The following is a 53119-nucleotide window of genomic DNA, read 5'->3' as shown; positions in this document are numbered from 1 at the left end:
TCATACATGCCGCCGGAGTTGGCGCACGACCCCATCGAGATTACCCACTTGGGTTCCAGCATCTGTTCATACAGACGCTGGATGACCGGGGCCATCTTGATGAAACAGGTGCCGGCGATGACCATGAAGTCAGCCTGGCGTGGTGATGCACGGATCACTTCGGCGCCGAAGCGGGCGATATCGTGCGGCGCGGTAAACGCCGTGGTCATCTCCACGTAGCAGCAGGACAGGCCGAAGTTGTACGGCCAGAGGGAGTTCTTGCGACCCCAGTTGACCGCCCCGTTGAGAACATCTTCCAGCTTGCCCATGAAGATGTTCTTGTGGACCTGCCCTTCGATGAGCGGGTCTTCTACCGTTTCGCGCTGGCCGATCGGGTATTGATCATTGGGCGCATCCGGATCGATCCGGGTAAGTTTGTATTGCATCGCCAAAGCCTCATTGTTTTAGCTTCGCCTGCCGTGCACGACGTGCCGCCGGCGCCCAATCGAGCGCGCCGATACGCCAGAGGTAGACAAGACCTGCCAACAGAATTGCTATGAAAATGGTTGCCTCGATCAGGCCTGCCCAGCCGCTTTCACGGACGGACACAGACCAGGCGAAGAGGAAGAGGGCTTCGACGTCGAAGATCACGAATAGCATCGCGACCAGATAGAATTTTGCGGACAGGCGCAGGCGTGCGCTACCGGTGGGAACGATGCCTGATTCGAACGGCTCGTTCTTGCTGCGACCAAATGCCTTACTGCCAAGCAGGCTGGAAACCCCTAGCATGAAGCCGAGCAGGCCCAGCACTCCTAAAAGGAAGGCGGCGAGTCCCCAGTGTTGAGCTGCAAGTTCAGCTGGATTGGGCATGCCGATACTCCTTCCTACAAATAACGAATGTCTTGGGTTCCGGGCGATGGCCCGACTGCGCGAACCCGACAACTCAAGATAGCGAGCTAAGGGTTCAGGTCATCTTTCCAATTTTATGCCCAAAGCCTTCAGCAAGTAAATTTTTCCAACACAAACAGATGCTTCTAAAACGGGCAAAAGGCTTTTGCATTTTCGTGAAGCCTCGCCCTGTGCGGTCCTCCGCGCTTAGTGTGGCGGCACTTCGGCTTTGGTCGAATAGTACTTCCCAGGTATTTGGTCGCAATAAATTGGCACTCAATAAATGATAAGTATTATCATTTGCAGTGTCGTATATCCGTAACTTTACTACATATAAGCGGCGAGACGGTTATTTCGCCGCTATTTCAACATTCAATTATCCCTCCTGAAATTCGTTTGGCGGCCGTTCGCTGGAGTGGCTCATTGGTGCTTGCTGACCCAAGCCCAATGCATTTCGCAGCGGATCGGTTCGCTGCCGGTGTCGTCCAGCATCGTCACCTCAATCAGTGCTTCGCCCTTTTCCTGCTCCAGCATCGCGCGACGCTGTTCCTGTGTCAGCGTTGCGATTGCACGCAGTCCGCCGTTGGCCCGGCGTCGGTAGTCGACCTTGAGGGTCTTGATCAGTGGGAGCTTGTGGTCGGGCAGGTTCATGCCGACCATGCAGCCGCTGGCAGATTCGGCGAGCAGCGCCATTGCGGCCGCATGGACACCGCCGATGTGGTTGCGGACGCGGCGCTGGTTGGCCAGGCTCATCCGCACCTCATCTATGGATAATTTCTGGATGCGCACGTTGGCGGTGCCGGCGAAGCGCACCTGAGAGCAGAACAGGCGGCTCAGTAGCGGCTCATGAAGTCGGCGTGGCAGGCGCTGAATGAGGTGGGCTGCGAGGGAGAGGCGATTGTGCTTGGGCATTGGCTTTCCAGTCGTCGAGAACGAAAGCACGAGGCTGGCATGGCCTTGTCGGTATGCCTTTGGCGGCGAGGGGGTGAGTGTCTGGCAAATGGGCCAAGCGGAAAAGCAAAACCCCGGCGATTGCCGGGGTTTTGCGGTGCCTCCCGGCCCCGAGGGGCCGGTCGAACCGGGCTCCTTAGTGGAACTGGTTCATGGTGTTGTCTTTACCGGAGGCTTTCAGAGCAGCTTCGCCAGCGAAGTACTCTTTGTGGTTGTCGCCGATGTCGGAGCCAGCCATGTTCTGGTGTTTGACGCAGGCGATGCCCTGGCGCAGTTCCTGACGCTGAACGCCTTTCACGTAGGCCAGCATGCCTTCTTCGGCGAAGTAGCCCTTGGCCAGGTTGTCGGTGGACAGCGCGGCGGTGTGGTAGGTCGGCAGGGTGATGAGGTGGTGGAAGATGCCGGCATGGGCCGAACCGTCACGCTGGAAGGTGCGAATCTTCTCGTCGGCGATCTTGGCCAGTTCGGTTTCGTCGTACTCGACGCTCATCAGCTTGGAGCGGTCGTACGCGGAAACGTCCTTGCCTTCTGCAACGAACGCATCGAATACCTGCTGGCGGAAGTTCAGGGTCCAGTTGAACGACGGGCTGTTGTTGTACACCAGCTTGGCGTTCGGGATTACCTGGCGGATGCGGTCAACCATGCCTTTGATCTGGCCAACGTGCGGCTTCTCGGTTTCGATCCACAGCAGGTCGGCGCCGTTCTGCAGCGAGGTGATGCAGTCCAGGACGCAACGGTCTTCGCCGGTGCCCTTGCGGAACTGGAACAGGTTGGATGCCAGGCGCTTGGGGCGCAGCAGCTTGCCACCGCGGTTGATCACCACGTCGCCGTTCTGCAGGTCGGCAGTGGAGATTTCTTCGCAGTCCAGGAAGGAGTTGTACTGGTCGCCCAGATCGCCCGGCTCGCGGGTCACAGCGATCTGCTTGGTCAGGCCGGCACCCAGGGAGTCGGTACGAGCGACGATCACGCCGTCATCGATACCCAGTTCGAGGAACGCATAGCGAACGGCGTTGATCTTGGCGAGGAAGTCCTCGTGCGGAACGGTCACTTTGCCGTCCTGGTGGCCGCACTGCTTCTCGTCGGAAACCTGGTTCTCGATCTGGATGCAGCAGGCACCGGCTTCGATCATCTTCTTGGCCAGCAGGTAGGTCGCCTCGGCGTTGCCGAAGCCGGCGTCGATGTCGGCGATGATCGGCACCACGTGGGTTTCGAAGTTATCGATCTGGGCTTGTACTTCTGCTTCCTTCGCCTTGTCGCCAGCGGCGCGGGCGGCGTCCAGGGCGGTGAACAGCAGGTCCAGTTCGCGGGCATCAGCCTGGCGCAGGAAGGTGTAGAGCTCTTCGATCAGGCCGGCAACGGCGGTCTTCTCGTGCATCGACTGGTCCGGCAGCGGGCCGAAGTCGGAGCGCAGGGCGGCAACCATCCAGCCGGACAGGTAGAGGTAGCGCTTGTTGGTGGTCTTCAGGTGCTTCTTGATGGAGATCAGCTTCTGCTGACCGATGAAGCCGTGCCAGCAGCCCAGGGATTGGGTGTAGACGGAGGAGTCCGCATCGTACTCAGCCATGTCCTTGCGCATGATGGCTGCGGTGTACTTGGCGATTTCCAGGCCGGTCTTGAAGCGGTTCTGGACGCGCATGCGGGCAGCGTATTCGGGGTTGATCGCGCTCCAGCTGTTGCCGTTCTTCTCTTTGAGCGCGGCGACTGCTTTGATCTCGTTCTGATATGCGGACATGGCCAATCCTTCAAAAGAATGTGTTTGGTTGAGCACCGACTACCCACATAAAACCGCACCTGAACGGTAATGACTGCGGGTTGCTCGCCGCGGAATGGTGAAGGGGCGACCGAAAGAAGGAGTGACGCTGTGAGGATGGGGTGGCGCAGCGTACAGACTGATGACTGCAGCGGTGACATTCGGGTTCGCTTGCTGGCTCGTGGTTGCCTTTGGGCGAAACTGAACGGCTGAATCCGTCATTCGTGCTGTTGCGTGGTTGCTTCCCCGTCCCTCAGGACAACTTCTTGCCAGTCGCAACCTCGTCGATCCGCCTTGTGGGCTTAACAACACGGACCGGCGCGACGGGTGGGCCGCTGGCGCGATCCGGAGGGCTTCAGGCCCTCTGGTTAGCGGGAGCGAGGCCATCATGCACTTTCAAACGAGCGTTCGTCAAACGTTTTGTAGTGTTTTTTTTGGGCTACTACACGAAGGTCTAACGAGGACTGTCGGGTCAGTTCTGGATGAGTCAGTCGAGGAGTTCGACTTTCACTCGAAGGCTGCTGTCGTTACGGCCCTGGGTGCTGTAGTGGCGGGCAAACCCGCTTTGCGTGCTCTGGTTGCTCTCGCTGACACCGCCGACTTCGATCCACTGGCCGATCGGTCCGCTGATGCGGGTTTCGGTCGAGCTGGTGTCCATCGAGCCCTGATAGTTGTTGTTGAAGCGGTCGTTGCGGGTGTTGAGCGTGAGATGCACGAGATTGCCGCTGAGGCTGGCGGTCACGTACATGCCCTGGTTAGCGTCGCGGTATTCGGTCTGGCTGTAAACTTGGCCATAAGGACCGATGCCGGCGTTGGTCACTGGCTGGCTCTGGCCGACCTGGATGAAGGCGGGGGAGCCTTCAGTTGCGCGTACCTGCTGGGTGCCGCCGCCGCGGCTGCTGGTGGAGCGGCTGATGATGCGCACCTGGTCGCGGCCATTGATTTCTCCGGCGCCGGACTGGATTTCGACATTTCCGGCGCTGGCCGAGCCGTTCACCGAATAGCCGCTCTGTGTTCCCTGGCTGCCGTCCACGGTGTCGACGCTGATAAGCAGTTGGTGGGGGCGGGTGTCCAACTGTTCGATTACCTGCTGAAGCTCGCGGATCTTTGCCAGCTCGGCATTCACGACGAGCTGGTTGCCGTAAGCGGTGACCCGGCCTTCATTGCCCAGTACGGACTGAGCCACCGGCAGCACGTCGTCAGCGGTGCGGTAGTTCAGCGGGATGATCTCGGTGCGCGGTGCGGCGGTGGCCACGAGGCTGAGTCCGCAGGCAATCAGCAGGGCGAGCGAGCGCAAGGTCAAATCAGGAAGCTCCGCAGGTTCGGGTCAAGGAGGCTGGTGTTCCAAGTCTGCCCGAATTGTGCCAGCAACTGTCGGGTTCGACCCGGATTGTTGTAGTAGACGTAGCCGGAGTATTCATTAGGCTCGGGACGCAGCAGCAGCCCGCAATCGTCGGCAAGCAGGAATGCGTGGTCTTCGCCGGGATAGTCCGGGTTGATCCGGCGGATCTGGCAGTAACTGGACAGGCGCCGGCTGAGGTTGAGCAGGCGATGGCCTTCCTTCACTGCTCTGGTGCTGTCGCGCAGCAGGATCATCAGGCGATTGCGCGGGTTGCCAAGTAGCAGTTGAGTGCAGGCTTCCTGAATGCTGCTGTGGTGATACAGCCAGGGTTCCAGGTCGGGAGTGTAGAGGTAGAGCCTGCGGCGCGCCTGCTGCATGAGGGCGAGGGCATGGGCGCGAGCGGCCTCGGGCTTGTTGAAGCGGTGTAGCTGATCGCTGTCGCCAAGGACGAAAGCGGCGGGTTCAAGGGCGGTGGGCGGCAATGCTTCGCTGGGCGGATTGTGTACGGAAAAGCGTCCCGGCGACTGGAACTCGATTTCCGGCAGCTCTGCCGGGCTTTCGTCGTTTTCCGGGACGTTTTCCATTACGGTCGCCTCAATCGCTTTCGCGCACCATGTCTACGTGGGGGAGCCCTGCTTCCAGGAACTCGCCGCTGGCCACCTTGAAGCCTAGCCGTTCGTAGAACGGAATGGCATAGACCTGAGCGGTCAGAAGTTGTCGCTTGAGATTACGGCGTTCGGCTTCTTCGATTGCGGCTCGCATCAATTGGTCGCCGACCTTGAGGCCGCGCCAGTCTTTCAGGACGGATACTCTGCCGATGTGGCCATCGGGCAGCAGGCGGGCGGTGCCGATGGCGTAGTCGCCTTCGAAGGCCAGGAAATGCACGGCTTCTACATCCTCGGCATCCCATTCGAGTTCCGGCGGAACTGCTTGCTCGGCGATGAAGACCGCCTCACGAATGCGCCGCAGGTCGGCATTGTCCTTCTGCCAGTTCGCCACGCGAACCCTGATCTTGCTACTCATCGGCAAACTCCAGACTGCCCTGTTTGATCAGTTCTCCAAGCAGCTTACGCCCATCGTCATCGGCCAGCCATTGGCCGAGATTTCCTTCATGAAGCGATTCTGCCGAGCAAGCCAGCTTGAGCAGCTCGCGCAGCTTTTCCGGCAGTACTACAGTCTGGCCGCTGGCGAACAGCAACAGGCCGACGTCCACTTCGCTCCAGGCCATGCGCGCGCTGGGATTGCGGATGAGTACGGCGCCGCCTTCGATGGCGCTGGTCAGTTCGTTTTCTTCGATTTCCTCTCCGGCCACCAGCTCCGGGTAGCGTGGTTCTGTCATGAACTGGCCGAACCAGGTGAGTAGCAGGCGCTCGTCGCTCATGTGTTCCTGAAGCAGGTTTTTCAGACGGTCGAGCGCGTCGCGCTGGATCTTGTGCTGGTCTTCGTCGCCTTTAACCGCTGCCATGCCGGCGTCGCTGTAGCGCTCTTCATCGGAGAGGAACTGGGCGAGGAAGTCGGTGAAGTGGGTGAGAACTTCGGCAGCACTGGGGGCGCGGAAGCCGACTGAGTAGGTCATGCAGTCGTCTTCGGCGATGCCGTAGTGGGCTACGCGCGGAGGCAGGTAGAGCATGTCGCCGGGCTCCAGTACCCATTCAGCGCTTTCTTCGAATTCAGCGAGGATGCGCAGGTCCGCATGGGGCAGCATCGGGCTGCTGGCGTCGCAGGTCTGGCCGATTTTCCAGCGGCGGTGGCCGTGGCCCTGCAGGAGGAATACGTCGTAGTTGTCGAAGTGCGGGCCGACACCGCCACCGGGTGCGGCATAGCTGATCATCACGTCGTCGATGCGCCAGCTTGGCAGGAACTTGAAATGCTCCAGCAGTTCGGCGACTTCCGGGATGAATTGGTCGACGGCCTGCACCAGAAGGGTCCAGTCGCGCTCAGGCAATTCCTTGAAGGTTTCTTCCTTGAAAGGGCCGCGACGCAGTTCCCACGGGCTGTCGCCATGCTCGACGACGATGCGCGACTCGATCATTTCTTCCAGGGCCAGGCCGGCAAGTTCGTCTGGCTCCAGCGGGCTCTTGAAGTCCGGGATTGCCTGGCGCACCAGCAGGGGTTTTTTCTGCCAGTAATCGCGGAGGAATTCGTCGGCGCTGATGCCGCCCAGAAGCTGAAGAGGAATAGCAGGATTCATGGTTAAGTCCTTGAAACAAAAACGCCCGGCACAGCCGGGCGTGCAAAGTCGGGGCGAATATCAGATGCGCTTGGCCTGGGCGGCAGCGTTACCGATGTAGTTCGCGGGGGTGAGTTTCTTCAGCTCGGCCTTGGCTTCTGCCGGCATGTCGAGGCCCTCCATGAACACCTGCAGGGCTTCGGCGCTGATGCCTTTGCCGCGAGTCAGCTCCTTGAGCTTCTCGTAGGGGTTCTCGATGCCGTAGCGGCGCATGACAGTCTGAACCGGCTCGGCCAGCACTTCCCAGCAGGCGTCCAGGTCTTCGGCGATACGTGCGGCGTTCAGCTCCAGCTTGCCGATGCCCTTGAGGCTGGCTTCGTAGGCGATGACACTGTGGGCGAAGCCGACGCCCAGGTTGCGCAGCACGGTGGAGTCGGTCAGGTCGCGCTGCCAGCGGGAGATCGGCAGTTTGCTGGCCAAATGCTGGAGCAGGGCGTTGGCGATGCCCAGGTTGCCCTCGGAGTTTTCGAAGTCGATCGGGTTGACCTTGTGCGGCATGGTCGAGGAGCCGATCTCGCCGGCGACGGTCTTCTGCTTGAAGTAACCCAGGGAGATATAGCCCCAGACGTCACGGTCGAAGTCGATGAGAATGGTGTTGAAGCGGGCGATGGCGTCGAACAGTTCGGCGATGTAGTCGTGCGGTTCGATCTGGGTGGTGTAGGGGTTCCACGCCAGCCCCAGGTCGCCTTCGATGAATTCGCGAGCGTTGGCTTCCCAGTCGACCTGCGGGTAGGCGGACAGGTGGGCGTTGTAGTTGCCGACGGCACCATTGATCTTGCCCAGCAGTTCGACTGCGGCAACTTGCTTGATCTGGCGCTCCAGGCGATAGACGACGTTGGCCAGTTCCTTGCCCAGGGTGGTCGGGGAGGCTGGCTGGCCGTGGGTGCGCGACAACATCGGCACGTCGGCGAATTTCACCGCCAGCTCGCGGATCGAGTCGGCAATCTGTTGCATCAGCGGCAGCAGCACCTTGTCGCGACCTTCTCGCAGCATCAGAGCATGGGACAGGTTGTTGATGTCCTCGGAGGTGCAGGCGAAGTGGATGAACTCACTGACCTTGGCCAGTTCCGGCAGCTTGGCGGCTTGCTCTTTGAGCAGGTACTCCACGGCCTTCACGTCATGGTTGGTGGTGCGCTCGATGTCCTTGATGCGCTGGGCATGCTCCAACTGGAAGTCATCGGCGAGAGTGTCCAGCAGGGCGTTGGCTTCGCTGGAGAAGGGGGCTACCTCGGGGATGCCGGCATGGGCGGCGAGACGCTGGAGCCAGCGAACCTCCACCAGGACGCGGAAACGGATCAGGCCGTATTCGCTGAAGATCGGACGCAGGGCGCTGGTTTTGCTGCCGTAACGGCCGTCAACGGGGGAAACCGCGGTAAGGGAGGAAAGCTGCATGGGGCGTTCTCGTGGCTGGAGGTCAACGAAAAGGGCGCACATCATACACGAAAGCAGAGTGTCGGTCGCCTTTGCGGCGACCGGAAGAAGGTATCAGCCGCGCAGCAGGGGGCGCAGTTCGTTGAGCATCTTGCGGCGGCTGAACAACATCTGCCAGCGGTTGCCGCCGAGCTGTCGCCACAGGCGGGCGGAGCGGATGCCTGCGAGCAGCAGGGCGCGGATACGCGCCGCATTGGCATTGATCTGCAGGTGGCGCATGTCGCCATGCACCTGGATACGTTGGCGGAAGGTGCTCAGGGTGTCCTGGTACAGGCTGGCGCAAGAGGCGATGACGTTCTCGTGCACCAGGCCGAAGTGCTGAACCTGTTGCTGGATCTGGTCCAGGCGGGTTCCCATGATGTCGAGCATGTCGTTGCGCTTGTCCAACTGGCGCTCCAGTCCGATCAGCGCCAGCGCGTAGCGCAATGGTTCGCGCTGCAGGCTGTTGGGGTCGCGCTCCAGGGCGCTGAGCAGGGCTCGGAAACCCTCGCGAAGGTTCGCGGTGTCGCCGCCATAGACATCAAGGGTGGTCTTCGGGTCGCGCACCAGCAGGCTGCCGAGCATGCAACTCAGCGGAGCTTCGGGGATCTGCCCGGTGCGGGCGAGCCGGTCTACCAGGGCTGCGGATTCGAAAACGCCGGAAAGGGCGATGATCTGGTCGTGCAGATCGCTCATGCAATGTCCTTAGCGAACGCGGGTTCTGCGGATTCGATGACGCCGCCACCAAGGCAGATCTCGCCATCGTAGAAGACCACGGACTGTCCGGGAGTTACGGCGCGCTGGGGCTCGTCGAACACGGCGCGATAGCCATGCTCGGTGCGCTCAAGTATGCAGTCCTGATCGGCCTGGCGGTAACGCACCTTGGCGCGCAGCGTTCTGGGCTGGGTGAGATCGATCGGATTCACCCAGTAGACGCTGGAAGTGCGCAGGGCGCGGGAGAACAGCCACGGATGGTCGTTGCCCTGGCCGACGATCAGAACGTTGCGTGCCAGGTCCTTCTCCAGTACGTACCAGGGGCTGTCGTCGGCATTTTTCATGCCGCCGATGCCCAGGCCTTGACGCTGGCCGATGGTGTGGTACATCAGGCCGACGTGACGGCCGATGACCTGTCCGTCAGTGGTTTCGATGTCGCCCGGCTGGGCCGGCAGGTACTGCTTGAGGAAGTCGCTGAAGCGGCGTTCGCCGATGAAGCAGATACCGGTCGAATCCTTTTTCTTCGCGGTGGCCAGGCCGTATTTCTCGGCGATGACGCGCACCTCGGGCTTCTCCAGTTCGCCGACCGGGAACAGGGTCTTGCCGATCTGCTCGCCGCCCACGGCGTGGAGGAAGTAGCTCTGGTCCTTGTTCGGGTCCAGGCCCTTGAGCAGTTCGCTGCGACCGTCGACATCGCGGCGGCGCACGTAGTGGCCGGTGGCGATCAGGTCGGCGCCCAGGGCGACGGCGTAGTCGAGGAAGGCTTTGAACTTGATCTCGCGGTTGCAGAGGATGTCCGGGTTCGGCGTGCGGCCGGCCTTGTACTCCTCGAGGAAGTGCTCGAAGACGTTGTCCCAGTACTCCGCGGCGAAATTGGCGGTATGTAGCTTGATGCCAATGCGATCGCAGACGGCCTGGGCATCGGCCAGGTCGGTCATGGCGGTGCAGTATTCGGTGCCATCGTCCTCTTCCCAGTTCTTCATGAACAGGCCTTCCACCTGGTAGCCCTGCTCCTTGAGCAGCAGGGCGGAGACGGAAGAGTCCACGCCGCCGGACATGCCGACAATGACGCGGGTGTTCTGGGGGCTTTTCGGCGAATAAGACGGCGAATCAGACATGGCAATGAATCACGAACGCAGGTAAAGGCGGGATTCTACCAGAGCCTAGCGGGTGAGGCTCGGGTCGCGGATCAGGCTCAGCGGGAAGCGTTCGCCTTCCAGGTAGTCGTCGATACAGCGCAATACGAGATGGCTACGCCAGCGCCCGGGTTGGGTGGCGAGTTCGTCGCGGGTCAGCCAGTGGGCACCGAGTATGCCGTCGTCCAGGGCGCGTTCGGGGTGGTGGCGCAGTGGGCGCGCGGAGAAGCAGATGCGCTGGTAGGTCACGCCGTTGCTCGGTGCTGTGTAGAGGTAGATGCCGGTAACTGCGGTCAGTTCCACGTCCCAGCCTGTTTCCTCCAGGGTTTCGCGCATGGCCGCCTCGATCAGGCTCTCGTTGGCTTCCAGGTGGCCGGCTGGCTGGTTGAATACCGGCTTGTTGTCAGCGGAGATTTCTTCCACCAGCAGAAAGCGTCCCTGGTCTTCGACGATGGTGGCGACGGTGACGTGTGCTAGCCAGCGCATGGATGGGGTCTCGTGAGTTGAAAAAGGCGCGAGTTTAACGTGATGGGGTGCAGAAAGCAGAACCCCCGGGAAGGCCCGGGGGTTCTGCCGTCACGCTAGGCTTACGCCAGCGCGTCGATCGCGGCGTTGAAGGTCGCGCTCGGACGCATGACCTGGCTGGTCAGCTCCGGGTTCGAGCGGTAGTAGCCGCCGATGTCCGCCGGCTTGCCCTGGACGCCGTTGAGTTCGGCGACGATGGTCGCTTCCTTCTCGGTCAGGGTCTTGGCCAGGGGGGCGAAGTGGGCCTTCAGCTCGGCGTCGTCGTTCTGCTCGGCCAGGGCCTGGGCCCAGTACATGGCCAGGTAGAAGTGGCTGCCGCGGTTGTCGATCTCACCGATCTTGCGCGACGGCGACTTGTTGTTGTCCAGCAACTTGCCGGTGGCGATGTCCAGGGTCTTGCCCAGAACCTTGGCCTTGGCGTTGTCGGTCTTGATGCCTTCTTCCTCGAGGGAGACCGCCAGGGCCAGGAACTCGCCCAGGGAATCCCAGCGCAGGTAGTTTTCTTCCACCAGCTGCTGCACGTGCTTCGGAGCCGAACCGCCGGCGCCTGTCTCGTACATGCCGCCACCCGCCATCAGCGGAACGATGGACAGCATCTTGGCCGAGGTGCCCAGTTCCATGATCGGGAACAGGTCAGTCAGGTAGTCGCGCAAGACGTTGCCGGTCACCGAGATGGTGTCCAGGCCGCGCATCTGGCGCTCCATGCTGGTGCGGATGGCTTCGTTGTAGCCCTTGATGCTGATGTCCAGGCCGGTCAGGTCGTGGTCCTTGAGGTACAGCTCGACCTTCTTGCGCAGTTCGTTGTCGTGGGCGCGCTCCGGGTCCAGCCAGAAGATGGCCGGTGTGTTGGAAGCTCGGGCGCGGGTAACGGCCAGCTTGACCCAGTCGCGGATCGGGGCGTCCTTGGTCTGGCAGGCGCGCCAGATGTCGCCGGCTTGTACTTCGTGCTGCATCAGGATCTTGCCGTCGGCGTCGACGACGCGCATCACGCCATCGGCTTCCAGTTCGAAGGTCTTGTCGTGGGAGCCGTATTCCTCGGCCTTCTGCGCCATCAGGCCGACGTTCGGTACGCTACCCATGGTGGTCGGGTCGAACGCGCCGTTGGTTTTGCAGAAGTTGATCATTTCCTGGTAGATGCGGGCGTAGGTGCTTTCCGGCATGACCGCTTTGGTGTCTTTCTGCTTGCCGTCCTTGCCCCACATCTGGCCCGAGTTGCGGATCATGGCCGGCATGGAGGCGTCGACGATCACGTCGCTGGGGATGTGCAGGTTGGTGATGCCCTTGACCGAGTCGACCATCGCCATTTCCGGGCGGTGGCTGTAAACCTCGTGGATGTCGTGGAGGATCTCTTCCTGCTGCGAGGCCGGCAGCGACTTGATCTTGTCGTAGACGCTGGAGATGCCGTTGTTCGGATTTACGCCCAGCTCTTCGAATAGTTGGCCATACTTCTCGAACACGTCCTTGTAGTAGACGGTGACGGCGTGGCCGAAGACGATCGGGTGAGAAATCTTCATCATGGTGGCCTTGACGTGCAGGGACCACATGACGCCGGTTTCCTTGCAGTCCTGCAGGGTCTTCTCGAAGAAAGCGCGCAGTTTGCTGCAGCTCATGAACATGCTGTCGAGGACTTCGCCTTCCTGCATCTTCAGGGTTTTCTTGGTCTCGACCTTGCCGTCCTTGCCGACGAACTCGATACGGACGTCACCGGCCTTCGGGATGGTGACCGACTGTTCGCTGGAGAAGAAATCGCCGCCACGCATGTAGTCAGCGTGGGAGCGGGAGGCCATGCTCCACTTGCCCATGCTGTGCGGGTGCTTGCGGGCGTATGCCTTCACGGCTGCCGGGGCGCGGCGGTCGGAGTTGCCTTCGCGCAGGACCGGGTTCACGGCGCTGCCCAGGACCTTGGCGTAGCGGGCGCGGGTTTCTTTCTCTTCGTCAGTCTGCGGGTCTTCCGGGAAGTCAGGAACGGCATAGCCCAGCTTTTGCAGCTCGGCGATGGCGCCCTTGAGCTGCGGTACCGAAGCGGAGATGTTCGGCAGCTTGATGATGTTGGCTTGGGGGGCGGTGGCCAGTTGGGCAAGGTAGGCCAGGTCGTCTTCGATGGCCTTGTCGCCAAGCTTGTCGGCGAAGGAGGCCAGGATGCGGCCTGCAAGAGAGATGTCGCGGGTCTCGACGTCGATGCCGGCGGAGGCGGCAAAGGCTTTTACGATGGGAAGAAGCGAATAGGTGGCAAGGGCGGGTGCTTCGTCGGTGAAGGTGTAGGTGATCTTCGAGCGGATGGACATCTCGTTCTAACTCTCTTCTTTGCTGGGCGCGCACAGAGTCTCGAATCGCGTTGGTACACGCTGCGTTCAACGAAGCTGTTGAGCCGGCATTCGAGAATTGCCGCGGGGATATTGGGGCGCCAGTAGAGCGTTGTACGGCGGGTTCCTGGTGTGGATCCAGCCGCTGCGAGGGAGGAGAGCCTGGTCCCAGACTGCCCGGACCTCGATGACTATTAAGTCATGCCGGCCAGTATACCACCCTATCGGCAGGGTTACGCGTACGCCGTTTTAGACTAAGGAAGATGTAGTTCGATTACCGTCTTGTGGGCTACCCTAATGGGCTGCAAGAGGGTTTAACCACAACGCGGAGTTCAGCATGGGATACCAAAAGATCCAGGTGCCGGCAGGTGACAAAATCACCGTCAACGCCGATATGTCCTTGAATGTACCGAAGAACCCGATCATCCCGTTCATCGAGGGTGATGGCATTGGCGTAGACATCAGCCCGGTCATGATCAAGGTCGTCGACGCAGCCGTTGAGAAAGCCTACATGGGCGACCGCAAGATCGCGTGGATGGAAGTCTACGCTGGCGAGAAGGCTACCCAGGTCTACGATCAGGATACCTGGCTGCCCCAGGAGACCCTGGACGCCGTTCGCGACTATGTCGTTTCCATCAAAGGCCCGCTGACCACCCCTGTCGGTGGCGGCATCCGTTCCCTGAACGTCGCGTTGCGCCAGCAGCTCGATCTTTATGTCTGCCTGCGCCCGGTGCGCTGGTTCGAGGGTGTGCCCAGCCCGGTGAAGAAACCCGGCGACGTCGACATGGTGATCTTCCGCGAGAACTCCGAGGACATCTATGCCGGCGTCGAGTGGAAGGCCGGCACTCCCGAAGCTCAGAAGATCATCAAGTTCCTCACCGAGGAAATGGGTGTCAAGAAGATTCGCTTCACCGAAAACTGCGGCATCGGCATCAAGCCGGTTTCCCAGGAGGGTACCAAGCGTCTGGTGCGTAAGGCCCTGCAGTACGCCGTGGACAATGATCGTAGCTCCGTGACCATCGTTCACAAGGGCAACATCATGAAGTTCACCGAGGGTGCGTTCAAGGACTGGGGTTACGAAATCGCACGTGACGAATTCGGTGCCGAGCTGCTCGATGGTGGCCCGTGGATGCAATTCAAGAACCCCAATACCGGCAAGAACATCGTCGTGAAGGACGTGATCGCCGACGCCATGCTCCAGCAGATCCTGCTGCGTCCGGCCGAGTACGATGTGATCGCCACCCTGAACCTCAACGGTGACTATCTCTCCGATGCCCTGGCTGCAGAAGTGGGCGGCATCGGCATCGCTCCGGGTGCCAACCTGTCGGATTCCGTTGCCATGTTCGAGGCAACTCACGGTACCGCGCCCAAGTACGCGGGGCTGGACAAGGTGAACCCGGGCTCGGTGATCCTGTCCGCCGAAATGATGCTGCGGCATATGGGCTGGCCCGAGGCGGCCGACTTGATCATCAAGGGTGTGAACGGCGCGATTGCCGCAAAAACCGTTACTTACGATTTCGAGCGCCTGATGGACGGTGCGAAGCTGCTGTCCTGTTCGGAGTTTGGTGACGCAATCATCGCCAAGATGTAACGCGGTTGAGACGTCGATGAAAAAAAGGCCGGCTATAAGCCGGCCTTCTTCGTTTGACTGATCCGGAAGGATCAGGCCTCTGCCGTGATGTTCTGGAGTTCGCTGCTTGGGGCAGTCTGGGCGGAGGGTGCGGACGCGTTGGCGTTGATGGGTTGAATGTTAACCGCATGCAACCCCTTCGGACCTTGCAGGATCTCGAAGCTGACGGGTTGGCCGGCCTTGAGTGTCTTGTAGCCATCCATCTGGATTGCCGAGTAATGAGCAAACAGGTCCTCATCTCGGCCTTCAGCCAGGATGAACCCATAGCCCTTGGCGTTGTTGAACCACTTGACCTTACCGCTGAGCATGCTGATATCCCTCTGCAAAGGACTCCATTGCTGGAGTATCATCCACTACGATTCCGCTACAGCCTTTATAGAGACTGGCATCCGGAACTCCTGATACCCTCCGGGGGTATCCTTTGGTTGTAACACCCTTTTGCCGTTAGTCAAGGCGGCACCGTCTGGGCCTGAGAGGCGATTCAAACTCTGGCCGGCCCCCCTCACTCACCCACTCGCAAAGCTTTTATTCCAGCATGCATGCAAGTAGCCAGATTCGACTAACATTCAATCAGGACCGCCCGGATCCATTGGAAGACGAAGGGGCGGGGCTCGCGGTCGAGGAATCCAAGCCCGCGCTCAAGCCGCCGTCGATGTATCGGGTCATCATGTTCAACGATGATTACACTCCGATGGATTTCGTGGTCGAGGTGCTCGAGCTGTACTTCAACATGAACCGCGAACAGGCAACCAAGGTCATGTTGACCGTGCATACTCAAGGCAAGGCGAACTGCGGGACCTTTACCCGCGATGTCGCGGAAACCAAAGCCATGCAGGTCAATCAATATGCGAGGGAGAGCCAACATCCACTGTTGTGCGAAATTGAGATAGAAGGTTGATGCGGATGTTTGGGAGCGAGGTGAAGTCATGTTGAATCGAGAGCTCGAAGTCACCCTCAATCTCGCCTTCAAGGAGGCGCGGGCGAAGCGGCATGAGTTCATGACCGTTGAGCACTTGCTGTTGGCGCTTCTGGATAACGAAGCTGCCTCGACGGTCCTGAAAGCGTGCGGTGCCAATCTGGACAAGCTGCGGCGAGACCTGCAGGAGTTCATCGACTCCACCACGCCGCTGATCCCGCAGCACGATGAAGACCGCGAGACCCAGCCGACGCTGGGGTTCCAGCGCGTCCTGCAGCGGGCGGTCTTCCATGTGCAAAGCTCCGGCAAGCGCGAAGTCACCGGGGCTAACGTGCTGGTGGCCATTTTCAGCGAGCAGGAAAGTCAGGCGGTTTTCCTGCTCAAGCAGCAGAGTGTCGCTCGCATCGATGTGGTCAACTACATCGCCCACGGCATTTCCAAGGTGCCGGGTCATGCCGAGCATCAGGAAAGCGAGCAGGATATGCAGGATGAGGAGGGGGGGGAATCGTCCACTTCCAGTCATCCGCTGGATGCTTATGCCAGCAATCTGAATGACCTGGCTCGCCAGGGGCGTATCGATCCGCTGGTTGGTCGAGAGTCCGAGGTCGAGCGTGTGGCGCAGATTCTGGCTCGTCGCCGCAAGAACAACCCGCTGCTGGTCGGTGAGGCTGGTGTGGGCAAGACCGCAATCGCCGAAGGCCTGGCCAAGCGCATCGTCGACGGTCAGGTGCCGGACCTGTTGTCCGACAGCGTCGTCTATTCCCTGGATCTCGGCGCGCTGCTGGCAGGCACCAAGTATCGGGGCGACTTCGAGAAGCGCTTCAAGGCGCTGCTCAACGAGCTGCGCAAGCGCCCGCATGCGGTGCTGTTCATCGACGAGATCCATACCATCATCGGTGCCGGCGCGGCATCGGGCGGTGTGATGGATGCGTCCAACCTTCTCAAGCCTCTGTTGTCTTCCGGCGAGATCCGCTGCATCGGCTCCACGACCTTCCAGGAGTTCCGTGGCATCTTCGAGAAGGACCGGGCCCTGGCCCGTCGTTTCCAGAAGGTCGACGTTACCGAGCCGTCGGTCGAGGACACCTTCGGCATCCTGAAGGGGCTCAAGCCGCGATTCGAGCAGCACCATCACATCGAGTACAGCGATGAGGCGCTGCGTGCCGCCGCCGAGTTGGCTGCGCGTTATATCAATGACCGGCACATGCCGGACAAGGCCATCGACGTTATCGACGAGGCGGGCGCCTACCAGCGTCTGCAGCCGGAGGAGAAGCGCGTGAAGCGCATCGAGGTGGCTCAGGTCGAAGACATCGTGGCGAAGATCGCTCGGATTCCTCCCAAGCATGTGTCCAGCTCTGACAAGGAGCTGCTGCGCAATCTCGAGCGTGATCTGAAGCTGACCGTGTTCGGCCAGGCCGCAGCCATCGAGTCGCTGTCCACTGCCATCAAGCTCTCCCGTGCCGGGCTGAAGTCTCCAGACAAGCCGGTGGGCTCCTTCCTGTTCTCCGGTCCTACCGGCGTGGGCAAGACCGAAGTGGCTCGCCAGTTGGCCAAGGCGCTAGGTGTGGAGCTGGTGCGCTTCGATATGTCCGAGTACATGGAGCGGCATACCGTTTCCCGTCTGATCGGCGCGCCGCCGGGGTACGTCGGGTTCGACCAGGGTGGCTTGCTAACCGAGGCGATTACCAAAACGCCGCACTGCGTGTTGCTGCTGGATGAAATCGAGAAGGCGCACCCGGAAGTCTTCAACCTGCTGCTGCAGGTGATGGATCACGGCACCCTGACCGACAATAACGGCCGCAAGGCGGATTTCCGCAACGTCATTGTGATCATGACCACCAACGCCGGTGCGGAAACTGCGGCGCGAGCTTCCATTGGTTTCACGCAGCAGGATCACTCCACCGACGCGATGGAGGTGATCAAGAAGAGTTTCACGCCGGAGTTCCGTAACCGCCTGGACACCATCATCCAGTTCGGGCGCCTCAGTCACGAGACCATCAAGAGCATCGTCGACAAGTTCCTCACTGAACTGCAGGCGCAGTTGGAGGACAAGCACGTGCAGATCGAGGTCAGCGACTTGGCGCGTGGCTGGCTGGCTGAGAAGGGTTACGATCCCCAGATGGGCGCGCGCCCGATGGCGCGGCTGATTCAGGACAAGATCAAACGGCCGTTGGCCGAGGAGATTCTGTTCGGCGAGTTGGCTGAGCACGGCGGTGTCGCGCACGTGGATCTGAAGGATGGCGAGCTGGTCTTCGAGTTCGAAGTGGTGGCCGCAGAACCGGCGTGAGGTATCCTGCGCCGAAACGAAAACGCCCGGCGATGCCGGGCGTTTTTCTATGTGCCGGAATTGCCGGCACTACCGTCCGTCAGCGGGCGCGGTAGGTGATACGACCCTTGGACAGGTCGTAGGGCGTCAGTTCTACGCGAACCTTGTCGCCGGTCAGGATGCGGATGTAGTTCTTGCGCATCTTGCCGGAGATGTGCGCGGTAACGACGTGCCCGTTCTCCAACTCCACGCGGAACATGGTGTTGGGCAGGGTGTCGACGACAGTGCCTTCCATTTCGAAGCTGTCTTCTTTCGACATGCAGTAGAGCCCTCGGTATCTATGGTTGCCTGAAGTTTCAGGCCATTAAAAAAGGCACACATTGTGCCTGAAATCGCCCCGCAACGCCAAGGGGCGTTTGCTGGGTCAGTTGAGCACGACCCAGCGCTGGTTCACGAACAGCTCGATCGGACGGTACTGGGTCTTGTAGTTCATCTTCCGGCAGTTCTTGATCCAGTACCCCAGATAAACGGCGTGCAGCCCCAGGCGTTCGGTTTCGGCTATCTGCCAGAGAATAGCGAAGCGGCCCAGACTGCGGCGCTCCTCATCAGGGTCGTAAAAGGTATAGACCGCTGACAGGCCATTGGGCAGGACGTCCGTTACCGCGACTGCCAGCAGGCGCCCTTGCAGGCGAAATTCAAAGAAGCAACTGAATGGCAGGTCGCGCACAAGGAATGTCGCGAACTGGTCGCGGCTGGGTGGATACATGTCGCCATCGGCGTGCCGTTGCTCGATGTAGCGCATGTAGAGGGCGTAATACTCCTCGGTGAAGGTCGGCCGCTTGCGGATCACTTCAAGGTCTGCGTTTCGCTTGAGGATGCGCTTCTGCTGGCGATTTGGCTGGAACTCGGCGGCTGGAATGCGAGCGGGAATGCAGGCCGTGCAATGCTGGCAATGAGGACGGTAGAGGTGTTCGCCGCTGCGCCGGAAGCCGACCTCCGAGAGCGAGGCATATAGCTGCGCGTCCATGGGTTGGCTGGGATCGAGGAACAGAGTCGTTGCCTGCTCCTCGGGCAGATAGCTGCACGGATGCGGTTGTGTGGCGTAGAACTTCAGACGGGCGAGCTCGGTCATCTTCAACCCCTGCGAGAACCCTCTGGCAAGTTTATGCCAGGCTGGGCAGGTCCGCTTGCGAAGTCCAGTCCCGCAGCGGCGATTGATCGAGATGACGGCGCAGATAGGCGGCGAATTCCCGGCGGGAAATGGCTCGTGCGCCAAAGCTGTGCAGGTGCTGGCTCGGCATCTGGCAGTCGATCAGCTCGAAACCGGCGGCCTTCAGTCGCCGCACCAGGGTGACGAACGCCACCTTGGAGGCGTTGTCTGCGCGGCTGAACATCGATTCTCCGAAGAACAGGCGACCGATGGCCAGGCCGTACAGGCCGCCGACCAGTTCGCTGCCGTCCCAGGCTTCCGCTGAGTGTGCGACCCCCTGGTTGTGCAGCTCGCAGTACGCCTGTTGCATCGGTGTGGTGATCCAGGTGCCGTCGGTATATGCGCGCGGTCCGGCGCAGCCCTGGATGACGCGCTCGAATGCCTGGTCGATGGTGACGTGATAGCGCTGTTGGCGCAGGAGCTTGGCGAGGCTGCGGGAGACGTGCAGTTCGCTCGGGAGCAACACGGTGCGCGGGTCTGGGGACCACCAGAGAATGGGCTGGCCGTCCTGGAACCAGGGGAAGCAGCCGTGACGATAGGCCGCCAACAGTCGTTGCGGGTCGAGATCGCCGCCAGCCGCGAGCAGGCCGTTGGGCTCGTGCAGGGCCTTATCCAGAGGAGGAAAGTCGAAGTTGTTGCGGGAAAGCCAGGTCAGCATGGTGGGGGAGGGGAGGGCACGCCTCCCCGGGCCTGTCAGTTGTCGTCGAGGAACTTTTCGGCGTCCAGCGCGGCCATGCAGCCGGCTCCGGCGGAGGTGATCGCCTGGCGGTAGACGTGGTCGGCCACGTCGCCAGCGGCGAACACGCCTTCGATGCTGGTCAGGGTTGCGTTACCTTCCGCGCCACCCTTGATCTTCAGGTAGCCGTCGTTCATCTCCAACTGGCCCTTGAACAGGTCTGTGTTGGGCTTGTGGCCAATGGCGATGAATACGCCCGCCAGGTCCAGTTGACGGGTTTCCCCGCTTTCGGTGTCTTTCAGGCGCACGCCGACCACGCCCATGTCGTCGCCCAGGACCTCATCCAGCGTGGTATTCCAGTGCAGGCGTACGTTGCCGTTCCTGGCTTTTTCGAACAGCTTGTCTTGCAGGATCTTCTCCGAGCGCAGCTTGTCTCGGCGGTGGATCAGGTGGACTTCCTTGGCGATGTTGGATAGGTACAGCGCCTCCTCAACGGCAGTGTTGCCGCCGCCGACGACGCAGACCACCTGATTGCGATAGAAGAAGCCATCGCAGGTGGCGCAGGCGGAAACGCCCTTGCCCATGAACGCTTCTTCGGACGACATGCCCAGGTACTGGGCGGAGGCGCCGGTGGCAATGATCAGGGCATCGCAGGTATAAGTGCCGCTATCGCCCTTAAGCGTGAAAGGCTTCTGTTGCAACTCGGCGGTATGGATGTGGTCGTAGACGATCTCGGTATCGAAACGCTGGGCGTGCTGCTGCATGCGCTCCATCAGGGCCGGGCCGGTGAGGCCTTCGACGTCGCCCGGCCAGTTGTCGACTTCAGTGGTGGTGGTGAGCTGGCCGCCGGGCTGGATCCCAGTGATGACAACAGGCTTGAGATTGGCGCGTGCGGCATATACGGCCGCCGTGTAACCGGCGGGGCCGGAGCCCAGGATGATCAGGCGCGAATGCTTGACTTCACTCATAAAAAGACTCCATAAGCCTTTGTCACGTAAGAGAATGCGTGCTCCAATTGAGCAGCCACAAAGCGATGTTGGGCTATGCTACACCGAACCTCGGAAAGCCGGCAAAAGCACTGTCGGAGGCTTCCGGCCTCGCTGGCGTCGGCCGCCTAAAGCCGTACAATAGGCCTGCTTTGAGGCTCAACGAATCTCGGACGCGCGTACAGCGCAGGAATAGACGCGTTTTGAAGGACACCACCACAGCAAGTCATGCCGCCGCCTGGCGTCAGCAACTGCATTATCGCCTGAAGGAAGGGGCGCTGATCGCGCTTGGCGCGCTATGCCTCTACCTGTGGATGGCTCTGCTCACCTATGATCCGTCCGATCCGGGCTGGAGCCATTCCAGTCATGTCGAGCAAGTGCAGAATGCCGCCGGTCGCCTTGGTGCCCTGTTCGCCGACATCCTGTTCATGGTGCTGGGCTACTTTGCTTACCTGTTCCCCCTGCTGTTGGCAGTCAAGACCTGGCAGGTGTTCCGCAAGCGCCACATGGCCTGGGAGTGGAGCGGCTGGCTGTTCTCCTGGCGTCTGATCGGCCTGGTGTTCCTGGTGCTCTCCGGCTCCGCGCTGGCTTATATCCACTTCCATACCAGTGGCAGCCACATGCCGGCTTCCGCGGGGGGCGCTCTTGGCGAAAGCCTGGGGCAGCTGGGCATCAATGTCCTCAACGTGCAGGGCAGTACGCTGCTGTTCCTGGCGTTGTTCCTGTTCGGCCTTACTGTCTTCGCCGACCTGTCCTGGTTCAAGGTCATGGACATTACCGGCAAGATCACCCTCGATCTCTTCGAGTTGATTCACAACGCCGCCAACCGCTGGTGGAGCGCGCGCAGCGAGCACAAGCAACTGGTCGCTCAGTTGCGCGAGGTGGATGAGCGCGTTGCCGAAGTCGCCGCGCCGATCGTCGCCGACCGCCGCGAGCAGGCCAAGGTCAAGGAACGCCTGATCGAGCGCGAGGAAGCGCTGGTCAAGAGTGTGCAGGAGCGTGAAAAGCGTCCAGCACCGAAGATCGACGTTCCGCCGCCGGCTGCCAAGCCAGCGGAGCCGAGCAAGCGCGTACTGAAGGAAAAACAGGCGCCGCTGTTTGTTGATACCGCCGTGGAAGGCACATTGCCGCCACTGTCGCTGCTCGATCCGGCTGCCGAGAAGAAGCAGAGCTTCTCTCCCGAGTCGCTGGAAGCGCTGTCGCGCCTGCTGGAGATCAAGCTCAAGGAGTTCGGCGTCGAGGTGGTCGTCGAGTCCGTGCATCCTGGTCCTGTGATCACTCGTTTCGAAATCCAGCCTGCCGCCGGTGTTAAGGTCAGCCGAATTTCCAACCTGGCCAAGGATCTGGCCCGTTCGCTGGCGGTGATCAGCGTGCGGGTGGTGGAAGTAATCCCCGGCAAGACCACCGTGGGCATCGAAATTCCCAACGAAGACCGGCAGATGGTGCGTTTCTCCGAAGTGCTGATGTCGCCGGAGTACGACGAGCACAAGTCCACGGTGCCGCTGGCCCTGGGCCACGACATCGGTGGCAATCCGGTCATCACAGACCTGGCGAAGATGCCGCACCTGCTGGTTGCAGGTACTACGGGTTCCGGTAAGTCAGTGGGCGTGAACGCCATGTTGCTGTCGATCCTGTTCAAGTCGACGCCGGAAGAGGCGCGGCTGATCATGATTGACCCGAAGATGCTGGAATTGTCGATCTACGAAGGCATTCCGCACCTGTTGTGCCCGGTCGTCACCGACATGAAGGAAGCCGCCAACGCCCTGCGCTGGAGCGTGGCGGAGATGGAGCGTCGCTACAAGCTGATGGCGGCGATGGGGGTGCGCAACCTCGCAGGTTTCAATCGCAAGGTGAAGGACGCAGAGGAGGCGGGGTCACCGCTGACCGATCCTCTGTATCGTCGCGAAAGCATGGAAGACGAAGCGCCGCTGCTGCAGGCCCTGCCGACCATCGTAGTTGTGGTCGACGAATTCGCCGACATGATGATGATCGTCGGCAAGAAGGTGGAAGAGCTTATCGCTCGTATCGCCCAGAAGGCGCGTGCGGCAGGCATCCACCTGATCCTGGCGACCCAGCGTCCGTCGGTCGATGTGATTACCGGCCTGATCAAGGCCAACATTCCGACCCGCATCGCCTTCCAGGTGTCCAGCAAGATCGACTCGCGCACTATTCTCGATCAGGGGGGCGCCGAGCAACTGCTGGGCCACGGCGACATGCTCTACCTGCCGCCGGGCACCGGTCTGCCGATCCGCGTTCACGGCGCGTTCGTCTCCGATGATGAGGTGCACCGGGTGGTCGAGGCGTGGAAGCTGCGTGGCGCACCGAACTACATCGAAGACATCCTTGCTGGCGCCGAAGAGGGCGGCGGTGGCTCCTTCGATGGCGGTGGTGGCGAAGGTAGCGAGGGCAGCGAGGACGATCCCCTTTACGACGAGGCCGTGCGTTTCGTGACAGAGAGTCGCCGGGCTTCGATTTCCGCCGTGCAGCGCAAGTTGAAGATCGGCTACAACCGCGCCGCGCGGATGATCGAGGCGATGGAGATGGCCGGTGTGGTCACTCCGATGAACACCAACGGCTCGCGCGAGGTAATCGCGCCGGCCCCGATCCGTGATTGATTCGATTTCGAGGATATCCATGCGTCTGATCCGCATGTTGTTCGTTGCTGCGCTGGCCTTTGCTGGCGTCCAGGCCCACGCCGACGATGCCGCCGCCCAGCGTCTGAGCGGTATGCTCAGCAAGGCCCAGACCATGACCGCGCGCTTTTCCCAGTTGACCCTGGATGGCGGCGGCACCCGGCTGCAGGAAACCGCTGGCCAGCTCGCGCTGAAGCGTCCGGGCCTGTTCCGCTGGCACACCGATGCGCCGCAGGAGCAGTTGCTTATCTCCAACGGCGAGAAAATCTGGCTGTTTGACCCGGACCTCGAACAGGTGACCATTCAGAAGCTTGATCTGCGCCTGACCCAGACTCCGGCCCTGCTGCTCTCCGGCGATGTCTCGAAGATCGGCCAGAGCTTCGATATCACCGCGAAGGACGGCGGAAACGTAGTGGACTTCATCCTCAAGCCCAAGGCCAGGGACACCCTGTTCGACAGCTTGCGGATTTCCTTCCGCAATGGTGTGGTGAACGACATGCAGCTGATCGACAGCGTTGGCCAGCGCACCAATATCCTGTTCCTCGACGTCAAGATGAACGAGCCGATCGACGCCAAGCAGTTTGTCTTCGACGTGCCCAAGGGTGTCGACGTCATCCAGGAATGACCGGCGCCTGGCGCCTGCTCGATTGATAGGTAAGACCGTGGATCTGTTCCGCTCCGCCCCCGTTTCCCAGCCCCTGGCCGCGCGTTTGCGCGCGACCAGCCTGGACGAGTACGTCGGCCAGGAGCACCTGCTCGCCCGTGGCAAGCCGCTGCGCGAGGCGCTGGAGCAGGGCGCGCTGCATTCGATGATCTTCTGGGGGCCGCCGGGTGTCGGCAAGACTACCTTGGCGCGCCTGCTGGCACAGGTCACCGATGCGCACTTCGAGACCATCTCGGCGGTGCTCTCCGGAGTGAAGGAAATCCGCCAGTCGGTGGAGGTCGCCAAGCAGCATGCGGCGCAGTACGGTCGTCGCACCATTCTCTTCGTCGATGAAGTACACCGTTTCAACAAGAGTCAGCAGGATGCCTTCCTGCCCTATGTCGAAGATGGCACGCTGATCTTCATCGGTGCGACTACCGAGAACCCATCCTTCGAGCTGAACAACGCGCTGCTGTCCCGGGCTCGTGTCTATGTGCTGAAAAGCCTGGACGAGCCAGCGCTGCGTCGGCTGGTGCAGCGCGCGCTTACCGAAGAGAAAGGGCTGGGCAAGCGTAACCTGAGCCTGCCCGAAGAGAGCTTCGACATCCTGATGGCCGCTGCCGATGGCGACGGTCGGCGTCTGCTCAATCTGCTGGAGAATGCCGCCGATCTTGCCGAGGACAACGGTGAGATCAGTCCGGAGCTGCTGCAGAATCTGCTGGGCGATTCGCGCCGGCGCTTCGACAAGGGTGGTGAAGCCTTCTACGACCAGATCAGTGCCCTGCATAAGTCGGTGCGCGGCTCCAGCCCGGATGGCGCGCTCTACTGGTATGCGCGCATGCTCGATGGCGGCTGCGACCCGCTGTACATCGCCCGTCGTGTCGTGAGAATGGCCAGCGAGGATATTGGCAATGCCGACCCGCGCGCGCTGACCCTTTGCCTGAACGCATGGGATGTCCAGGAGCGACTGGGTAGCCCCGAAGGGGAGCTGGCGGTGGCCCAGGCCATCGTCTACCTGGCCTGTGCGCCGAAGAGCAATGCCGTATACAACGCCTACAACATGGCGCGCCGTGATGTGGCGGAGAACGGTTCACTGGAGGTGCCGCTGCATTTGCGCAACGCACCGACCAAGCTGATGAAGAATCTGGGCTACGGTGACGAATATCGTTATGCCCACGATGAGCCGGATGCCTTCGCGGCTGGAGAGGACTACTTTCCCGAGCCCATGCAGCCGCGTCAGTATTACCAACCCGTGCCGCGCGGGCTGGAGTTGAAGATCGGCGAGAAGCTGCGTCATCTGGCGAATCTCGACCAGGCCAGCCCCCGCAAACGTAGAAAATCCTGAAGCGACGCACGCGAGCGCCGCCCGACCCTAGACACGAGAAGACACCATGCTCGATTCCAAACTGGTCCGTACCCAGCCACAAGAAGTGGCCGAACGCCTGGCCGCTCGCGGCTTCACCCTGGATGTGGCGCGCATCGAAGCGCTGGAGAGCCAGCGCAAGTCCGTCCAGACCCGCACCGAAGCGCTGCAGGCCGAGCGTAACGCGCGTTCCAAGGCAATCGGCCAGGCCATGAAGAATGGCGAGGACGTCGAGCCGCTGAAGGCTGAGGTCAATCGCATGGCCGAGGAACTGGAGTCCGGCAAGCGAGAGCTGGATGCCATCCAGGCTGAGCTGGACGCTCTGCTGCTGACTATCCCGAACCTGCCGCACGAATCGGTTCCGGTCGGAGCCGATGAGGAGCAGAACGTCGAAGTCCGTCGCTGGGGCACCCCGCGCATCTTCGACTTCGAGATCAAGGATCATGTCGCTTTGGGCGAACAGCATGGCTGGCTGGACTTCGAGACCGCAGCCCGCCTGTCCGGCGCCCGCTTCGCGCTGATGCGCGGTCCTATCGCTCGTCTGCATCGCGCCCTGGCGCAGTTCATGATCGACCTGCATACCCGCGAGCATGGCTACGAGGAGGCCTATACTCCGTATCTGGTCCAGGCCCCGGCGCTGCAAGGCACAGGTCAGTTGCCGAAGTTCGAGGAAGATCTTTTCAAGATCCAGCGTGAGGACGAAGCGGATCTGTACCTGATCCCGACCGCCGAAGTGTCGCTGACCAACATCGTTGCCGGCCAGATTCTCGATGCGAAGGAGCTGCCGCTGAAGTTCGTCGCCCACACCCCGTGCTTCCGCAGCGAAGCCGGTGCTTCGGGGCGCGATACCCGCGGCATGATCCGCCAGCACCAATTCGACAAGGTCGAGATGGTGCAGATCGTCGAGCCGTCCAAGTCCTGGGAAGCGCTGGAAAGCCTGGTCGGCAACGCTGAGAAAGTCCTCCAGGCCCTTGAGTTGCCGTATCGTGCCCTGGCGTTGTGTACCGGTGACATGGGGTTCAGCGCGGCCAAGACCTACGATCTGGAAGTCTGGGTGCCGAGCCAGGACAAGTACCGCGAGATTTCTTCCTGCTCCAACTGTGGCGACTTCCAGGCGCGCCGCATGCAGGCGCGCTACCGTAACCCGGAAACCGGCAAGCCTGAGCTGCTGCACACCCTCAACGGCTCCGGCCTCGCCGTAGGCCGTACCCTCGTCGCCGTGCTGGAGAACTACCAGCAGGCCGATGGCTCGATCCGCGTTCCGGAAGTCCTCAAGCCCTACATGGGCGGCATCGAGGTCATCGGCTGAAATGGATTGCCTGCCGCTGTTCCACATCCTGCGCGGACGTCGCGCGCTGCTGGTCGGCGGCGGTGATGTCGCGCTGCGCAAGGCGCGCCTGCTGAGCGACGCCGGCGCAGTGCTGCGCGTTGTGGCTCCGGAAGTGCATCCGGAGTTGCGCGAGCTGGTCGAAGAGGGCGAGGGCGATTTGCTCCTGCGCCCGTATGCCCAGGGTGATCTGCAGGATTGCGTGCTGGTCATCGCTGCGACGGATGACGAGCCGCTCAATGCCCAGGTGTCCCGCGACGCGCACGCGCGCGGCGTGCCGGTCAACGTGGTCGATGCGCCGGCACTGTGCAGCGTGATCTTCCCGGCTATCGTCGATCGTTCGCCACTGGTGGTGGCGGTCTCCAGCGGTGGCGATGCGCCGGTGCTGGCACGCCTGTTGCGGTCCCGGCTGGAAACCTGGATTCCCGCTACCTACGGTCAATTGGCTGGCCTGGCCAGCCGTTTTCGTGAGCGAGTCAAGCAACGCCTCCCGAATTTGCAGCAGCGGCGCAAGTTCTGGGAAGAGGTGTTCCAGGGGCCGGTCGCCGAACGCATGCTCGCCGGCCAGCCAGGCGAGGCGGAGCGGCTTCTGGCGCACAAGCTGGAATCGCCGCAGCCCGAACCGCGGGGCGAGGTGTATCTGGTCGGTGCGGGGCCGGGAGATCCGGATCTGCTCACCTTCCGCGCCCTGCGTCTGATGCAGCAGGCCGATGTGGTGCTCTACGACCGTCTCGTCGCGCCGGCCATTCTCGAGCTATGCCGTCGCGATGCCGACCGTCTCTATGTCGGCAAGCGCCGCGCCGATCACGCCGTGCCCCAGGACGAGATCAATCGCCAGCTGGTGGAACTGGCCCGGCAAGGCAAGCGCGTGCTACGCCTCAAGGGCGGCGATCCCTTCATCTTCGGTAGGGGTGGCGAAGAGATCGACGAATTGGCGGCCAATGGCATCCCGTTCCAGGTCGTGCCGGGTATTACCGCCGCCAGCGGCTGCGCAGCCTATGCGGGAATTCCGCTGACCCATCGCGATTTCGCGCAGTCGGTGCGCTTCGTGACCGGTCACCTCAAGGATGGCAGCACCGATCTGCCCTGGAACGACCTGGTCGCGCCGGGCCAGACGCTGGTGTTCTACATGGGGCTGGTTGGCCTGCCAACGATCTGCGAGCAGTTGGTTCAACACGGTCGTGCGCCCGATACGCCTGCTGCGCTGATCCAGCAGGGTACCACTGTGCATCAGCGGGTGTTCACCGGCACGCTGGCGAGCCTGCCTCGGCTCGTTGCGGAGCACGAAGTACATGCGCCGACCCTGGTAATCGTGGGTGAGGTCGTGCAATTGCGCGACAAGCTCGCCTGGTTCGAAGGCCGGCAATGATCGGATGCCGCCGCGTGGCGTTGAGCGCAGCCTGTGTGGCGGTTTGCACTGCACTGCCCGCCGCGGCTGCCAGTTTCGATTGCACCAAGGTACTTCAGCCTGACGAGAAGGCGATCTGCGCGGATCGCCAGCTTTCCGAGCTGGATGTGCAGATGGCGACGACCTATCGTCTGCTGCGCGGCCTGTTCGCAATGGGGATGCGCGGAAACCTGGGCGATTCGCAATTGGCTTGGCTGGAGCAGCGGCGAGCTTGTGGCGCCAGCAAGGCCTGTCTGACGAAGCGTTACCACGAACGCCTCGACGCGTTGCAGAAAGTCTACGACAGCATCGACAAACCGATCTGATCACACGCACCATCGGCAGCGAACCCCCGTCCGCTCAAGGCTTGCGTGCAATCCCCTTGCCTGGCAGGTGTTCGCGCCCGTGTGGCCCGCCGAAGTCCTGCTGCGGCCCTAGCGGCACGATGCCGGTCGGGTTGATGGTACGGTGGCTGCCGTAATAGTGCTTCTTGATGTGCTCGAAGTTCACCGTGCCAGCGACTCCCTCCCACTGATACACCTCGCGTAGCCAGCCAGACAGGTTGGGATAGTCCGCCAGACGCCGCAGATTGCACTTGAAATGTCCGTGATAGACGGCATCGAAACGAATCAGTGTGGTGAACAAGCGGATGTCGGCCTCGGTAAGGTATTCGCCCGTCAGATAACGTTGCGTACCCAGCCGCTCCTCAATGCAGTCGAGTTCGGCGAAGAGGATGTTGAATGCCTCTTCGTACGCGCTCTGGCTGGTGGCGAAGCCTGCGCGGTACACGCCGTTGTTGATCGCCGGGTAGATTCGCTCGTTCAGCGCGTCGATTTCTCCGTGCAGCGGTTCCGGATAGAGGTCGAAGCGGTTGCCTGTAATGCCGTCGAAGGCCGAGTTGAACATGCGGATGATCTCCGCCGACTCGTTGCTGACGATGCGCTGCTCACGTTTATCCCACAAGACCGGTACGGTGACGCGCCCTGTATAGTGCGGATCGTCGCGGGTGTAGCGCTGGTGGAGGAAGTCCAGGCCATCCAGCTTGTCGCCGGTGGAGCCCAGCGCGCGATCGAAGGTCCAGCCGTTCTCCAGCATCAGCCAACTCACGACCGACACGTCGATCAATGATTCCAGGCCCTTGAGCTGGCGATAGATCAGTGTGCGATGAGCCCACGGGCACGCCAGTGAAACGTACAGGTGGTAGCGACCGGCTTCTGCGGCAAAACCACCCTCGCCGCTGGGGCCGGGTTGGCCGTCCGTGGTGATCCAGTTGCGCCGCTGGGCGCTTTCACGCTGGAAGCGGCCGTCCTTGCTGGTGTCGTACCACTGGTCATGCCAGCGCCCATCGATCAACTGTCCCATCTCGTTGCTCCAGAAATAGGGGAGATGGGATGAGTCTATCGGGTATTGATCGATTGGTTGGCGCAAAAATGGGATGCAATAAATCGACTAAATCGATTTGTCTCGGTCGAGCCAGCGTCTTTCGGCCTCTGCGAACGCTTCGTTTCTCGGTAAGCCGGTGGCTCGCAGGGCGAGGGCCATCGTTGCTCGAACCGCGAGCTCACCGTAGGCGTCCTGCGCTTCGCCGCGCCAGAAGGCGACCAGCTGCGTGGGGTCGAGCGTTTCCGGCTTGACGTGGCGCAACGCGGACAGCGCAGGCCATTCCTCGTCCCAGGCGACTCCATCGCGACAGCCGTATAGGTGTGAGGTGGTGTCAGGGTTCACTTCCATTTCGCCACCTTCACCCTTGATGACGATGGCGTAATCGCCAAGCAAGCGGCTTCCTTCGCGGTGTATTGCCTGGTAGCCCGGGTGGAAGATGCTTTGCAGTACGCAGGTGGCGCCCAGCGGATTGAGCAGACGCACTGCGGAGTGGATCGGTGAGCGCAGGCCGAGGATGTTGCGCAGGTCGATCATTCGCTGCAGGCGCGGCATCCAGTCCACCAGTGGAGCGAAGGCGATGCCCTGGGCGTCCAGCGCGACGCTTACCGCACTCCAGTCGCGGCACAGCGGAAGGCCGAGCTGTTCCAGCAGTTGCTCGCTATAGAGGCGTCCGGCGGTATGGGCGCCGCCGCCGTGCAGAAGGATGCGCGTACCGCTGCCGGCCAGGCACTTGGCAGCCAGCAAATACCAGGGTAGGTGGCGCTTCTTGCCGGCATAGCTGGGCCAATCCAGGTCTACGGCGATTTTCGGGGCCTGCAGGCGCTCGCGTACGGCCTCAGTGAAGCCAGCCAGTTCCTCTGCGCTTTCTTCCTTGTGCCGCAGGAGCATCAGGAAGGCACCCAGTTGGGCCTCCTCGACCTGGCCGTCGAGAATCATGCCCAGCGCCTCACGGGCTTCCTCCCGGGTCAGGCCGCGCGCGCCGCGCTTGCCTTTGCCAAGAATGCGGACGAACTGGGCGAAGGGGTGTTCGGCAGGCGTCTGCAGGACGAGGGCAGCGTTGATCATAGGCAATTGGTTGGTTTAGGCAGGCCGGCAAGCTTGGCGGCGAGCTTGGCTGGGGTGCCCTTGAATAGAAGGTTGAGATGCAGACTGTTGCCTTTTTCCGGCCCCAGGCGCTGTGCGACGTACTTGATCAGTGGTCGATTGGCTGGGGAGAGCTGGAACTCGCCATAGAACTCCCTCAACAGCAGCAGGACTTCCCAGTGCTCGGGCGTCAGATGGATGCCTTCGTTCTGCGCCAGTGCCTCGGCGGCGGCATCGCTCCAGTCGCGGAGATCGGCCAGGTAGCCATCCTTGTCCAGGGCGAGAGGGTGCCCGTTGACCAGTAGTGTGCTCATAACCAGGCGTTGACCTTGTCGAAGCGGGTGCACAGCTCGACGAAACCGGGGTAGTCGACAGCGATGACGCGTGCGGGAACGTCGTCCAGGCCGCGCGCCTGCAGATCTTCGAGTAGCGCGAAGAGGCCGTTGGCGGTCGGCATTAGCTCCAGTGCCTGGCAGGGTGCGGTGCCATCGCGCAGGGCATAGACAGCGTCGCCGGTCAGCAACAGGCCGTCGTTCGCGCCGAGCAGATGCAGGCAACTGGCGAGCCGGCCGTCTTGGAAGGGGGAGTGCGAGAGCAGGTGGAGAGTAGCCATCAGATCGTGATCACCTGGTCGTGGGTTTCCAGCAGGTCGCGCAGTGCGTCGGCGTCAAGCGCCTGGACAGGCAGTGTCAGGCCGGAAGCATCCAGGCCGCGCTCGCCAAGGCTGCGCTGGCTGACATAGAGCGCGTCCACGCCGAACAACGGGAGAGCCTGCAGATTGGCTTGGAGGTCCTTTTGTTCGAGTGTTTGCGGTCGCTGGTCGGGAGCCAACTGAAAGACGCCGTCGTCGAGGAAGAGCATCGAGATTGGCAAGTCGAAAGCGCCGCCGGCCAGGGCTATGTCCAGTGCCTCGCGGGCGGCGGGCCCGGCCCAGGGGGCGTGGCGGCTGATGATCAGCAGGGACCGGGCCATCAGTTGCCTCCAAAACAGACCAGGCGGTCCGCCAACTGGGTGGCTTCGTGAAGCTGGCCGAGTCCGGAGAGATCCCAGCGGGCCTGCAGGTTGGCGGCTGGACGGGAGTAGCGCTGCGCCTCTTCGGCATTCAGCACTCCGCGGCGCAGGGCGGCGGCGATGCAGACGACTCCATCGAGTTGGTTGTCGGCCACGAAGCGGCTCCAGGCGGTTGCAACGTCTAGCTCGTCCTGAGCTGTCACTGTGTTCGCAGAAGCGCTGTACACGCCGTCCTGATAGAAGAACAGCCGGGTGATTTCATGGCCACCCGCCAACGCCGCCTCGGCGAAGCGCAGCGCGCGTCGGGCTGCCGGTGAGTGCGGCGGGGAAAAGAGTGCAATGACGAACTTCATGGAGCGAGCCTTGGCGGCGGATTTTCGCAGGATGATACGGCGCTATGAGCTGTTTTGCTTCGCGGAAAATGAAAAAAGCCCGTCGAGACGGGCTTTTTCCTCGATGCTGTGACGATCAGTCGTCGCTGCCCATGATGCCGAAAATCTGCAGCAGGCTGATGAACAGGTTGTAGATCGACACATACAGGCTGATGGTCGCCATGATGTAGTTGCGTTCGCCGCCGTGGATGATCGCGCTGGTCTGGAACAGGATCATCGCGGAGGAGAACAGTACGAAGCCGGCGCTGATGGCCAGTTGCAGGCCGCTGATCTGGAAGAACAGCGAAACCAGCACGGCGCCCAACAGGACGAAGAAGCCGGCAGTGATGAAGCCGGACAGGAAGCTCATGTCCTTGCGGGTGGTCAGCACATAGGCGGACAGGCCGAAGAACACCAGGGCAGTCATGAAGAAGGCGGAGGAAATGATGCTCGCGCCATTGGCCATGCCCAGATACAGGTTGAGGATCGGGCCGAGGGTGTAACCCATGAACCCGGTGAGCGCAAAGGTGCTGACCAGGCCCCAGGCACTGTTGCGCAGCTTCACGGTGAGGAAGAATAGGCCGTAGAAGCCCAGCAGCACAACGAAGATGCTTGGGTAGGGCAGGCGCATCTGCTGCGAGGCGAAGGCCACCAGGCCACTGAATGCCAGGGTCAGTGCGAGCAGCCCGTAGGTGTTGCGCAGGACGCCGCTGACCTCTTTCTGCTCCACTGCTGTGGAGTCGAGATATTGCCGTTCTTGCATGTCGAGACACTCCTGTTTAAGCGGGATACGGGTCCATGACCGTAGTGCTGTTCATCATAACAGAGGCAAAACGCTCTCGAATCACCAGAGTTTGACAGTGTGTTGCGATCCGGTACTATTGCGCCCCGCTGACGCGGAAGTGTGGCCGAGTGGTTTAAGGCAACGGTCTTGAAAACCGTCGAGTGTAACAGCTCCGTGAGTTCGAATCTCACCGCTTCCGCCATATTGAATACGCTGAAAGCCCCGTACTGCGGGGCTTTCGCGTTTCTGGCGTTTGAGTATTCGAGAAGCTGTTAGGAGATTGCATTTCCGTAATCGGCTCGGAGATTTCCGTAATGACCCCCTATCGGGTCGGGTCAACTACTTCGCCGACGCGTCGGTACACCGTTTCGGTGATACGTTTGTCGGTATGACCGAGCAGCTTCGACGCGCGCCCCAGGTCGTCAATTTCAGACGCGGCCTTGGGGCGGATGTCGCGGAATTGAAACTGCCGAATTGCCGCGGCCAGCGTCTCGTCCAGATTCTCCAGCGCCACCTTGGCTGCCGCCAGCCGTGCTTCATCGAACCGAATTCGCAGCATCGAGGCGGTGAGCCGCCGCCCATCAGGTGTGGTGACCAGGTAGGGGCCAACAACGTTACGGTCCTTACGTTGCTGAAGCAGACGGTCAATCAGGATGCCGAGATCGGTCTTGCCGGCCGCGTTGACCAGGCGGATACGCAGCTTCTTCGACGTTTTTCCCTGGGAGACGCTGAGAAAGTCGCCGTCGATATCCGGCGCGCGGGCGATTAACACATCGCTCGGTCGCTGAGCGGTCAGGTAGGCAAGGTCCATTGCATCGCGCAGCTCGATGCAGGCCTGGGCGTAAACGGCATTCCAGACCTCGTCGCGGGCGTAGAAGTCGCGGGGCGTTTCCTTGTTCTTCCGGACGCCCTTGCAGGGGTTCTCAATCGTGGTGATCCCCCACTCCCTGGCGATGTTGTAGATGTGGGACAGCAGGGTGATTTCACGATTCGCCCGGACTTTTGCGGTGCGCTTGTCGCGGTACTGGGCAATGGTTTGCGGTGTGACCGCCTCGATTGGTGCAGCGGAGAAGGCTTTCCGGATCTGCCGGAGTGACAGCAGGTTGTCCTTCTGGGTGCGTGGCGCCTTGGTCGGGACAATCTCCGCCTCATAGCGATCGAACACCTCACCCAGCAGCTTCGTAGACTTAGGCAGGGTAGTCCGTTCCAGCCTGGCCCACTCCGCCTTCGCCTCATCCAGATCACTGCCGAGCGGGATTTCCCGCTGCTTGGGCTTCCCGTCGCCTTCCTTGGTCGTCTGGTTGTAGAAGTAGCCGACCCAGACCTTTCCGGATTTCAACTTACGCACCCGGCGAATCATTCTGGGCGGCAAATCCCTGTTTCCAGGTCCCTTGGGGCGCATCTTTAGCTCACCTTCGACAAGTCCAGGGTCCACGGTTGCTCCGTGGCATTGATGCCATTCGGCTTGACGCCGGCGAGCTTCAGCCGGGCATAGATGCGGCCAACAATCGGCTTGCTCGCTGCATTCAGTTCGTATTTCCAGCCGTGATCCGCAAGCCAGCGAATCTGCTTCCTGGCCGAAGGGGCGCCGATCATGGCGGTCAGCTCCTCGCTCGAGAGGAACTCGGATGGGGTTTCCATTGGCAATACCTCATCGCGCCGGCGCTGGCCGGCGGGGTTGGGAAAGTTCGGTTGGTTGTATCGAGACTGGCGCCGCTATGGGTAATATCGGCGGCGATTGGGAAATGGAACGGAGAGGCTTCAAATGGAACTTGGAACGATGTTCGCAGTTGGGTGTGGTGTTCTCATCGTTGGATGGGCCATTTGGGACCAAGCCACAAAGCCACCTCCGGAACAGCCGACTATTAAGAGGCGACCAACTGATCGACCGAGTACAAGTTCGAGCGCTGACTACCAGTCTCGGCCGAAAACAAAGCCCTTGACACGTAGTTCAAGTGATCCCGCGCCTAAGAAGAGCTCTTACCGCCCAGAGCGTGATCCGTCGACTGAGCTCACAGGGTTCACCCTACGGCACATAAAGATAGGATCGGCCTATACCAAGCACCGATGCGCTAGCTGTGTTTATTGGACGGGCCCTCGAGTGCCTCATCCTGTAAGTCCGGACTTGTATGTAAAGCCTGATGCTCGAGGTAAATGTGTGCACAAACATCCAGGATCGCCCTACGGCATAACTAAGTACGACCAAGGCCAGTATTGCCGGGATTACCACGACATGGGGCTGTAGGAAGCGAAGCCCCCATGCTTCGCCAACTCCTTCAACAACTGACGAGGCTTTGGCCGGCTTCTACTCGAAAAAGAAACCGTCCAAGGCAAAGGCCAAGCCTCAAGAGAAGTCAGGGAAGAAGCGCAAGAAGAAACCGCGGCCTTGGTTTGTCGATGGGAGCTTCGAGAACGGCAAGCAGCGTTAGTGGCCGAGCTGGCACAGTTCGGGTAGGTTCGGATGGCCCGGTGCGAAGGATTTCAGCCATCAGGGATGGCCTGCCAAGTGCCTCGACTCAGTCCAATACTTCCCTGTAGTGGCCTTCTGCCCCTAGAATCCGCCATCATCGCACCACAACATGATGGCGCTAGCCTAAGGGATAAGGGAGTCGTATGGGTGTAGTAACGCTTGAGGGCGTGATCGAGGAAGTTGGCGGCGGGCACAACGTTGACGGTGAGGCGAACCACTATGAGTTCATCAAGATTGGTGGAAAGCGTATTCGTAGCGTTTCGTGCGACAACTACCTCGGATCGTTCCTAAGGGTTGGCAAGAACGTTCGGCTCTCACTGGCCAAGGGAATGTTCACAGGGCACTACTTGTACGCGGTCCAGCTTGTAGAAGATGGAGAGGTTTTGGTTACGAGCAAGGCCAAGATTTTTGCCGGATGGTTTGTGTATGCCTTTATTTGGGGGTGTGTGCTTGTCATTCCTGCCGCCATTTACGGCGGTTACTCCAGTAATGGCATCGGTGCGGGACTCCTCTGGGCATTCGGTAGCACTTTCCTCGCCTACATGGGAGTGCGTGATGGCTTGAAGGCGCGAAAGGTGTTCGGGGTAGGACTGGCCTAAACCGTCCGCACCTGCCTGGTTAGGTAGATGAAGACGCCACCCGATGGTGGCCGCGTCGTAGTTCTCAGGTTGATGTTTCAAGGTAGGCGCCTATGAACTGCGACGCCGCTTCAATGTTGATGGCGTTTCCGTAGGCGCGCAGGCGTCCCACTCGGGCGGGAGCTCCATGAGCCCGCGGGAATGTGCCGGGTTCGACTGGCCTCCATTGCCTTCCGCCACTGGATGAACGTCTCCGCCCGGGGCACCAGGTCGGCGGCTCGGTAAATCGGCAACCGCATTTCCTCGGCCCGCGCGATTTCTACCAGCGTGCCCTCGGAGCGCTGCCATCCCGGTGCCAGGACCACCGCGTCGCAACGCTCCATCAGCGCCATCGTGCCGCGCAGCCAGAACTCGTCGCCCAGTTTCGGCAAGTCCTGCTCCATGTTGGCGGTGTTCATGTGCGGGATGATCGGGAACCAGCCCAGGGTGCAGACGTAGGCGCCCAAGCGGCCGGCGGACTCGATGTTGCGGGCAATAGCTGCCCGATCCGGCGCCCGGTAAGGGCCGGCGACGTAGATGATGGGGTGCATGTGGTGTCCTTGCGCCTGCTGGCGCGGAACTAGTTGAGGGTGTGGGGTCTACTGAGACGGTCTGCCCGCCCCGTCGGCATCGGGCGATGCTTCATCGGCGGGGTGGGTATGCCTGAATTGCGGCTATCAGCGCCGTTCGTCGCTATTCGTGGTGCAAGTTGCCCAAATGCGACTTGAGTCGGGTGGAAGTCCACCTGCGGATCCATACAATCGCCGCGACCAAGTTCTCGCGGTGTTTGCAATGCCCCAGATCAAAAGGCTGAATGAATTACGCTCTGCCACAGAGCTAAGCCTGTCTCGGCGGCTCACCGAAACTGAAGAGAAGGCCCTGCGCGAGTTCATCTTTGGAGGCGGTGCCATTGGTGCAGCTCCATCATCCCCGGCAGATTCGTCGTGCGCCCGCCAGGCCTTGCTGCGTAGGTGACGACCACCTCAGTTGCGGAGGGTCAGGCGGCTTGCTGAGCCCGGAAGGCGTTCCAGGCTTCCTGATCTGCCTGGGCGATGTACCAATTCAGCTGGCCGTCGCCTTCATCCCGGACTGAGCCGCCGTACTTGCCGCCGGGGAACGTGTACTCCGCGCTCTGTGTGATGCGCGGCCAGCCGATGCTCCATTTCGTGAAGGTCAGGTACGGGCGCTCCTGCAGGGCCTTTGCCTTGAAGGCTTCACCTTTCGCATTGGCATTGGCGATGTCCTGCTCATGGGTATCCTTGCAGCCCTGGTCGCAGTAGGCGTGCTGCCCGTCGTAGACGAGCTCCCTGCAGTTGCCGTCGTCATCCTCGGCGTCTTCATAGAGCCGGGTTTCGCAGTGGTTGCAGAACAACCACCAGCCGTTGTCGTGGTAGGCCTTGGCGGGAATGAAACGCTGGCCAGCGAACTCATCTGCCCACGGCGCGCGACGGCAGAACTGGACTTCCTCGAACTCCAGGTTCAATTCGTTGCCGCCCTGCCGGCGCCCCGCGGCGCCACTGGTGGCGAAGACGATCACATGCTCGCCTTCGGAGCCTTCGCCTACGTGGTAGGCCTTCAGCGGTTTTTCAGACATGACTTCGTCCTCGCGCCGTAGTGGCGCTAGTAAATGTTGGGGGTATGCTGGGGCTCCGGTGATGAGGAGAGTCGGCATGGGCATGAGTCGGGCGAATCAGCAGCTACGGAGAGAGCTGCTGGACATTGCGCACATGGGTGAGGAAGCTGCCCACGTGATCTGGCAGGTGGTGAAGACGCTGCCGGAGGAGCAGGTTGAAGTGCTGATGCAGGCGGTGGGCCTGGTGCACGAGTGCGTCGACAAGGCGAATGCCCTGGCAAACAAGGTCAAGGCCGGTGAGGTCGTTGCGACCTGATGCCGTAGTGGCGCAATGGCATGGAGTGGGGTAGGTTGTGTTGACCTCAACAGCGCAAGGATGGCGCCCTTAACCGAAGGTGTCAGATGGACAAGCACGACAAGAGCAAGGCTGGCGAGATTCCGGCCGCAATAAAAATCACCGGACCTGCCAGGGATATTCATTTCACCGACTGCGGGTTCAGTTCTGATCTGCGAATCGCGGAAATCGAGGGAAATGAGTACGGAGCCCCAGAGCAGGTGCGCTTCACCGGCATCCGGCAGATCCCTACAGAGCCAGCACCTGTTACCGTTCCGGCAGAGCAGAAGAAGCCCTGGTACCGCGAAACATCCATTCAGGTGATCGCCACAGTAATCGGTGGCGTTATCCTCATTGCTATCACATGGGCGCTGAAGCACTACGGCGTCAATATCTGATCAGCTGCTCCAGAAGCCTCCGCCCAATCCACCGCACCACGGGAATAGCCTTGCTGTTCCCGATGGCCTTGTAGCGCGGCCCGTCTGGGCATTCCTCCGCCGGCTTCCCGCGCCAGGGGATCAGTGTGTAGTCGTCGGGGAAGCCCTGGAGGCGCTCGCACTCGCGTGGGGTGAGGCGACGCACTGCTGATGCTACCTGCACCGCTTGCACCTCCGCCCGCGCCTCCAGGGTGTAGGCGTGATCGGCCTGAACGCCGACGCCATCGGGACCGCTTGCCGGGTTGGTGCGCAATGCGCCGGCCTGGATTGCATGGGCGACGATTGGCTGTCCTCGTCCAGTTCCATCCTCGCTGGCGTCGAAGCCTTCCGCCTTCAAGGTGTGGGTGATCTCGCCGGTAATGCAGATTGCAACCTGCCCTCCGGCATTGGCATGGCTGCCGCCGTGGCCCATTGCTCGAAGGGTTGGCGCAATCTCGCCAGCGTCCGCTCCGTGGTCTTTGCAACTGAACGCAATTGGTGCGGCGCTGGAGGCGGGAAGGGTGTGGCAAATGCCTGGTTGTGGCCGGCTGCGATTTGACGCGCTGGTGATCTGGTTCGGATCGAAAACAGCATTCTCCTGACCGTGGTTCCTGCCCAGCGCGTGAGCGCAGTCGCTGGCCACATCAGGATCCTGCGTTCCATGCACCACCAGCAGGCCGGACTCGGCGTCCTGCTGGGTGGCGCTGCCGGCGGCCTTTCCGTTCGCCTGGAGCGTTCCGGCTACGATGTAGGTGTCGCTATCTGCGCGAAGACTGGCATTGTGCTGGGCGCGCAGGGTGGCCGCTGTCATAGGGATATCGTCCAGGCTATATCCGCCAGATTTTCTGGCACCTCCGGCCAGGGTTGGCGCAACACAGAACGTCTCAGATGCGAAGTCATTCCGGGCGCCGTGCGCGGTCAGGGCGCCGGCCTGGAACAGTGACCGGCTCTGATTCTCGCCACCGAAGGCAGGGACGCCGGCCAGCACCTCGACTGCCGGTCCTTCGTCACCCTCGCAGTTCGGGCAGCCCCAGGCTCCCAGATTCATTCCGAAGAGGTAGCCGCAGCCGCACTGGAGCGAAGGGCCGAAAGGAGCGTGTCCGGCAACGTCTTGCCCCTCGCCTCGGCGCGGCGGATGATCCCGGCGCACGCCTTCGCGCTCAAAAAGTACCGCGGCGGGATCGAATCCTGCTCGAGCACTTGCGACAACGAACACACGGCGGCGTCGTTGGGCCAGGCCGAAATATTGGGCATCCAGAACCCGCCATGCGACTGTTCGCCGGGGTCCATACACACAACCAGCGTCCTTCCATTTTCCCCCTGGCGGCTGAAGTTCTTCGGATTCGCCCACCAGGGCGCCGAGGAAGCAGCCGAACGCGTTGCCCTTGTCGGAGAGGACTCCGGGGACGTTTTCCCAGAGGCATGCCGCTGCTGGCTCGCCTCGCTGGGTTCGAACATGGTCAATTGCATCGAGCAGCTCCACGTATTTTATGGTGAGGGCGCCGCGCGGATCGGCCAGCCCTTCGCGCATGCCGGCGACGCTGAATGCCTGGCAGGGTGTTCCTCCTACCATCACCTCCGGGGCGGGGATTTTTCCGGCCAGAACCTGACGTGCGAGCATTGTCATGTCGCCCAGGTTCTGGATGTCTGGCCAACGGTGGGCGAGAACGGCACAGGGGAATGGTTCGATCTCGGCGAACCAATCGGCGCGAAATCCCAGCGGATGCCAGGCCACGCTCGCGGCCTCGATGCCGCTGCATACCGATCCGTAGCTGATCATGCTGCGGGCTCCTTGGTGTCGTTGAAGATGTCGTACTCGCCGAAGTCGAGACCCATCTGGCTAAGCGCCCGCATGCAGGCCGGGTTCAGCCAGAGGCATTCCTGGCGAACGGCCGTTCCGCGGGCGGCGCTGATGCGCGCGTTGGTGGTGTTCATCGACCAGCCATCGAGCCGGCGCTGGTAGATCTCGCTGGAGTAGCCGGAGAGCACGACCATTCCTTCTAGCTCGAGCAATTCGTCGAGGAGATCGCGGTGCTGGCCGTCGTCCATTTCGTGCCGGTAGTACTGCCGGCTGCTGGCGCTCGCGTGCCTGGTGGCGAATACGTAGGGTGGATCGACGTAGTGCAGGGTTTCCGGCCCGTCGTGCGCCTTCATGACCTCGATCGCCGGGCGGTTTTCGATCAGTACGCCCTGCAGGCGCTGGCCAATCTCTGCCACCTGCTCCGGGTACTCCTGCCATAGAGCCTGGGCTGTGCCGTATTGGCGCTTGGTGTCGATGCGGAAGCCGGTGCGTCCCTTGGTGGCGCCGGCCGAGCCAAAGCCCATCTGTGCGCGGATGATCGTGCGGCGTGCCTGCTCCACCGGGTCCGCCGTCGGCTCCCATGCACGATCGAACTCGCCACGGGCATACGGTGTGAGGACGAGTTGGCGGGTCAGTTGCTCGCGTGTCTCCTCGAGCTGGAGCACGCGGAAGAGATTCACGATGTCGCCGTCCAGGTCGTTATAGACCTTGGCGTAGGCTCGCTCCTTCTGCATCAGCACGCCGGCGGCGCCGCCGAACGATTCGACGTAGCAGGTGTGCGGCGGGAAGTGGCTGATCACCCAAGGCGCAAGCCTGAACTTCCCCCCGTGGTAGCGGATCACGGGTGACTGAATCATGGTTTCTCCAGGTAGAGCGCCGCCGCGCCGAAGCTGGCGAGATCGGCCTGTATGGTTTATTGCTGAGGGATCAAGTCGGAGCACAAAGGAGCGCGCCATGCTGCCGAACAGATCAAGCGAGGAATTGCGGGTAACGCTGGATGAGCTTTCGTTTCAGCAGGAGGCGGCTGCGCTGGTGCTTGAGGGCGCAGTGCTTGAGCTACCGTCTCGGATGGGCGGAAACGTATCGGAGGTGGTAGACCTGCTGCGTCGTCAGGCTGCGACACTTCGCTCGCTGTCCGCGCGGGTGACTGCTGGGGACATCGAGGCGCACCGCTGACAGTGGTTCACAGCTCCTGTTGATCGAGGAGCGCTGCCTCTTTCCGTCCGAGTCGTTCGAGCTGGCGCTCCACGAATTCAGACGGTGTGAAATCGTGGCGCGGAATGGCGAGAAGAGGGGCTGAGCCGTCTGGCCCGAGGTCATGCGCGTGCATGATGAGGAGCTGAATTGCCTCGGCTTGCTCCTCGATGCCGTGCCAGCGCATCAGGTTTTCCAGCATGGTGCGGGTGCCACGGCGTAACCGGTGTCGCAGCTCGGTTTCGTCCAGGCGCCGGCGCTTCGCCGCGGCTGCCGCCGAGCGCTCTGCCTGGGTCTTCGCTGGCTTCCTCATCCCTCGGCCCCGATGTCATCCCGCGCGCGGATGGTCAGTTGCTTGGCGTATGCGATGGCCTCGCCGTGGGAGCGACGGAACCCGAGCACCTTGTCCGTGGAAGTCTCAATGACGTGGTAGAAACCACGGCTCACCGCCTTCACCTGGTAGGCCGGTCGCTCGATGGTAAAGCGGCGGCGCTCCTCGAAGGCCATGCGCGCGGCAGCGGTCTGCAGGAGGAGCGATGGCAGTTCCTGGCGGATGATCAACTGTTGCATGGCGAGTTCCTCTTTCTGGGTGGCTTCCTTTGGGCAGCACTCGATCACGCGGCTGTGCGCCGGTGGGCGCCGCGGTGAGTACTCTTGGAATGAAGCAAGTGGGGGGGCTGGTGCTCTACACTGGCGGCATTAATTAATGCCGGAGGCGAACATGGAATGTCGAAGCGATACCAGGAGGCCAAGGCAGCTTTTGTGGCAAGTGTTTGCGAGTATCAAAGCCGCTGTAATGTTTACCTTGATTAGCCCGATCGTTGCCGCCCTGCTTCTTTTGGTGCAAGCACCGACCCACGAGCTCAGTACCAGGTACTTGACTGCGTTAGGGGGAGGGATATTTTTTGTGATGTTGATCGGAGGCCATATAGCGTTTCCATCGAGCTTTGCAGCTGGTTTTCTGTACCCGATCTGCCTTCGATTTTTTGGCCAGCACCACGTAGCCCCTCTGGGAGTTCGACTTTTAGCTGGCTCCTCGCTAGGTTTCACTACAACAGCTATCGTCAGCGCTCTTGTGGCGCGTAATTATCCGTCGTTGTCCATTTGCTTGATTGGAGCTCTTGCTTGTGGCGTAACAGCCGCTTTGCTGCGGCGACTGGTTGACGAGTAGGTTGAACTTGGAGTTCTGAGAAGGTGAAAGGCCGGAGTAATCCGGCCTTTCGGTGCTCACAAACGCCGCCGTATGTGAGTGCGTTTCGCGGCGCGCCCAGCGGTGCTACTGGGCTACCAGGGATGTTGGCTATTTCATGGCTGCATCCTCCGTCCGTTTTCCCGCGGGATGGCGCGGGCGCCTTCTGTCCATTCCTCGCCGGCGCGCTGGGCGGCATCGAGGCTTTCGAAGTTGTCGGTGTCGGGGGTTAGTCCGCAGCCTGGCTGCCAGCGGCTCAGCACATGCAGCGCCTTGGCGTAGCTGCTGACGGTGGCCCACCGCTGGGCGCCGGGAGTTCCGAGACGGCTGACGTTCGGGAAGGGTTGCTCCCAGGCCTGGGCGTTGGCGCTGGCTCCTTGCATGGTCATCTCCTGGTAGTCATCCCAAAGCGCCCGATTACTCAGGCGCTTCAGTGATGCTTTCCCGTCGGCGCCACTGCTGGTGGCTCCGACCTTCACACCTGCATACCGGGTCATTCGCTCGGTTTGGCTTTCGCCGCGCTCCACCCTTCAGCCCCTCAGTTGGCCTCTGGATGGGTGCGCCGGTCGCCGGTAGCGGCAGGTGCTGTATTCGTCATTGGGTGCGTTGTTAAAGAGCGAAGCCGTACAAGCGGGCTTGCATTTATAAAAGCATGCTTGTCTTTTAAATGCAAGCATGCTTGCTTTATTTGGAATTACTGTATGTGCATACAGTATCTGCAAGGAGCTACGGAAATGACAAAACAAGCGGTCTCGGCATCCACGGGTAGCGGCCTCCATGAGCTGGACAGGCTGCGCCTTCGGATTTCGGCGATGGTGGGAAGCCCGAAGGCTCAGGCCGATCGGCGCGCGGTGATATGGCGCCTGGACAGCGACACTGACGAGGCGTGGACCCAGGTGATGGATGAGCTGGCGGAGACGGATGGCCTGACGGTGACCAAGCTCGAGGACGGGACGGCGGTGCTGGAGTGGCAGCCAGCCGAAGAGGAAGGCGAGGGCGCCCAGGCAGAAGGGGAGGAGCTACCGACCGACTTCAAGGTGCAACACCTGCACGATCAGCCAGCGCCGTTCTGAAGGTACAAAATAAAAAGGCCGCATCGATCGATACGGCCTTTTGCCAGGTGGCCGCTGCTCTCCGAGCCACACGGCAAGAGGAAACTTACCAAAGACAGTACTGAATTCAAGCCTCGGTCAGGTACCCGAGGCGAATTCACCCGCCGCCCATTTCTGCTCGAATTCTCGCTTTGCCCGGCTCTTGTATTCTAGGCATTCGACCATCTGCTGGTCAGTTCGCCAGTTATTGCAGCCCCTGGGCTCTTGGTAATACTTCTCCCATGCAGCGTCGTGCTGGCGCTGCGACTCGTCAGCAGCCTTCATGACCTGGGCATCGTACTCGTCGACTGGTGCCGGCGACGGGGCCGGTCGGAACTGCTGTTGCTGCTGGCGCGTTGCCTGCTGCTGGATTTTTTCCAATGCCGCCTGAGTGCGCTCCATCTGGCGCGCGGCGAAGTAGTCGATCGCAGCAACGCGTGCGTAGTACATCACCAGGCCGGTGATGATCACGCTGATGAGGCCGAGGGACCAAGACTGGAAAGATTGGGAGCGGCGTCGTGCCATGAGGATGCTCCGTGCAGTAATGGCGTGCGAGTTTTAATCAGAAGACTTAGCTAATCCTCAAAGGGTGATCCAGTTATTAAGCAGTTTGCTTCTGGAGGTTTTCAATTAACTCTTCCCTGCTTTCCTTTTCCAATGAATCACGCTGCATTTGCAGTGTGTTCAGCAAGAAGTTATTCGCGATCCCGAACTCCTCGGTGATGGTTTTCCAAGTCTTTACATATCTTTTAATAGTGCCGCTGCCGATAAGTCCGGGTTCGTTTTTGTCGGCAAGGTCTAAAAGCCGGCTGTTTATTTCGTAATCCGCGTCGGAGATCTTTCTCCCAACGAGGACGATCTCATATTTTGTATTGATGCCGTTGAAGTCAGGATGCCTATTGAGGATCGCGGCGTACTCATCCACTTGGCGGAGATGAGTTTTGTTCAGCGCAATGCTGGGGCGCTTGATTTCAATGATCACACACTTGAAAAAAGGTTTGTTGAGCGAGTCGTATTGCATTGTCCTGCGCACGAGGAAAAGGTCAACTTGCCGGTTCGCCCCTTCTAAGCTTGCGCCGTCCTCTACGTCTTCCGCGTTAAGTTCGTTGATGCCGGTAACTCGTTCTCTCAAGCGTTCAGCGACCTTGGTGAAAGTATCTTCCTCTGCGCCGATGCTTTCATATTGATTGCCGAAAAGCCATGTATTGGCCTCGATGATGCCTTGGAGATCGGGTGTCTCCAAAGTTTCTTTAAAGTGATTTCGCATTATCTCGGAAATGCGAGCAATCGCCATTTCTCTCTTCTGAAGAGTTTCGATGGTCTTTATAATGTTGTTTAGCTTTGCCTTCTTGATTTGGTCTGAAAAAATTTGCATGGCATTTTGGTCCAGGTCTAATACGCTTTCAAGGACGTCAAGCAATGCATCATTTTCATTGGAAACAGCAATTCTGTCCAATAATCTAATTATTATCTTTCGCTGTCTCTTATTGCTATTCTTAAATAATTTTGGGTCGGAAATTATTATGGTTCTAACAATGCTCTTGAGATGGCTTAGACGCCACTCTGAGTATGCCGCGCTCAGTTCCTTGTAGTCAGGGAAGTCGCCTTGTTCAACAAATTCTTCAATTTGTTCGTCGGCTTGAGTTATTAGGAACTCCCTGTAGTGCTCTTGAGCAAAATCAACGATGCTCTTTGAAACCTGTTTCCATGTTTTCGTGGTGGTCAGTGTTTGCAGTTCTTGTGAAAGCGCTTGATCAGAAGAGTAGGCGTCGAACCACGACGATGAGATGAATAGACTAGTGTAGTAGCCTGGCTTATGATTCAGGCTGCTCGGCATGTGGAAGATAACATTGCCGTTGCTATCTAGTAGATAGTTGTAGGATTTTTCTGATTGCAGCTTTTGAGCCCAGTGGAGTAGCTCAATTTTAAATTCTTCGTTGTCAATTTTTATTGTCCTTTCCACCCGGGTATGAGCAGGCGGGACAACAGGCCGGCCGTCAACTTGTATGCGCTTTCCTGAATTGAGTGCAAGGTGCCAGCCGAATTCCAGGCTCAGTTGGGAGAGGAGGGAGTCTGTTTCGGCGATTGGCCTAAAGAAATTTAGGAGTTCAACACAGGTGCCAGAACCTTGCGTAGACAATAGTGCGTGTTGCTGGGCTGAAGGGATCGTAGTGCCTTTAATGTCGCGAAGATGAGAGCTTTCTACCTCAATGTATGCGTCTTGATTTTCGAACTTTGTGAACCAAATTGCCCGATTGCATATCTTGTGGAATGCTAAGCGTCCTCGGCCTTTCGATCCATGCATCGAATGGGATTTTCGCTTAAGCGAGTCATTGAATCGCCGAAAGTTATCTAGCGGGCGTGTAAAGTCAATGCCGTCACCATTGTCCAGTACAGATATGGATTCCACTCCGCCCATATCATTTCGGCGAACAGTTACAGAAACTTCGGTTGCATTTGCATCCAGCCCGTTCCAAATAAGTTCAGCAAGAGGCTGCCAAGCTTCCAATTCCTTTTTGAAATGGTTCTTGATACCTTCATCTGTGATGGTGTTGCTGCCTGAAAAATCAACTGCTTTGAAGTTCTGGTTCACGACTCATCCTTGTAATGGATTGGTGACGTCTCTAATTTAGAGTTTCGTCCTTTCCTTAAACCAGATGCGCATTCCAAACCAGTAGAACACGCGCATGGATATAGGTCTCATCCATCCGGATGACCCTATCCTTGTGCTGTTTGTTATCCGAGATCATCTCGAAATGCTCGGCATCGTGAACCTGTAGGCGCTTGATGTAGAGGTGCCCCTGCCAGGTAAAGATGAACACCCCATCGCCGTTGAACGCCTGAACGCTGATGTTCACGATCATCGGGTCTGCATGCTTGATGGTGGGGTACATCGAGTTACCCCAGCCGTACACCATCTTCAGGTGATTCGGATCGTCGTAGGTGACGCCGATCTTGCGGAGCTGCTCCTGGCTGACCTTCACGTCGCGGAGCATTTCCATGTAGTCGGCCGGCACCTGGCCGTTACCCATGGCGCCGCGGATGTCGTAGTGCGCAATGCTGATCTCGTCGCCTACCGGGCCAGGGCGCGGAAAGTCCCCGACGATCACGTTGCCGCCTTCCTGCTCTGGAGCCTCCGCTTCAATGGCATCAACGATGCTGCGTCTCGCTTCGTCGCTCAGGCCTTTGCCATGCTTCTCAAGCATGCGGCGCACGATCTCGGCTGAACTGCTGGCCGTCTTGGCGGGGACTGGTTCCGAGGAAGAAACCGATTTCCGACGTGGCGGCTCACCTTTTCCAGATAGAAGCCAGTCAACCGTTGTGTCGTACCCCTCAGCGAGAGCCACGAGGTTCTCGTTCTTGATGTTCTCTGTGTCGCCGGCAAACCACTGGCGCACGGCCTCGTAGCTGATCCCACAAGTGGTAGCTATATCCCTTTTCACGCTTCGGACCCCGATGGCGGGCTTCCTTGCGAGCACGAGTTTGGTAATGCGTTCAGTGGTTTTCATTGGCTGCAATCTACAAGAGCGCTTGCCAAGCATGCTTGCCTAATGGGCACAAGCATGCTTGAATTTGCGTACAGCAAAGGAGGTTGGGATGACCAAGTCGCAAGCCATCGAGCACTTCGGCTCGATTTCCAAGCTAGCCAAAGCCCTAGCCGTCTCTTATGAGGCGATTCGCCAGTGGGAAGAGGTTCCGGAGCTGCGCCAGTACCAGCTCGAGCGAATTACGAAAGGCGCGCTCAAGGCAGATCAGGTTGCGGCGCGCGCGAGCTGATCCTCGAAGCCAGGCATTACGGGCCCAGGCCACTCGGTACCGATTATGTCGACTCGAACCAAATCGGCTTGGCGCTGCAGGTGCTCCTGAACCGTTTCAAGGGTCAGCGCCGGTAGTGAAGCGAACAGCGCGTTGAGTTGAGCCTGCAGGGCGAACACCTGGCCCTGCAGATGGTGAATGGATGGCTGGCGCATGGGCGACTCCCTCGCTGGCAATGGTTCCAACGATAGGCGCGCAGTCGCCGAGGAAAAACTAGGACATGAACCACTCCGTACTAGACACCCGCCGGAAGGTGATGGCCGCCATCGTGAATGGCTATCCCGGTGGCAAGGACTGCGCCGCGGCACGCCTTGGCATCAACGAGAAGCGCCTGGAAAACCAGATCTACGAGACCGCCGGGTGCAAGCCGCTGAGTGACTCGGAACTGCACCTGCTGGAGCAGCAGAACGGTACGCACCACCTGCCGAACTACATCTGCTCGCTGTATGGAGGCGTCTTCGTTCCGCTGCCTCATGTCGAGGAGTTGGACAGCGTCGAGTTGCACCAGCGCACGGTCACCGCGGCAGCTCGGAAGGGGAAGGTGGATCTGATGATCGCCGAGGCCCTGGCGGACGGGGAGATCGATGCGAGCGAAGCCGCAATGATCCTGGCACTCCACGCCAAGTACGTGGCAGCGCGGCATGAAGAAGTCCAGGCCACGATCGTTCTGTACGCCGCGAAGGACTGAAGCCCAGAAAAAACAAACCCCGGCGAGTGTGGGGACACGGGGCCGGGGTTCGTAGCAACGAGGGAAGTATGCATATGAAGACCGGATCGAACAACAGCGCGCCACGAAATCGCGCGAAGGTGAATCGTGGCGCGGCATTCCGGGAGCTCAGCCAATGAGCACCATCATCATGTCGGCCTGCTGGCCGCTGCAGGGGCTGACGCCGGCACAGAAGGCTGTGCTGATCAGCCTGGCGGACAACGCGAACGACGAGGGCGTTTGCTGGCCTTCGGTGGCGAAGATCGCCGAACGCACCTGCCTGTCCGAACGAGCGGTGCAGCAGGCGATCAAGGTGCTGAACGAGTGCAAGGCGCTGACCATCGAAGCGCGCCAGGGGCGGTCGACGATGTTCACCGTAACCCCCGCAGCATTTGCACCCCCGCAGAAGGTTCACCCCCGCAGCATTTGCACCCCCGCAGGATCTGCACCTACCCCCGCACCTGCTGCACCCCCACCCCCGCAGCATTTGCACCCCACCCCCGCAGATGCTGCACCCAGAACCGTAATAGAACCATCAGTAGAACCATCAAAGAACATTTCGCCGGCCGATTCCGGCCAGCCCGACGAGAAGGCTGCGATTCAGGAAGGCTGTCGATCAATCTGGGCTGCATACGCTGCGGCCTACCGCAACCGCTACGGCACCGATCCTGTTCGCAACGGCAAGGTCAACACCCAGGTCCGAGACCTGCTGAAGCGCTTGGGGGCGGATGAGGCTCCGGCGGTGGCCGCCTTCTTCGTCACCATCAACGACGCCTACCTGACTCGGAACTGCCACGACCTGGGCTCGCTGCTGGCTAAGGCAGAGTCGTACCGGACCCAATGGGCCACCCAGCCGCCACCAGCTCCGCCGAAAGCCAACAAGCCATCGTTCGAGGAGGCTCAGGCGGAGTACTCCAGGCAGCAGGCGACGCTCCTTTTCCAACAGCATCGTGCCGCGAAGGCAGGGCAGCAGGGCACAACCGGAGGTGTGCAATGACCATGATCCAGGAACCCCTAAAATGGCGCGCCAAGCGCAATCGCGACGGCGACACGATCAAGGACTGCTGGGTGACAGATGCTGGCTATACCGTAGCCGTCTGCCGGCTGCCGGATACTCGCTACACAGTGACGCGGCCCGGTGATGCCGCACCATTCGCTTACCTCAGTACGCGTGATGAGGTGGTGGCGATCATCAAGGCCGACATGGCTGCCAGCGAGGTGCCGGCATGAAGGGACGCAACCCAACTGCCGAGCAGAAGCGTTGGCACGACCTGCTATCCCGCGTGGTCGGCTGCATTGCCTGTCGTGAAGGTCATGGTTCTTTCAATGACCATTGCAGCATCCACCACGTCGACGGTCGCACTAAGCCCCATGCGCACTGGTATGTCCTCCCGCTCTGCGCGGGCCACCACCAAGATGGTACTGGCCCACAGGGGTTCCCTGGAATTGCGGTCCACCCGTTCAAGGCAAGGTTCGAAGAGCGCTATGGAGCGCAATCCGGCCTCCTGAGCCGCTGCGCGCAGATCATCGCGGAGCAGGGGTACGACATACCTGTTGGGTTCCTGAGCTGGCTGGATGGTTCGGAGGTAATGGCATGACGCTGATTCTGCCTTGGCCGCCGCGTGAGCTCAGTCCGAACGCCCGTACGCATTGGTCGAAAAAAAGCCGGGTAGCGCGCAACTACCGGCGCACCTGCCAGCTCTTGGCGTTCGCGGCGAGCATGAAAGCCCCGCCCGGACAGATCAGGCTGATTCTCGAGTTTGTTCCGCCGGACCGTCGCCGACGAGATGACGACAACCTGATAGCTGCGTTCAAGGCCGGTCGCGATGGTCTTGCGGACGCGCTCAGGGTCGATGACCACCGATTCGTAACGACGTTTTCGGTATCCCCTGAGTGTACGCCTGGAGGCGCAGTGCGCGTCTCGATCGCCGGAGGTTCCCAATGCTGACGCATGACCAGGTGTCGCGGATGACCGATGCGGAGCTATCGGCAGCCCGTCGGGCTATCAGCGAGCGATTGGATCAGAACTACAGTCGCCGGCGCGCGGCCAGTGGATGCAGCTCCAGGTTTGTCAGGGGTGGGACGAAGATTCGAACAAGGCGGGTTCGAGCTACCGACTGGACGGCAATCCGGCGGCTGGAAATAGAGGCGAGCGACATTTACTACGAGAGGGGGCTGCTGGATGCAGAGATCGCGCGGAGGGCGCATGAAGAAGCGCGGACCTGACTTCGCGCGGCAGCCAATTGAGGTGCAGCGCTGCCGCAACTGTCGTGGGGCTGGGAGTGTGAAGGGGGTGTTCTATGAGCTGCCCTGCGATGACTGCAACGGTGTTGGGTGGACGGCATTCGGTGGGGCGCTGGCGCCCGCTGCGGAGATGGCGTTTGCGCTTGGTAGGCGGCTCGATATGGCCGAGCGGCAACTGACCGAGCGGATCCAGATTTCGAGGCTATCGGGCACGGCGTCGGGGCCTGCGGATGACAACACCAAAGGGCCAGGCGGCGCACACTACAGAGGGGATTGAGGTGTGAATATCGAGGCTACGGAGTTTCTGATGGAGCAGTACGGGCTCTGGGTGTGGAAAGACAATGGCGTTCCGCGATGCACCTCCCCGCTACTGGCGATCATGCTGCGCAATCCAGCGAATGAGAAGCGCATGGGGTCGCCAATTCCGCTGATCAGCGATGACCGGGCGCTTATGGTCGAGGGCTTCCTGGGACGGCTGGTGAAGACCGATCCAGCAGCAGTGGAGAGCATGACTCTCTATTTCGTTCACGGGCTCACGTACCGTGAGGTTGGAGGCAGGACAGGGGCGAGCTATGCCGATGCGCGTATGTTGGTTCGGGCCGGGCTGTCGGCTCTCGCGGCATGCTTCCTGATCCATGAAAAGATGGCAGCCTGAATGAATGTCCAGTCTGGATATATTGACAGTGATAATCTGGCCATGTAGAGTTTGTGGCACATTGCGGTTTTGCCGCTTCGGCGAACCTTCGCATGACATTAAGCCCGGCCATTGAGCTGGGTTTTTCGTTTCAGACGGTCTCCTCCACCATAAGAGGCCAAGCCTCCTTGAGGCGGTCGCGATGTTCCAGGGGCGTCATGGAAAACCATCGCCTATGTGCTCGATCAAAGGATGATGCTCGGACATAGCCGAGGAGGCGCGCGATCTCTGCGGCACTCAGATCGGAGTGGCAAAGCAGGTTTTCCGCCTGAACCCGACGCACCTCATCAACGCAGTCTTCAAAGTTCATCTCCACCGCTGCCAAGTGCCTTTGCAACGTGCGGAGATTGAGCTCCAGGGATTTGGCTACATTTGCGAGGGTGCAGCAGTGCTTTGGCAGGAACGCGAGGATCTGCACATGGACTTGGTGGACGAGAGCTGCTGAGGCTTCCATAACTCCGCTACATCGCTCCTTGTGCTGTCAGGCAATTCGGCTGGTGTGGGCCGGCTAGCCACTCATATAGATGCTTTGTGTTTAGCTTCAATTGACGCCGAGCGCCACTCCGGAGCGGCTCGTCGACATCAACCATTCTGAGCCCAGCCGTCGCGCTGGGCTTTTTCATTTGAGCCCCGCAGAGGGGATAACGAGAATGCCCCAGATGCCTGATAAACCAGAGACGTGGGCGCTTGTGCTTGCTTGGCTGAGCCAGCACTCGCCCGTGCTGTACGCCGGAGCTCTGTCCTTCCTGGTGGCACTGATCCGGGTTATCTACGGCGGCGGCACTCGGCGCCAGGCGCTGCTCGAGGCTGCACTCTGCACGCTGATCACACTGGGCCTGATCCCTGTGCTGGAGTGGCTGGGCCTGCCCCAGAGCATGGCCACCGCTGCTGGTGTGTTCACTGGCTTCCTGGGCGTGAAGAAGTTGGCCGAGATCGCTGACCGCTTCGCCGATTGGAAGCTGCCGAAGCGGGAGGGCTGATATGCCTCGTCGTCCTGCCAAGCCTTGCGCGTTCGCCGGATGCAGCGTGCTGATCAGGTCAGGTTCGCACTGCGAGAAGCACGCGGCCATCGCTGCCCAGCAGAAGGCCAAGCACATGCAGGCCATCCACGCCCGATACAACCAGGAACGTGATGAGTCGGATGGCTTCTACAAGACCGAGCGGTGGAAGAAGCTCAGCGCTCGGTTCAGGCGTCTTCATCCGATCTGCCAAGAGTGCGATGAGGCGCCGAGCCAGATCACTGACCACATCAAGGCGCGCAAGGCCCATCCCGAGCTGAGCCTGGTGTGGTCCAACCTGCGTGCGCTATGTCGGGCCTGCCACAACCGGGTCGGCGAGAGGGTGGGGAGGGTCGATGGCCAGCCGGCGGCGCAGACGTGCCCCGCGCCCCGTATTGGTGCGTTCAAACGCACGGGGGAGGGGGGTGGTTGAAAGTTCACAGCTCCATCTGCCCGAACGACGGGGGGAGCCGGATTTACGCGCCCGCGAAATTAAAAAATCAGGAGTGGCGGAATGGCAGGCGTCGCCAGAGTGACTGGCCGGGGGCGGAAGCCCAAGCCGACAGCCAAGAAAGCCCTTGCCGGCAACCCCGGAAAGCGGGCATTGAACAAGGATGAGCCAAAGTTTTCGGACGTGACAGATATCGATCCGCCTGGGCACTTGCCGAACAGAGCGGCCGGGATGTGGGCAATGATCGTCCCGGAGTTGCTCGGCGCTGGGGTGTTGGCCATCACCGACATGCACAACGTCGAAGCGTTCTGTGTGGCCTACGACAAATGGCGGATGGCCGAGGAAGAGGTACAGAGCTCGGGTATCACCGTGCTCAGCGCCCAGGGAAGTCCAATGAAGAACCCAGCCCTCACGGCAGCCAACGAAGCGATGCGCCAGATGGTGACCTTCGGATCGCTGCTCGGCCTCGACCCCTCCAGCCGGACCAGATTGATCGGCGGCAACAAGAAGCCGGAGGCGAACCCTTTCGCTGATCTACTGAGGTAAGCAATGGCAAAGGTCGCCTGCGCCAACGTCGACAAGGCGATGGCTTGGGCAAAGACCGTCCTGAAGGGGAAGGTTCCTGCCTGCC

The 53119-nt window shown here is 60.6% G+C and carries 64 protein-coding genes and 1 tRNA gene (2 of these 65 running past the window's edge); 26 read left to right on the top strand and 39 right to left on the bottom strand.

Going from position 1 to position 53119, the window contains the following annotated elements; translation table 11 throughout:
* From OU419_RS17175 to OU419_RS17115, 13 genes are all read right to left on the bottom strand, one after another.
* A protein-coding gene (locus OU419_RS17175) for a NuoB/complex I 20 kDa subunit family protein (protein ID WP_254473560.1) crosses the window boundary here: on the bottom strand, positions 1 to 425 show its 5' portion. The gene continues 253 nt to the left of window position 1, outside the view; only the first 425 of its 678 coding nucleotides appear in the window; its start codon is at positions 423 to 425; its stop codon lies off the left edge, out of view.
* Positions 426 to 435: 10 nt separating this feature from the next.
* Positions 436 to 849 (bottom strand): NADH-quinone oxidoreductase subunit A, encoded by a 414-nt coding sequence (gene ndhC, locus OU419_RS17170; protein WP_015477476.1) that lies wholly within the window; start codon positions 847 to 849, stop codon positions 436 to 438.
* Between the two features lie 438 nt (positions 850 to 1287).
* Positions 1288 to 1779, bottom strand: a complete 492-nt coding sequence (locus tag OU419_RS17165) for a DUF4442 domain-containing protein (RefSeq protein WP_254473562.1) — start codon at positions 1777 to 1779, stop codon at positions 1288 to 1290.
* A 175-nt stretch (positions 1780 to 1954) separates the two neighbouring features.
* A complete protein-coding gene (locus OU419_RS17160) occupies positions 1955 to 3550 on the bottom strand; it encodes an isocitrate lyase (RefSeq protein WP_254473564.1) in 1596 nt (531 codons plus the stop codon).
* 505 nt (positions 3551 to 4055) lie between these two features.
* Complete coding sequence (locus OU419_RS17155) at positions 4056 to 4871, bottom strand: secretin N-terminal domain-containing protein (RefSeq protein WP_254473566.1); 816 nt, start codon at positions 4869 to 4871, stop codon at positions 4056 to 4058.
* Positions 4868 to 5494, bottom strand: coding sequence for a DUF7931 domain-containing protein (locus OU419_RS17150; protein WP_254473568.1), 627 nt, complete (start codon positions 5492 to 5494; stop codon positions 4868 to 4870). Before OU419_RS17150 ends, OU419_RS17155 begins: the two co-directional genes overlap by 4 nt.
* A gap of 10 nt (positions 5495 to 5504) precedes the next feature.
* Positions 5505 to 5933 (bottom strand): GNAT family N-acetyltransferase, encoded by a 429-nt coding sequence (locus OU419_RS17145; RefSeq protein WP_254473569.1) that lies wholly within the window; start codon positions 5931 to 5933, stop codon positions 5505 to 5507.
* Positions 5926 to 7101, bottom strand: a complete 1176-nt coding sequence (locus OU419_RS17140; protein ID WP_254473571.1) for a ribosomal protein uL16 3-hydroxylase — start codon at positions 7099 to 7101, stop codon at positions 5926 to 5928. Before OU419_RS17140 ends, OU419_RS17145 begins: the two co-directional genes overlap by 8 nt.
* A gap of 60 nt (positions 7102 to 7161) precedes the next feature.
* A complete protein-coding gene (purB, locus tag OU419_RS17135; protein ID WP_254473573.1) occupies positions 7162 to 8532 on the bottom strand; it encodes an adenylosuccinate lyase in 1371 nt (456 codons plus the stop codon).
* Positions 8533 to 8625: 93 nt separating this feature from the next.
* Positions 8626 to 9246, bottom strand: coding sequence for a high frequency lysogenization protein HflD (gene hflD, locus OU419_RS17130; RefSeq protein ID WP_254473575.1), 621 nt, complete (start codon positions 9244 to 9246; stop codon positions 8626 to 8628).
* Entirely contained in the window at positions 9243 to 10382 is a 1140-nt protein-coding gene (gene mnmA / locus OU419_RS17125) for a tRNA 2-thiouridine(34) synthase MnmA (RefSeq protein WP_254473577.1), read from the bottom strand. The genes hflD and mnmA overlap by 4 nt, the downstream gene beginning before the upstream one ends.
* Positions 10383 to 10427: 45 nt before the next feature.
* The gene (locus OU419_RS17120) at positions 10428 to 10886 is read right to left on the bottom strand and encodes an NUDIX hydrolase (protein ID WP_254473579.1); all 459 of its coding nucleotides are present in this window, start codon (positions 10884 to 10886) and stop codon (positions 10428 to 10430) included.
* Positions 10887 to 10987: 101 nt separating this feature from the next.
* A complete protein-coding gene (locus OU419_RS17115; protein ID WP_254473581.1) occupies positions 10988 to 13210 on the bottom strand; it encodes an NADP-dependent isocitrate dehydrogenase in 2223 nt (740 codons plus the stop codon).
* A 355-nt stretch (positions 13211 to 13565) separates the two neighbouring features.
* Here OU419_RS17115 and icd point away from each other — a divergent pair, with 355 nt between their 5' ends.
* Positions 13566 to 14819, top strand: coding sequence for an NADP-dependent isocitrate dehydrogenase (icd, locus tag OU419_RS17110; RefSeq protein WP_254473583.1), 1254 nt, complete (start codon positions 13566 to 13568; stop codon positions 14817 to 14819).
* A gap of 71 nt (positions 14820 to 14890) precedes the next feature.
* On the opposite strand, the gene cspD is transcribed toward icd, so the two are convergent.
* Positions 14891 to 15166: a cold shock domain-containing protein CspD gene (gene cspD / locus OU419_RS17105; protein ID WP_254473592.1), complete on the bottom strand. Its 276-nt coding sequence runs from the start codon at positions 15164 to 15166 to the stop codon at positions 14891 to 14893.
* A 227-nt stretch (positions 15167 to 15393) separates the two neighbouring features.
* Here cspD and clpS point away from each other — a divergent pair, with 227 nt between their 5' ends.
* Both clpS and clpA read left to right on the top strand, forming a co-directional pair.
* A complete protein-coding gene (clpS, locus tag OU419_RS17100) occupies positions 15394 to 15756 on the top strand; it encodes an ATP-dependent Clp protease adapter ClpS (protein WP_254473594.1) in 363 nt (120 codons plus the stop codon).
* Positions 15757 to 15784: 28 nt separating this feature from the next.
* A complete protein-coding gene (clpA, locus tag OU419_RS17095; protein WP_254473596.1) occupies positions 15785 to 18058 on the top strand; it encodes an ATP-dependent Clp protease ATP-binding subunit ClpA in 2274 nt (757 codons plus the stop codon).
* A 79-nt stretch (positions 18059 to 18137) separates the two neighbouring features.
* On the opposite strand, the gene infA is transcribed toward clpA, so the two are convergent.
* The 4 genes from infA to trxB form a co-directional block, all read right to left on the bottom strand.
* Entirely contained in the window at positions 18138 to 18356 is a 219-nt protein-coding gene (infA, locus tag OU419_RS17090) for a translation initiation factor IF-1 (protein ID WP_002553999.1), read from the bottom strand.
* A gap of 105 nt (positions 18357 to 18461) precedes the next feature.
* The gene (locus OU419_RS17085) at positions 18462 to 19169 is read right to left on the bottom strand and encodes an arginyltransferase (RefSeq protein ID WP_254473597.1); all 708 of its coding nucleotides are present in this window, start codon (positions 19167 to 19169) and stop codon (positions 18462 to 18464) included.
* A 31-nt stretch (positions 19170 to 19200) separates the two neighbouring features.
* A complete protein-coding gene (aat, locus tag OU419_RS17080) occupies positions 19201 to 19905 on the bottom strand; it encodes a leucyl/phenylalanyl-tRNA--protein transferase (RefSeq protein WP_254473598.1) in 705 nt (234 codons plus the stop codon).
* Positions 19906 to 19940: 35 nt separating this feature from the next.
* Positions 19941 to 20891: a thioredoxin-disulfide reductase gene (trxB, locus tag OU419_RS17075; protein ID WP_254473599.1), complete on the bottom strand. Its 951-nt coding sequence runs from the start codon at positions 20889 to 20891 to the stop codon at positions 19941 to 19943.
* Between the two features lie 170 nt (positions 20892 to 21061).
* Here trxB and ftsK point away from each other — a divergent pair, with 170 nt between their 5' ends.
* From ftsK to OU419_RS17045, 6 genes are read left to right on the top strand one after another with little or no spacing between them, the layout of a single operon-like run.
* Positions 21062 to 23524 (top strand): DNA translocase FtsK, encoded by a 2463-nt coding sequence (gene ftsK, locus OU419_RS17070; RefSeq protein WP_408004900.1) that lies wholly within the window; start codon positions 21062 to 21064, stop codon positions 23522 to 23524.
* A gap of 19 nt (positions 23525 to 23543) precedes the next feature.
* Positions 23544 to 24167 (top strand): outer membrane lipoprotein chaperone LolA, encoded by a 624-nt coding sequence (lolA, locus tag OU419_RS17065; RefSeq protein ID WP_254473601.1) that lies wholly within the window; start codon positions 23544 to 23546, stop codon positions 24165 to 24167.
* A 37-nt stretch (positions 24168 to 24204) separates the two neighbouring features.
* A complete protein-coding gene (locus OU419_RS17060) occupies positions 24205 to 25530 on the top strand; it encodes a replication-associated recombination protein A (RefSeq protein WP_254473602.1) in 1326 nt (441 codons plus the stop codon).
* A gap of 46 nt (positions 25531 to 25576) precedes the next feature.
* Positions 25577 to 26857 carry a serine--tRNA ligase gene (serS, locus tag OU419_RS17055; protein WP_254473603.1) on the top strand — a complete coding sequence of 427 codons (1281 nt, stop codon included), beginning with the start codon at positions 25577 to 25579 and terminating at the stop codon, positions 26855 to 26857.
* A 1-nt stretch (position 26858) separates the two neighbouring features.
* On the top strand, positions 26859 to 28244 hold the full coding sequence (gene cysG / locus OU419_RS17050; RefSeq protein ID WP_254473604.1) for a siroheme synthase CysG: 1386 nt from the start codon (positions 26859 to 26861) through the stop codon (positions 28242 to 28244).
* Positions 28241 to 28588, top strand: a complete 348-nt coding sequence (locus OU419_RS17045) for a lysozyme inhibitor LprI family protein (RefSeq protein WP_254473605.1) — start codon at positions 28241 to 28243, stop codon at positions 28586 to 28588. The genes cysG and OU419_RS17045 overlap by 4 nt, the downstream gene beginning before the upstream one ends.
* Before the next feature lie 34 nt (positions 28589 to 28622).
* Here the strand turns inward: OU419_RS17045 and OU419_RS17040 are convergent, their stop codons facing one another.
* The 7 genes from OU419_RS17040 to OU419_RS17010 form a co-directional block, all read right to left on the bottom strand.
* Positions 28623 to 29624 carry a glutathione S-transferase family protein gene (locus OU419_RS17040; protein ID WP_254473606.1) on the bottom strand — a complete coding sequence of 334 codons (1002 nt, stop codon included), beginning with the start codon at positions 29622 to 29624 and terminating at the stop codon, positions 28623 to 28625.
* An 87-nt stretch (positions 29625 to 29711) separates the two neighbouring features.
* On the bottom strand, positions 29712 to 30710 hold the full coding sequence (locus tag OU419_RS17035; RefSeq protein WP_254473607.1) for a glycosyl transferase family protein: 999 nt from the start codon (positions 30708 to 30710) through the stop codon (positions 29712 to 29714).
* Positions 30707 to 31042, bottom strand: a complete 336-nt coding sequence (locus OU419_RS17030) for a TusE/DsrC/DsvC family sulfur relay protein (RefSeq protein ID WP_254473608.1) — start codon at positions 31040 to 31042, stop codon at positions 30707 to 30709. The genes OU419_RS17035 and OU419_RS17030 overlap by 4 nt, the downstream gene beginning before the upstream one ends.
* On the bottom strand, positions 31039 to 31341 hold the full coding sequence (gene tusB, locus OU419_RS17025; RefSeq protein WP_254473609.1) for a sulfurtransferase complex subunit TusB: 303 nt from the start codon (positions 31339 to 31341) through the stop codon (positions 31039 to 31041). Before tusB ends, OU419_RS17030 begins: the two co-directional genes overlap by 4 nt.
* Positions 31341 to 31700, bottom strand: coding sequence for a sulfurtransferase complex subunit TusC (gene tusC / locus OU419_RS17020; RefSeq protein ID WP_254473610.1), 360 nt, complete (start codon positions 31698 to 31700; stop codon positions 31341 to 31343). The genes tusB and tusC overlap by 1 nt, the downstream gene beginning before the upstream one ends.
* Positions 31700 to 32092, bottom strand: a complete 393-nt coding sequence (gene tusD, locus OU419_RS17015) for a sulfurtransferase complex subunit TusD (protein WP_254473611.1) — start codon at positions 32090 to 32092, stop codon at positions 31700 to 31702. The genes tusC and tusD overlap by 1 nt, the downstream gene beginning before the upstream one ends.
* A 115-nt stretch (positions 32093 to 32207) precedes the next feature.
* Complete coding sequence (locus OU419_RS17010; protein ID WP_254473612.1) at positions 32208 to 32873, bottom strand: Bax inhibitor-1/YccA family protein; 666 nt, start codon at positions 32871 to 32873, stop codon at positions 32208 to 32210.
* A gap of 135 nt (positions 32874 to 33008) precedes the next feature.
* On the opposite strand from OU419_RS17010, the gene OU419_RS17005 reads away from it, so the two are divergent.
* Positions 33009 to 33096: transfer RNA gene (locus OU419_RS17005), tRNA-Ser, on the top strand.
* Between the two features lie 120 nt (positions 33097 to 33216).
* On the opposite strand, the gene OU419_RS17000 is transcribed toward OU419_RS17005, so the two are convergent.
* Positions 33217 to 34296: a tyrosine-type recombinase/integrase gene (locus tag OU419_RS17000; protein WP_254473613.1), complete on the bottom strand. Its 1080-nt coding sequence runs from the start codon at positions 34294 to 34296 to the stop codon at positions 33217 to 33219.
* Between the two features lie 2 nt (positions 34297 to 34298).
* Positions 34299 to 34535, bottom strand: coding sequence for a DUF4224 domain-containing protein (locus OU419_RS16995; RefSeq protein ID WP_254473621.1), 237 nt, complete (start codon positions 34533 to 34535; stop codon positions 34299 to 34301).
* A 972-nt stretch (positions 34536 to 35507) separates the two neighbouring features.
* Here OU419_RS16995 and OU419_RS16990 point away from each other — a divergent pair.
* The gene (locus tag OU419_RS16990; RefSeq protein ID WP_254473623.1) at positions 35508 to 35963 is read left to right on the top strand and encodes a hypothetical protein; all 456 of its coding nucleotides are present in this window, start codon (positions 35508 to 35510) and stop codon (positions 35961 to 35963) included.
* A gap of 110 nt (positions 35964 to 36073) precedes the next feature.
* On the opposite strand, the gene OU419_RS16985 is transcribed toward OU419_RS16990, so the two are convergent.
* Both OU419_RS16985 and OU419_RS16980 read right to left on the bottom strand, forming a co-directional pair.
* Positions 36074 to 36532: a DUF1937 family protein gene (locus OU419_RS16985; RefSeq protein ID WP_254473625.1), complete on the bottom strand. Its 459-nt coding sequence runs from the start codon at positions 36530 to 36532 to the stop codon at positions 36074 to 36076.
* A 446-nt stretch (positions 36533 to 36978) separates the two neighbouring features.
* Entirely contained in the window at positions 36979 to 37575 is a 597-nt protein-coding gene (locus OU419_RS16980) for a hypothetical protein (protein WP_254473627.1), read from the bottom strand.
* Between the two features lie 82 nt (positions 37576 to 37657).
* On the opposite strand from OU419_RS16980, the gene OU419_RS16975 reads away from it, so the two are divergent.
* Positions 37658 to 37870 (top strand): hypothetical protein, encoded by a 213-nt coding sequence (locus tag OU419_RS16975; protein WP_254473636.1) that lies wholly within the window; start codon positions 37658 to 37660, stop codon positions 37868 to 37870.
* Between the two features lie 86 nt (positions 37871 to 37956).
* Positions 37957 to 38286, top strand: a complete 330-nt coding sequence (locus tag OU419_RS16970; RefSeq protein ID WP_254473638.1) for a hypothetical protein — start codon at positions 37957 to 37959, stop codon at positions 38284 to 38286.
* On the opposite strand, the gene OU419_RS16965 is transcribed toward OU419_RS16970, so the two are convergent.
* Together OU419_RS16965 and OU419_RS16960 are read right to left on the bottom strand one after the other, a co-directional pair.
* On the bottom strand, positions 38276 to 40084 hold the full coding sequence (locus tag OU419_RS16965) for a DNA cytosine methyltransferase (protein ID WP_254473640.1): 1809 nt from the start codon (positions 40082 to 40084) through the stop codon (positions 38276 to 38278). The genes OU419_RS16970 and OU419_RS16965 overlap by 11 nt on opposite strands.
* On the bottom strand, positions 40081 to 40962 hold the full coding sequence (locus tag OU419_RS16960) for a DNA adenine methylase (protein WP_254473642.1): 882 nt from the start codon (positions 40960 to 40962) through the stop codon (positions 40081 to 40083). Before OU419_RS16960 ends, OU419_RS16965 begins: the two co-directional genes overlap by 4 nt.
* A 97-nt stretch (positions 40963 to 41059) precedes the next feature.
* Between OU419_RS16960 and OU419_RS16955 the strand changes: the two genes are divergently transcribed.
* On the top strand, positions 41060 to 41281 hold the full coding sequence (locus OU419_RS16955) for a hypothetical protein (protein WP_254473644.1): 222 nt from the start codon (positions 41060 to 41062) through the stop codon (positions 41279 to 41281).
* A gap of 7 nt (positions 41282 to 41288) precedes the next feature.
* On the opposite strand, the gene OU419_RS16950 is transcribed toward OU419_RS16955, so the two are convergent.
* From OU419_RS16950 to OU419_RS16940, 3 genes are all read right to left on the bottom strand, one after another.
* Positions 41289 to 41612 carry a hypothetical protein gene (locus tag OU419_RS16950; RefSeq protein ID WP_254473646.1) on the bottom strand — a complete coding sequence of 108 codons (324 nt, stop codon included), beginning with the start codon at positions 41610 to 41612 and terminating at the stop codon, positions 41289 to 41291.
* On the bottom strand, positions 41609 to 41869 hold the full coding sequence (locus OU419_RS16945) for a hypothetical protein (protein WP_254473649.1): 261 nt from the start codon (positions 41867 to 41869) through the stop codon (positions 41609 to 41611). Before OU419_RS16945 ends, OU419_RS16950 begins: the two co-directional genes overlap by 4 nt.
* A 735-nt stretch (positions 41870 to 42604) precedes the next feature.
* Complete coding sequence (locus OU419_RS16940) at positions 42605 to 42871, bottom strand: hypothetical protein (protein ID WP_254473651.1); 267 nt, start codon at positions 42869 to 42871, stop codon at positions 42605 to 42607.
* A gap of 351 nt (positions 42872 to 43222) precedes the next feature.
* On the opposite strand from OU419_RS16940, the gene OU419_RS16935 reads away from it, so the two are divergent.
* Entirely contained in the window at positions 43223 to 43561 is a 339-nt protein-coding gene (locus tag OU419_RS16935; RefSeq protein ID WP_254473653.1) for a DUF1654 domain-containing protein, read from the top strand.
* A gap of 117 nt (positions 43562 to 43678) precedes the next feature.
* Here OU419_RS16935 and OU419_RS16930 read toward each other — a convergent pair whose 3' ends face one another.
* The 3 genes from OU419_RS16930 to OU419_RS16920 form a co-directional block, all read right to left on the bottom strand.
* The gene (locus OU419_RS16930; RefSeq protein ID WP_254473655.1) at positions 43679 to 44104 is read right to left on the bottom strand and encodes a hypothetical protein; all 426 of its coding nucleotides are present in this window, start codon (positions 44102 to 44104) and stop codon (positions 43679 to 43681) included.
* A gap of 76 nt (positions 44105 to 44180) precedes the next feature.
* The gene (locus tag OU419_RS16925; RefSeq protein ID WP_254473656.1) at positions 44181 to 46172 is read right to left on the bottom strand and encodes an ATP-binding protein; all 1992 of its coding nucleotides are present in this window, start codon (positions 46170 to 46172) and stop codon (positions 44181 to 44183) included.
* Between the two features lie 55 nt (positions 46173 to 46227).
* On the bottom strand, positions 46228 to 47088 hold the full coding sequence (locus OU419_RS16920; protein ID WP_254473658.1) for an XRE family transcriptional regulator: 861 nt from the start codon (positions 47086 to 47088) through the stop codon (positions 46228 to 46230).
* An 88-nt stretch (positions 47089 to 47176) separates the two neighbouring features.
* On the opposite strand from OU419_RS16920, the gene OU419_RS16915 reads away from it, so the two are divergent.
* Positions 47177 to 47356 (top strand): Cro/CI family transcriptional regulator, encoded by a 180-nt coding sequence (locus tag OU419_RS16915; RefSeq protein WP_254473660.1) that lies wholly within the window; start codon positions 47177 to 47179, stop codon positions 47354 to 47356.
* Here the strand turns inward: OU419_RS16915 and OU419_RS16910 are convergent.
* A complete protein-coding gene (locus tag OU419_RS16910; protein ID WP_254473662.1) occupies positions 47332 to 47550 on the bottom strand; it encodes a hypothetical protein in 219 nt (72 codons plus the stop codon). The genes OU419_RS16915 and OU419_RS16910 overlap by 25 nt on opposite strands.
* 65 nt (positions 47551 to 47615) lie before the next feature.
* Here OU419_RS16910 and OU419_RS16905 point away from each other — a divergent pair, with 65 nt between their 5' ends.
* The 6 genes from OU419_RS16905 (at position 47616) to OU419_RS16880 (ending at position 51000) form a co-directional block, all read left to right on the top strand.
* Positions 47616 to 48083, top strand: a complete 468-nt coding sequence (locus OU419_RS16905) for a YmfL family putative regulatory protein (RefSeq protein WP_254473664.1) — start codon at positions 47616 to 47618, stop codon at positions 48081 to 48083.
* 154 nt (positions 48084 to 48237) lie between these two features.
* Positions 48238 to 49098: a helix-turn-helix domain-containing protein gene (locus tag OU419_RS16900; protein WP_254473666.1), complete on the top strand. Its 861-nt coding sequence runs from the start codon at positions 48238 to 48240 to the stop codon at positions 49096 to 49098.
* On the top strand, positions 49095 to 49331 hold the full coding sequence (locus OU419_RS16895; protein ID WP_254473668.1) for a hypothetical protein: 237 nt from the start codon (positions 49095 to 49097) through the stop codon (positions 49329 to 49331). The genes OU419_RS16900 and OU419_RS16895 overlap by 4 nt, the downstream gene beginning before the upstream one ends.
* On the top strand, positions 49328 to 49699 hold the full coding sequence (locus tag OU419_RS16890; protein ID WP_254473670.1) for a Ref family recombination enhancement nuclease: 372 nt from the start codon (positions 49328 to 49330) through the stop codon (positions 49697 to 49699). The genes OU419_RS16895 and OU419_RS16890 overlap by 4 nt, the downstream gene beginning before the upstream one ends.
* Positions 49696 to 50049 (top strand): endodeoxyribonuclease RusA, encoded by a 354-nt coding sequence (locus OU419_RS16885; protein WP_254473672.1) that lies wholly within the window; start codon positions 49696 to 49698, stop codon positions 50047 to 50049. The genes OU419_RS16890 and OU419_RS16885 overlap by 4 nt, the downstream gene beginning before the upstream one ends.
* Before the next feature lie 576 nt (positions 50050 to 50625).
* The gene (locus tag OU419_RS16880) at positions 50626 to 51000 is read left to right on the top strand and encodes an antiterminator Q family protein (RefSeq protein WP_254473673.1); all 375 of its coding nucleotides are present in this window, start codon (positions 50626 to 50628) and stop codon (positions 50998 to 51000) included.
* 130 nt (positions 51001 to 51130) lie between these two features.
* On the opposite strand, the gene OU419_RS16875 is transcribed toward OU419_RS16880, so the two are convergent.
* Positions 51131 to 51493: a helix-turn-helix domain-containing protein gene (locus tag OU419_RS16875; RefSeq protein WP_254473675.1), complete on the bottom strand. Its 363-nt coding sequence runs from the start codon at positions 51491 to 51493 to the stop codon at positions 51131 to 51133.
* Between the two features lie 196 nt (positions 51494 to 51689).
* Between OU419_RS16875 and OU419_RS16870 the strand changes: the two genes are divergently transcribed.
* From OU419_RS16870 to OU419_RS16855, 4 genes are all read left to right on the top strand, one after another.
* On the top strand, positions 51690 to 52019 hold the full coding sequence (locus OU419_RS16870; protein WP_254473677.1) for a phage holin, lambda family: 330 nt from the start codon (positions 51690 to 51692) through the stop codon (positions 52017 to 52019).
* A gap of 1 nt (position 52020) precedes the next feature.
* Entirely contained in the window at positions 52021 to 52470 is a 450-nt protein-coding gene (locus OU419_RS16865; RefSeq protein WP_254473679.1) for an HNH endonuclease, read from the top strand.
* 81 nt (positions 52471 to 52551) lie between these two features.
* Complete coding sequence (locus tag OU419_RS16860; RefSeq protein WP_254473681.1) at positions 52552 to 53034, top strand: phage terminase small subunit P27 family; 483 nt, start codon at positions 52552 to 52554, stop codon at positions 53032 to 53034.
* A gap of 3 nt (positions 53035 to 53037) precedes the next feature.
* A protein-coding gene (locus OU419_RS16855; RefSeq protein ID WP_254473683.1) for a terminase large subunit crosses the window boundary here: on the top strand, positions 53038 to 53119 show its start. The gene runs 1646 nt beyond the window's last position; 82 of the gene's 1728 nt are visible here — the first part of the coding sequence; its start codon is at positions 53038 to 53040; the stop codon falls past the right edge of the window.

Source organism: Pseudomonas triclosanedens, from assembly GCF_026686735.1.
GTDB lineage: Bacteria > Pseudomonadota > Gammaproteobacteria > Pseudomonadales > Pseudomonadaceae > Pseudomonas > Pseudomonas triclosanedens.
Note: the sequence above shows the minus strand (reverse complement) of the source record. Positions and strands in the feature narration are given on the sequence as shown.

Excerpts from the sequence above, each read along its gene's own strand:
- OU419_RS17000 (WP_254473613.1), bottom strand. The coding sequence starts at position 34,296 with ATGCGCCCCAAGGGACCTGGAAACAGGGATTTGCCGCCCAGAATGATT.
- OU419_RS16905 (WP_254473664.1), top strand. The coding sequence starts at position 47,616 with ATGAACCACTCCGTACTAGACACCCGCCGGAAGGTGATGGCCGCCATC.
- cspD (WP_254473592.1), bottom strand. The coding sequence starts at position 15,166 with ATGCTCAGCGGTAAGGTCAAGTGGTTCAACAACGCCAAGGGCTATGGG.
- lolA (WP_254473601.1), top strand. The coding sequence starts at position 23,544 with ATGCGTCTGATCCGCATGTTGTTCGTTGCTGCGCTGGCCTTTGCTGGC.
- tusC (WP_254473610.1), bottom strand. The coding sequence starts at position 31,700 with ATGGCCCGGTCCCTGCTGATCATCAGCCGCCACGCCCCCTGGGCCGGG.
- OU419_RS17010 (WP_254473612.1), bottom strand. The coding sequence starts at position 32,873 with ATGCAAGAACGGCAATATCTCGACTCCACAGCAGTGGAGCAGAAAGAG.
- OU419_RS17120 (WP_254473579.1), bottom strand. The coding sequence starts at position 10,886 with ATGCGCTGGCTAGCACACGTCACCGTCGCCACCATCGTCGAAGACCAG.
- clpA (WP_254473596.1), top strand. The coding sequence starts at position 15,785 with ATGTTGAATCGAGAGCTCGAAGTCACCCTCAATCTCGCCTTCAAGGAG.
- OU419_RS16885 (WP_254473672.1), top strand. The coding sequence starts at position 49,696 with ATGACGCTGATTCTGCCTTGGCCGCCGCGTGAGCTCAGTCCGAACGCC.
- infA (WP_002553999.1), bottom strand. The coding sequence starts at position 18,356 with ATGTCGAAAGAAGACAGCTTCGAAATGGAAGGCACTGTCGTCGACACC.
- OU419_RS16950 (WP_254473646.1), bottom strand. The coding sequence starts at position 41,612 with ATGAGGAAGCCAGCGAAGACCCAGGCAGAGCGCTCGGCGGCAGCCGCG.
- OU419_RS16975 (WP_254473636.1), top strand. The coding sequence starts at position 37,658 with ATGAGTCGGGCGAATCAGCAGCTACGGAGAGAGCTGCTGGACATTGCG.
- OU419_RS16895 (WP_254473668.1), top strand. The coding sequence starts at position 49,095 with ATGACCATGATCCAGGAACCCCTAAAATGGCGCGCCAAGCGCAATCGC.
- OU419_RS16995 (WP_254473621.1), bottom strand. The coding sequence starts at position 34,535 with ATGGAAACCCCATCCGAGTTCCTCTCGAGCGAGGAGCTGACCGCCATG.
- tusB (WP_254473609.1), bottom strand. The coding sequence starts at position 31,341 with ATGGCTACTCTCCACCTGCTCTCGCACTCCCCCTTCCAAGACGGCCGG.
- OU419_RS16945 (WP_254473649.1), bottom strand. The coding sequence starts at position 41,869 with ATGCAACAGTTGATCATCCGCCAGGAACTGCCATCGCTCCTCCTGCAG.
- OU419_RS16960 (WP_254473642.1), bottom strand. The coding sequence starts at position 40,962 with ATGATTCAGTCACCCGTGATCCGCTACCACGGGGGGAAGTTCAGGCTT.
- OU419_RS16955 (WP_254473644.1), top strand. The coding sequence starts at position 41,060 with ATGCTGCCGAACAGATCAAGCGAGGAATTGCGGGTAACGCTGGATGAG.
- OU419_RS17145 (WP_254473569.1), bottom strand. The coding sequence starts at position 5,933 with ATGAGTAGCAAGATCAGGGTTCGCGTGGCGAACTGGCAGAAGGACAAT.
- OU419_RS16920 (WP_254473658.1), bottom strand. The coding sequence starts at position 47,088 with ATGAAAACCACTGAACGCATTACCAAACTCGTGCTCGCAAGGAAGCCC.
- OU419_RS16935 (WP_254473653.1), top strand. The coding sequence starts at position 43,223 with ATGACAAAACAAGCGGTCTCGGCATCCACGGGTAGCGGCCTCCATGAG.
- cysG (WP_254473604.1), top strand. The coding sequence starts at position 26,859 with ATGGATTGCCTGCCGCTGTTCCACATCCTGCGCGGACGTCGCGCGCTG.
- OU419_RS17035 (WP_254473607.1), bottom strand. The coding sequence starts at position 30,710 with ATGATCAACGCTGCCCTCGTCCTGCAGACGCCTGCCGAACACCCCTTC.
- serS (WP_254473603.1), top strand. The coding sequence starts at position 25,577 with ATGCTCGATTCCAAACTGGTCCGTACCCAGCCACAAGAAGTGGCCGAA.
- icd (WP_254473583.1), top strand. The coding sequence starts at position 13,566 with ATGGGATACCAAAAGATCCAGGTGCCGGCAGGTGACAAAATCACCGTC.
- purB (WP_254473573.1), bottom strand. The coding sequence starts at position 8,532 with ATGCAGCTTTCCTCCCTTACCGCGGTTTCCCCCGTTGACGGCCGTTAC.
- OU419_RS16985 (WP_254473625.1), bottom strand. The coding sequence starts at position 36,532 with ATGCACCCCATCATCTACGTCGCCGGCCCTTACCGGGCGCCGGATCGG.
- OU419_RS16930 (WP_254473655.1), bottom strand. The coding sequence starts at position 44,104 with ATGGCACGACGCCGCTCCCAATCTTTCCAGTCTTGGTCCCTCGGCCTC.
- OU419_RS17160 (WP_254473564.1), bottom strand. The coding sequence starts at position 3,550 with ATGTCCGCATATCAGAACGAGATCAAAGCAGTCGCCGCGCTCAAAGAG.
- trxB (WP_254473599.1), bottom strand. The coding sequence starts at position 20,891 with ATGAGTGAAGTCAAGCATTCGCGCCTGATCATCCTGGGCTCCGGCCCC.
- tusD (WP_254473611.1), bottom strand. The coding sequence starts at position 32,092 with ATGAAGTTCGTCATTGCACTCTTTTCCCCGCCGCACTCACCGGCAGCC.
- OU419_RS17045 (WP_254473605.1), top strand. The coding sequence starts at position 28,241 with ATGATCGGATGCCGCCGCGTGGCGTTGAGCGCAGCCTGTGTGGCGGTT.
- OU419_RS16940 (WP_254473651.1), bottom strand. The coding sequence starts at position 42,871 with ATGCAAGGAGCCAGCGCCAACGCCCAGGCCTGGGAGCAACCCTTCCCG.
- OU419_RS16860 (WP_254473681.1), top strand. The coding sequence starts at position 52,552 with ATGGCAGGCGTCGCCAGAGTGACTGGCCGGGGGCGGAAGCCCAAGCCG.
- OU419_RS17150 (WP_254473568.1), bottom strand. The coding sequence starts at position 5,494 with ATGGAAAACGTCCCGGAAAACGACGAAAGCCCGGCAGAGCTGCCGGAA.
- OU419_RS17165 (WP_254473562.1), bottom strand. The coding sequence starts at position 1,779 with ATGCCCAAGCACAATCGCCTCTCCCTCGCAGCCCACCTCATTCAGCGC.
- OU419_RS17085 (WP_254473597.1), bottom strand. The coding sequence starts at position 19,169 with ATGACCGAGCTCGCCCGTCTGAAGTTCTACGCCACACAACCGCATCCG.
- OU419_RS16990 (WP_254473623.1), top strand. The coding sequence starts at position 35,508 with ATGGGTGTAGTAACGCTTGAGGGCGTGATCGAGGAAGTTGGCGGCGGG.
- OU419_RS16875 (WP_254473675.1), bottom strand. The coding sequence starts at position 51,493 with ATGGAAGCCTCAGCAGCTCTCGTCCACCAAGTCCATGTGCAGATCCTC.
- OU419_RS16870 (WP_254473677.1), top strand. The coding sequence starts at position 51,690 with ATGCCCCAGATGCCTGATAAACCAGAGACGTGGGCGCTTGTGCTTGCT.
- OU419_RS16890 (WP_254473670.1), top strand. The coding sequence starts at position 49,328 with ATGAAGGGACGCAACCCAACTGCCGAGCAGAAGCGTTGGCACGACCTG.
- OU419_RS16865 (WP_254473679.1), top strand. The coding sequence starts at position 52,021 with ATGCCTCGTCGTCCTGCCAAGCCTTGCGCGTTCGCCGGATGCAGCGTG.
- OU419_RS16900 (WP_254473666.1), top strand. The coding sequence starts at position 48,238 with ATGAGCACCATCATCATGTCGGCCTGCTGGCCGCTGCAGGGGCTGACG.
- OU419_RS17115 (WP_254473581.1), bottom strand. The coding sequence starts at position 13,210 with ATGTCCATCCGCTCGAAGATCACCTACACCTTCACCGACGAAGCACCC.
- ndhC (WP_015477476.1), bottom strand. The coding sequence starts at position 849 with ATGCCCAATCCAGCTGAACTTGCAGCTCAACACTGGGGACTCGCCGCC.
- OU419_RS16915 (WP_254473660.1), top strand. The coding sequence starts at position 47,177 with ATGACCAAGTCGCAAGCCATCGAGCACTTCGGCTCGATTTCCAAGCTA.
- OU419_RS16970 (WP_254473638.1), top strand. The coding sequence starts at position 37,957 with ATGGACAAGCACGACAAGAGCAAGGCTGGCGAGATTCCGGCCGCAATA.
- OU419_RS16910 (WP_254473662.1), bottom strand. The coding sequence starts at position 47,550 with ATGCGCCAGCCATCCATTCACCATCTGCAGGGCCAGGTGTTCGCCCTG.
- OU419_RS17030 (WP_254473608.1), bottom strand. The coding sequence starts at position 31,042 with ATGAGCACACTACTGGTCAACGGGCACCCTCTCGCCCTGGACAAGGAT.
- hflD (WP_254473575.1), bottom strand. The coding sequence starts at position 9,246 with ATGAGCGATCTGCACGACCAGATCATCGCCCTTTCCGGCGTTTTCGAA.
- clpS (WP_254473594.1), top strand. The coding sequence starts at position 15,394 with ATGCATGCAAGTAGCCAGATTCGACTAACATTCAATCAGGACCGCCCG.
- aat (WP_254473598.1), bottom strand. The coding sequence starts at position 19,905 with ATGCTGACCTGGCTTTCCCGCAACAACTTCGACTTTCCTCCTCTGGAT.
- OU419_RS17140 (WP_254473571.1), bottom strand. The coding sequence starts at position 7,101 with ATGAATCCTGCTATTCCTCTTCAGCTTCTGGGCGGCATCAGCGCCGAC.
- OU419_RS16980 (WP_254473627.1), bottom strand. The coding sequence starts at position 37,575 with ATGTCTGAAAAACCGCTGAAGGCCTACCACGTAGGCGAAGGCTCCGAA.
- OU419_RS17040 (WP_254473606.1), bottom strand. The coding sequence starts at position 29,624 with ATGGGACAGTTGATCGATGGGCGCTGGCATGACCAGTGGTACGACACC.
- OU419_RS16965 (WP_254473640.1), bottom strand. The coding sequence starts at position 40,084 with ATGATCAGCTACGGATCGGTATGCAGCGGCATCGAGGCCGCGAGCGTG.
- mnmA (WP_254473577.1), bottom strand. The coding sequence starts at position 10,382 with ATGTCTGATTCGCCGTCTTATTCGCCGAAAAGCCCCCAGAACACCCGC.